At 67.9% G+C, this 42,231-nt stretch carries 39 protein-coding genes; 26 read left to right on the plus strand and 13 right to left on the minus strand.

Annotated features, from left to right (window positions below; genetic code table 11):
* Positions 1–947, minus strand: a 947-nt coding sequence (locus MJ797_RS15050) for a transposase (RefSeq protein ID WP_239335264.1), incomplete at its 3' end; no start/stop codon positions are given.
* Positions 948–964: 17 nt separating this feature from the next.
* Positions 965–1,489 (minus strand): hypothetical protein, encoded by a 525-nt coding sequence (locus MJ797_RS15055; RefSeq protein ID WP_239335276.1) that lies wholly within the window; start codon positions 1,487–1,489, stop codon positions 965–967.
* Between the two features lie 469 nt (positions 1,490–1,958).
* Here MJ797_RS15055 and MJ797_RS15060 point away from each other — a divergent pair, with 469 nt between their 5' ends.
* The 15 genes from MJ797_RS15060 (at position 1,959) to MJ797_RS15130 (ending at position 20,110) form a co-directional block, all read left to right on the plus strand.
* A complete protein-coding gene (locus MJ797_RS15060; protein WP_239335278.1) occupies positions 1,959–2,438 on the plus strand; it encodes a hypothetical protein in 480 nt (159 codons plus the stop codon).
* Positions 2,439–2,516: 78 nt separating this feature from the next.
* Positions 2,517–7,136 (plus strand): MobF family relaxase, encoded by a 4,620-nt coding sequence (gene mobF / locus MJ797_RS15065; RefSeq protein WP_239335280.1) that lies wholly within the window; start codon positions 2,517–2,519, stop codon positions 7,134–7,136.
* A 307-nt stretch (positions 7,137–7,443) separates the two neighbouring features.
* Positions 7,444–8,061, plus strand: a complete 618-nt coding sequence (locus MJ797_RS15070; RefSeq protein ID WP_239335291.1) for a hypothetical protein — start codon at positions 7,444–7,446, stop codon at positions 8,059–8,061.
* Positions 8,062–8,069: 8 nt separating this feature from the next.
* The gene (locus MJ797_RS15075) at positions 8,070–8,924 is read left to right on the plus strand and encodes a hypothetical protein (RefSeq protein ID WP_239335293.1); all 855 of its coding nucleotides are present in this window, start codon (positions 8,070–8,072) and stop codon (positions 8,922–8,924) included.
* Positions 8,921–9,595, plus strand: a complete 675-nt coding sequence (locus tag MJ797_RS15080) for an SAF domain-containing protein (protein WP_239335295.1) — start codon at positions 8,921–8,923, stop codon at positions 9,593–9,595. Before MJ797_RS15075 ends, MJ797_RS15080 begins: the two co-directional genes overlap by 4 nt.
* Positions 9,592–10,938: an ATPase, T2SS/T4P/T4SS family gene (locus tag MJ797_RS15085; protein WP_239335297.1), complete on the plus strand. Its 1,347-nt coding sequence runs from the start codon at positions 9,592–9,594 to the stop codon at positions 10,936–10,938. Before MJ797_RS15080 ends, MJ797_RS15085 begins: the two co-directional genes overlap by 4 nt.
* Entirely contained in the window at positions 10,935–11,807 is an 873-nt protein-coding gene (locus MJ797_RS15090) for a type II secretion system F family protein (RefSeq protein ID WP_239335298.1), read from the plus strand. Before MJ797_RS15085 ends, MJ797_RS15090 begins: the two co-directional genes overlap by 4 nt.
* Entirely contained in the window at positions 11,804–12,661 is an 858-nt protein-coding gene (locus MJ797_RS15095; RefSeq protein WP_239335299.1) for a type II secretion system F family protein, read from the plus strand. Before MJ797_RS15090 ends, MJ797_RS15095 begins: the two co-directional genes overlap by 4 nt.
* 65 nt (positions 12,662–12,726) lie before the next feature.
* A complete protein-coding gene (locus tag MJ797_RS15100) occupies positions 12,727–12,948 on the plus strand; it encodes a hypothetical protein (RefSeq protein ID WP_239335300.1) in 222 nt (73 codons plus the stop codon).
* On the plus strand, positions 12,945–13,337 hold the full coding sequence (locus MJ797_RS15105; protein ID WP_239309764.1) for a hypothetical protein: 393 nt from the start codon (positions 12,945–12,947) through the stop codon (positions 13,335–13,337). The genes MJ797_RS15100 and MJ797_RS15105 overlap by 4 nt, the downstream gene beginning before the upstream one ends.
* On the plus strand, positions 13,334–13,759 hold the full coding sequence (locus MJ797_RS15110; RefSeq protein WP_239335302.1) for a hypothetical protein: 426 nt from the start codon (positions 13,334–13,336) through the stop codon (positions 13,757–13,759). Before MJ797_RS15105 ends, MJ797_RS15110 begins: the two co-directional genes overlap by 4 nt.
* A complete protein-coding gene (locus tag MJ797_RS15115; RefSeq protein WP_239335304.1) occupies positions 13,756–14,184 on the plus strand; it encodes a pilus assembly protein TadG-related protein in 429 nt (142 codons plus the stop codon). Before MJ797_RS15110 ends, MJ797_RS15115 begins: the two co-directional genes overlap by 4 nt.
* Before the next feature lie 39 nt (positions 14,185–14,223).
* Positions 14,224–17,421: a LysM peptidoglycan-binding domain-containing protein gene (locus MJ797_RS15120; protein WP_239335306.1), complete on the plus strand. Its 3,198-nt coding sequence runs from the start codon at positions 14,224–14,226 to the stop codon at positions 17,419–17,421.
* A 377-nt stretch (positions 17,422–17,798) separates the two neighbouring features.
* Positions 17,799–19,292 carry a hypothetical protein gene (locus tag MJ797_RS15125; protein WP_239335308.1) on the plus strand — a complete coding sequence of 498 codons (1,494 nt, stop codon included), beginning with the start codon at positions 17,799–17,801 and terminating at the stop codon, positions 19,290–19,292.
* A gap of 14 nt (positions 19,293–19,306) precedes the next feature.
* Positions 19,307–20,110: a serine hydrolase gene (locus MJ797_RS15130; protein ID WP_239335310.1), complete on the plus strand. Its 804-nt coding sequence runs from the start codon at positions 19,307–19,309 to the stop codon at positions 20,108–20,110.
* 226 nt (positions 20,111–20,336) lie between these two features.
* On the opposite strand, the gene MJ797_RS15135 is transcribed toward MJ797_RS15130, so the two are convergent.
* The 6 genes from MJ797_RS15135 to MJ797_RS15160 are packed head-to-tail and all read right to left on the minus strand — an operon-like array spanning position 20,337 to position 25,220.
* The gene (locus tag MJ797_RS15135) at positions 20,337–20,600 is read right to left on the minus strand and encodes a hypothetical protein (RefSeq protein WP_239335312.1); all 264 of its coding nucleotides are present in this window, start codon (positions 20,598–20,600) and stop codon (positions 20,337–20,339) included.
* A 32-nt stretch (positions 20,601–20,632) separates the two neighbouring features.
* Complete coding sequence (locus MJ797_RS15140) at positions 20,633–21,271, minus strand: GNAT family N-acetyltransferase (RefSeq protein ID WP_239335314.1); 639 nt, start codon at positions 21,269–21,271, stop codon at positions 20,633–20,635.
* Positions 21,268–22,131 (minus strand): class I SAM-dependent methyltransferase, encoded by an 864-nt coding sequence (locus MJ797_RS15145; protein ID WP_239309757.1) that lies wholly within the window; start codon positions 22,129–22,131, stop codon positions 21,268–21,270. The genes MJ797_RS15140 and MJ797_RS15145 overlap by 4 nt, the downstream gene beginning before the upstream one ends.
* Positions 22,128–22,913: a methyltransferase gene (locus MJ797_RS15150; protein ID WP_239309756.1), complete on the minus strand. Its 786-nt coding sequence runs from the start codon at positions 22,911–22,913 to the stop codon at positions 22,128–22,130. Before MJ797_RS15150 ends, MJ797_RS15145 begins: the two co-directional genes overlap by 4 nt.
* Positions 22,885–23,604, minus strand: coding sequence for a hypothetical protein (locus MJ797_RS15155; RefSeq protein WP_239309755.1), 720 nt, complete (start codon positions 23,602–23,604; stop codon positions 22,885–22,887). The genes MJ797_RS15150 and MJ797_RS15155 overlap by 29 nt, the downstream gene beginning before the upstream one ends.
* Complete coding sequence (locus MJ797_RS15160; RefSeq protein ID WP_239335315.1) at positions 23,601–25,220, minus strand: NAD(P)-dependent oxidoreductase; 1,620 nt, start codon at positions 25,218–25,220, stop codon at positions 23,601–23,603. The genes MJ797_RS15155 and MJ797_RS15160 overlap by 4 nt, the downstream gene beginning before the upstream one ends.
* A 335-nt stretch (positions 25,221–25,555) precedes the next feature.
* On the opposite strand from MJ797_RS15160, the gene MJ797_RS15165 reads away from it, so the two are divergent.
* Positions 25,556–28,708 (plus strand): orotidine 5'-phosphate decarboxylase / HUMPS family protein, encoded by a 3,153-nt coding sequence (locus MJ797_RS15165; RefSeq protein ID WP_239335322.1) that lies wholly within the window; start codon positions 25,556–25,558, stop codon positions 28,706–28,708.
* Between the two features lie 31 nt (positions 28,709–28,739).
* Positions 28,740–29,165: an N-acetyltransferase gene (locus MJ797_RS15170; RefSeq protein ID WP_239335324.1), complete on the plus strand. Its 426-nt coding sequence runs from the start codon at positions 28,740–28,742 to the stop codon at positions 29,163–29,165.
* Between the two features lie 535 nt (positions 29,166–29,700).
* Here the strand turns inward: MJ797_RS15170 and MJ797_RS15175 are convergent.
* A complete protein-coding gene (locus tag MJ797_RS15175; RefSeq protein WP_239309751.1) occupies positions 29,701–29,844 on the minus strand; it encodes a hypothetical protein in 144 nt (47 codons plus the stop codon).
* Between the two features lie 16 nt (positions 29,845–29,860).
* On the opposite strand from MJ797_RS15175, the gene MJ797_RS15180 reads away from it, so the two are divergent.
* A complete protein-coding gene (locus MJ797_RS15180; protein WP_239309750.1) occupies positions 29,861–30,049 on the plus strand; it encodes a hypothetical protein in 189 nt (62 codons plus the stop codon).
* A gap of 215 nt (positions 30,050–30,264) precedes the next feature.
* On the opposite strand, the gene MJ797_RS15185 is transcribed toward MJ797_RS15180, so the two are convergent.
* The 4 genes from MJ797_RS15185 to MJ797_RS15200 all read right to left on the minus strand — a co-directional run bounded on the left by MJ797_RS15185 (position 30,265) and on the right by MJ797_RS15200 (position 33,381).
* Positions 30,265–30,990, minus strand: coding sequence for an NUDIX domain-containing protein (locus MJ797_RS15185; RefSeq protein ID WP_239309749.1), 726 nt, complete (start codon positions 30,988–30,990; stop codon positions 30,265–30,267).
* A 398-nt stretch (positions 30,991–31,388) separates the two neighbouring features.
* On the minus strand, positions 31,389–32,054 hold the full coding sequence (locus tag MJ797_RS15190) for a sugar phosphate isomerase/epimerase (protein WP_239309748.1): 666 nt from the start codon (positions 32,052–32,054) through the stop codon (positions 31,389–31,391).
* Entirely contained in the window at positions 32,051–32,557 is a 507-nt protein-coding gene (locus MJ797_RS15195) for an RpiB/LacA/LacB family sugar-phosphate isomerase (RefSeq protein ID WP_239335326.1), read from the minus strand. The genes MJ797_RS15190 and MJ797_RS15195 overlap by 4 nt, the downstream gene beginning before the upstream one ends.
* A complete protein-coding gene (locus MJ797_RS15200) occupies positions 32,554–33,381 on the minus strand; it encodes a trans-aconitate 2-methyltransferase (protein WP_239335328.1) in 828 nt (275 codons plus the stop codon). Before MJ797_RS15200 ends, MJ797_RS15195 begins: the two co-directional genes overlap by 4 nt.
* Positions 33,382–33,959: 578 nt before the next feature.
* Between MJ797_RS15200 and MJ797_RS15205 the strand changes: the two genes are divergently transcribed.
* The 8 genes from MJ797_RS15205 to MJ797_RS15240 all read left to right on the plus strand — a co-directional run.
* On the plus strand, positions 33,960–34,292 hold the full coding sequence (locus MJ797_RS15205) for a hypothetical protein (protein WP_239335330.1): 333 nt from the start codon (positions 33,960–33,962) through the stop codon (positions 34,290–34,292).
* An 82-nt stretch (positions 34,293–34,374) separates the two neighbouring features.
* Positions 34,375–35,742, plus strand: coding sequence for an aminoglycoside adenyltransferase (locus MJ797_RS15210; protein ID WP_239335332.1), 1,368 nt, complete (start codon positions 34,375–34,377; stop codon positions 35,740–35,742).
* Positions 35,739–37,328 (plus strand): SCO6880 family protein, encoded by a 1,590-nt coding sequence (locus tag MJ797_RS15215; RefSeq protein ID WP_239335334.1) that lies wholly within the window; start codon positions 35,739–35,741, stop codon positions 37,326–37,328. The genes MJ797_RS15210 and MJ797_RS15215 overlap by 4 nt, the downstream gene beginning before the upstream one ends.
* Complete coding sequence (locus tag MJ797_RS15220; RefSeq protein WP_239312443.1) at positions 37,325–38,713, plus strand: ATP-binding protein; 1,389 nt, start codon at positions 37,325–37,327, stop codon at positions 38,711–38,713. Before MJ797_RS15215 ends, MJ797_RS15220 begins: the two co-directional genes overlap by 4 nt.
* Before the next feature lie 221 nt (positions 38,714–38,934).
* Positions 38,935–39,378, plus strand: coding sequence for a hypothetical protein (locus MJ797_RS15225; RefSeq protein ID WP_239312445.1), 444 nt, complete (start codon positions 38,935–38,937; stop codon positions 39,376–39,378).
* 140 nt (positions 39,379–39,518) lie between these two features.
* Entirely contained in the window at positions 39,519–41,183 is a 1,665-nt protein-coding gene (locus MJ797_RS15230) for a methyltransferase domain-containing protein (protein ID WP_239335336.1), read from the plus strand.
* Positions 41,184–41,328: 145 nt separating this feature from the next.
* Positions 41,329–41,970, plus strand: a complete 642-nt coding sequence (locus MJ797_RS15235) for a hypothetical protein (RefSeq protein WP_239335338.1) — start codon at positions 41,329–41,331, stop codon at positions 41,968–41,970.
* The coding region (locus tag MJ797_RS15240; RefSeq protein WP_239335340.1) for a hypothetical protein at positions 41,967–42,231 on the plus strand (265 nt) is incomplete at its 3' end. The genes MJ797_RS15235 and MJ797_RS15240, both read left to right, overlap by 4 nt.

The raw sequence follows: 42,231 nt of genomic DNA on the forward strand, positions 1-42,231 counted from the left end.
GGGGGCAGACGGGTGGCCCGGCTGTCGTGCCGGGTGGGCGCCGGCTCCACGGGCCGGGGGTCGTGTGTTCTGTCGTGTCGTGTCGGGTTGGTGCTGGTCAGGTGCGGTTGGGCAGGGCCTGGATTCGGTCGATCATGGTGACGAGTTCGTGTGCAGGGCCAGGTCTCCGAGACGCGCAGTTCCCGGCGCCGACCGGAACGGACGATCCTCGCGGCGGTGTGGAGGAGCCGGTAGCGGATCTTCTTCGGTTCGGCCTTCGCGAGGTCGCCCTCGAGGGCGAGGAGGCGTAGCCAGGCGAGCAGGCCGCAGGCCATCGCGACCGCGACGCACCACGACCTGTTGATCGTCTTCCGTTTTGAGGGGAGGCGGCGACGTCCGGTGTCCGTGCCACGTCGGATGAACGCCTCGACCCGGGCCTGCATCCGGTGGGCGGCATCGAGGAACGGGACCTGGTGGCCGGTGGGCAGGTTCGTGCCGGTGACCGGGAACCGGAAGCCGGGGTACTGCTCGAACAGCGAGAGCTGCGCGCCGGGCGAGGGGCGCTCCCGTCGCGCGATGAGGCGCAGCGTCGTCGGCCACGTCTGGTAGCGGTCCCCGTCGGGGCTCTCGCCCGGCAGTCCGGTCAGTTCCGTGACCTGCCCGTTCGGGCGGGGTTCGCCGTCGGGGCGCACGGAGGTCGCCCACGCGTGCTCGGGGACGTCGCCGACGACGGAGCGGATCCGGTTGTCGACGTCGAAGCCGACGGCGTCGTACACGGTGCGCTCGGGGTGGGTGGGGTCGTTGCCGAGCTGGTCGAGGAACCGGACGAGGGCGTGGCGGGACCCGGCGCCGTCGACGGTGATCAGCAGCCTGTCGCGGTACCGCTCGGGGAGCTGGGCGATCGCCGCGGTGATGACCTCGATGTGGTCGTCGGCGGTGTTCGAGGGCGGAGCGTCAGGATGAGGCACTCACCGGTGGTGTCGCGTCAGACGGTCATGAGGTGGTGGCCGTAGGTCTTCGTGAACGTGCCGGCGGCGTCCTCCTTGTCGCTGTGCGCGATCATGATGGTCGTGTCGACGCGCGGGACGACGAAGCCGGGCAGGTCGCTGCCCGCGATCGTGGACGGTGGGATCGCCCCGTGCCGGGCGGTGATCTGGCCCCAGACGTGCGCGCGGACCGTCGCGCGGGCGGTGGCGAGCGCGTCGCCCCGATCGGTGGCCTCCCGCAGGACCCGCCAGGTCGTCGCGGTCGAGGCCACCGGGCCGAACAGGTCGGTCTGGTCCGCCAGCATCGCGGTGTCGCCGAGCCGGGTGCCTCCGTCCGCGATCGTGACGGCGACGTCGGTGAACACCCGGCTGCGGTCGTGGCCCGGGTAGGCGGTCGTGCCGGCGAGCGGGCGGTGACCGCCGCCGGCATCCCGACCGTGTCCATCAGCATCCGGGCGCCGGCCGTGCCGGTACGGCTGGTGATCCCGCTCCCACTGACAGGTGCGTACATGCCGGCCGACCACTGCGTAGACTTCACCTGCGAGATGCTCATGATCTTGCGGACTTTGGGGCGTCAGATACCCGTATTATCCCAGGTCAGGGGCACCTTTCTGTCTCCAGGTCCTAGATCACCGGCGAATTCACTGAATAGCCGAGGCTGGCACGGCATACCCACACGCCAATAAAGATCTACAGGGGCTCTCGGCATGGAGGGCGGTCTCCAGCGGTCAGTGCACCGTCCGCTGGAGACCGCCCCCAACGCACCCACATCCGCAGCCTCATCGTCGCCGCCGCCCGCACGATCGCCGCCCACGGCCACGCCGAGGCCACCCGCCAGAAGAAGAAAATCACCAGCCTGGACGAGGAACGCCGCAAACTCCTCCGCCTCCACCTCAACGGCACGGTCGACGAAGACCTCTTCACAGACGAACAAGACCGGCTCCGCCGCGCGCTCGACACCGCCCGCCGGGTCCTGGACACCTGCCAGGCCCAGTGGAAAACCTCGAAGACGCCATCGACCAGATCATGCCGCTCTGCGAGGACAGCCACAGCCTCTACCGCACCGCGCCCGACGGCGTGAAACAGCGGCTCAACCAGGCCGTCTTCCACCGCCTCTACATCCTGGGACACACCCTCACCGGCGCCGACCTGCACAGCCCGCTCGCGCAGCTCCTCGCCGACGATCTCGACGTCCGCCTCGCCTACGAGACACAGGCCTTCGTCAACGACATCCAGGATCCTACGGACACACCCGAAACCGACCAGCGGGACGGCACCCCCGACGACTCCGGAAAGCAGCCCCCGGTCCTCACCGGATGTCTGCCCCGGCAACGGCCCTACGGCCCACTCCCCGCCGAAAAAGATCAACCCCGACTGATCACGACCAGCCGGGGTTCGAACATGGCAACTCTTGTGGACGCTGACGCCGCCGTCACCTTCCACAATCGCCGTCTCGCGCACTCATCCGTGTGAACGGGTTCGTGGTCTCGCACGGACCCCGGGGCACGGCCGGGAGGTGCGAATGGGCGGAACGCGCACGCCAGACACCACATGATCGTCACGGTGAAGGTCCTCGGCTTACGGGCACGGGATGCCGGGACGGTCGCCGCGGCGGCGCTGCGGATCGTGGACTACGTCCAGGGCGGAGCCCCGTCCCCAACGGTCGAAACAGCCGCTTATTACTCCCGGGAACGAGCGCAAGGGCAGGCACGAGGGTCCGCCGCGTCCCTGGCCGGCCTACACGGCATCGTGTCAGCGGAGCACCTGCACCGGTTGCTGATGGGCCGGCATGCGGTGACTGGACGGCCGCTTCTGCCCCCGTCGGGTTCCGCGGGCCGGGTGGAACGCCTTCCCGCTCCGCAGGTGGACGTCCGGACAACGCTCACCCTGGCCGAAGCAGCGCGGATCGCCGGTGTGGCCCCGTCCTACCTGCGACGACTCGCCGAACGCGGAATTACTACGGGAGCCGACGCAAACCGTCGGATCAGCCAGGGCCCGTCACCGGAAGCCGTCGACGACGCGACCGGCTCCGAAACGCCCGCTCTTGGAACAGAACCCACGGGCGAAGCAGGGCAGATCGGCCATTCTCCGCAGGCTCGGCTCACTGCCCACAAGGACCCCTCCGGCCGGTGGGTGGTCGAGCGGGACGAACTGATCCGGTTCATGGCCGAACGGGACCCGCCCACCGTCGTCATGGGCTTCGATATCACCTGCGCCGCGCCCAAGAGCGTGAGCCTGCTGTGGGCATTCGGCGACGACGACCTGCGCCGGGACGTCGCCGCCGCGCTGAACGCCGGGGTCGACGCCGCTCTCGGCTACCTGGAGCGGTACGCCACGGTCGGGATGGTCGACGGCCGTAACCGTGCCGGCCTCGGCCTGGCCGTCGCCTCCTACCTGCACGACACATCCCGCGCGAACGAGGCACACCTACACGTTCACAACATCGTCGCGAACGCGGTCGCCATCCCCGTCCTGGACGACAACGGTCAGCCCGAACGCGGCGCAACCGGAACCGCTCGGGTCGAGTGGCGGGCGCTCGACAGCGAGGTGCTGCTGGCCCATCGCGTCAGTGCCGGATACGTGGGCGCGGCGGCGCTGCGGCACGAACTGTCCCGCCGCCGCGGCCTGGAATGGCAGACGGTCCGCAACGGCGTCGCCGAGCTGGCGGGCTTCCCTCCGACTCTGTTGGAGGCGTTCTCATCCCGCCATGCCGAGGTGCAGCGCGAATTCGCCCAACTCGTCGCGGACGGGCTCGCACCCGACGCCCGCACCGAGGTCGCCGCGCAGCGCGGGTCCCGCGCGCCGAAAACGGTCCTCGCCGACGCCCAGGTCCGGGCCGTGCAAGCCACGAAGCTCACCGAGGCCGGTTGGACAGTGGAACAAATCCGCGCACTCGGCATCCACCGTCAGCGGTCATTCGAACCTCCCACCGACGACGAGATCTCCGCGCTGGTTGACCGGCTCGTCGGACACAACGGGCTGACCGCGAACCATCCGACGTTCACTCTCCGCGACGTCCATCAACAGGTCGCGGCCTGGGGAGTGGACCGGCTCGATCCCACCGCCATCAGCACCATCAGCGAACAGATGCTCGCCGATCCCCGGGTCGTTCTGGTCGACGACACCGCCGCACGCCGCCGGCGGCTCCCCGAACTGATCTTCACCACCGCGGAACTGTTGGAGATCGAAGACAAGCTGATCAGCCTGTACCGGCAAGGACGCGCCGACCATGCCGGCCACGACCATCGTCTCCTGGCCGCTGACGTCCTCGAGCGGGCTCTCATCCGGCTCGCAGCCTCCCCCGCCATCCAGGCATCGGCCGCGGCATCAGACCCCCGGTTGGACGACGAACAGCTCGACCTCGTCCGCCAGGTCGTCGGCAGCGCAGATCTGATCCGCCCGGTCATCGGGGAAGCTGGCACCGGCAAGACCACGGCGATACGTACAGCCGTACGCATCCTCACCGGCGCCGGCTACCAGGTCTTCGGCACCGCCCACGGCGGAAAACAGGCTGAGGACCTCAGCGACGACCTTGGTGTCCCGGCCCGGGTGGTCGCCGGCTGGCTGACGCTGCTCGACCACGCCGACGACCCCGGCCAGGTCTGGACACCGGGGACGGTCGTCGTCCTCGACGAAGCGACCCAGGTCGCCACCCGCGACGCCGAACGCCTCGCCCGTTACGCCGCGCGCACCGGCACGGTCCTCATCCTTCTCGGCGACCCAGCCCAGCTCGGCTCGGTCGGCGCGGGCGGTTGGTACGCCCATCTGGTCACCGCCTTCCCGGACGCGGTCGGCCGCCTGACCACCGTCCGTCGACAACGGGGACCTGCGATGGCCGAAGTCCGCGCGGCGCTGCACGGGCTACGCTCGGCACTTCCCGACGACGTTGAACGCTCCCTGCGCCGCCTCGCCAACGACCGGCGCATTGATGTGTTCGACGACCGCGAGACGATGCTGGCCGCCGTCGTCGACGGCTGGTACGCCGACCGCACAGCCGCGGCCCGACCCACCACCGACGGTGGGAGCGCCACGGACCGGACGCGGAGCGCGTCGCCGTCGGCAACGGGGGGAAACCGGCGGCGACGCCGAGACCGGACCGCGGCGCGTGCGCTGATGATGGCCGAACATCACCGCGACGTCGAGACCCTCAACCAGGCCGCCCGTACCCGGCTGGCCACCGACGGCACCCTGACCGGCCCGGTACTGCACGCCGCCGGCCGGCCCTTCCAGATCGGCGACGACGTCATCACCCTCACCCAGGCCGGGCACACGCTCGTCCCTCATGGTCAACGTTCCTCCGACTACGTTCGCACTGGCACGATCGGCACGGTCACCGCCGTCCACGTGGACCCCGCTCACCCCGAGCGGCAGATGCTCGACGTCCGGTTCCCCGGCAAGGGCACGGTCAGCGTCGACTGGATCTACCTCACCCACCAGTTCCCCGATGGGCGCACCGGCGGGCTCGGCCATGCCTACGCGCTGACCGCTCACAAGGCCCAGGGTGCGGACATGGCGACCGCCCGACCGGTCGTTGTCGACGACACCAGCCGGGCCGGCCTGTACGTCATGCTTTCCCGCGCGCAGGACGACCTTCGCGCCTACCTGATCCGCCGACCCGAACTCGAAGCGAATCTCGACGACGAAGACTGGCTGCCGATCCTGCCCCCGCAGGGCGAGACGATCGACCGGCTCGCTGACCGGCTCCGCCGCTCCCGCGCCGAGCGGCCCGCCGGGGACATCGACCCGCACGCGCACGCTGCCCACCGACTCCGCCAGGACCACACCCTGGCGGAGTTGACGGCACTGCGCCGTGACGCAAGCGCACCGACAACGGATCGCGAGCTGAGTCGCGTGGACCCAGTCGTACTACGCCGGGCCGAACTCGCCGGCGAAGCCGCGGTCAGCGCCGCTGCCCGGACCAACCCACCCGCCCGGCTCATCGCCCGCATAGGGCCACGGCCTCCGATCGGGCCGGATCGACTCATCTGGGATGAGGCCGTCGCAGCCCTGGCGATTTACCACGCCCGACACCAGCCCGGCAGCCCACCGCACGATCCCGGGCCGGAGCCCCCGATGGACACCGACGACCCGATCGTCAGGTGGCAGGATCTCCACGAACAGGCGGTGGGGATCGCTGCCGCGTGGGCGATGCGGCTGCCGCCGCCGGTTGCCCGACGCTTCCACAGCGCCGCCGAGCGAGTGCCCCGCGAGCGGGCCATCGCGGGTATTCATGCACTCCTCGACACCGGCCGACATCCCGACACGGTCGCCGCCCAGCTTGCCGCAGGCGACCAGGAGTCGGTGCGCACAGGTGCCGCGATTCTTGAGAACCGTGCGCACACGCTGTGCACCGCCGCGGGCGTTCACCCCGCCGCCTACCAGCTCCGCCCGCCGCGAACGGCCCGTCAGGACTGGGCACGCGTCACCCAACTCTTGGACGCCGCGGTGACTACACGCCTTTCCCACCTGCCCACCTCGACGCTGCTCACCGAACGGAACAGGCTCGCCGAGATCCTCGTCGCGACGTCGACCACCGATGCGGCGACCACTGATGCGGCGCGGGAGACTCGTCGGCGGGTCGCGGACAGAGCACGGGCAACCGCCTCCCGCCTCGCCATTGCCGTACAGGCGCTCGATGACGCCGAACAGCACCTGCGCCGCACCGAGTCGGACCGTCGAAGCCGCGGCCAGACAGCCGCGCTTCACGCCGCGCGAAAGCGTCTCGATCAACTCCGCCGAACCCATGCCGAAGCGGAGCAGGCATTGGAGGACACGCAGACCGAGCACGACGCCGTCGACCTGAGCGCACCCACCCTTGTCGAGGCGCAGGCCACGGTCGCCAGTCGGCTCCGGCGTGTCGGAGCCGCGCAAGCCCGCCAGATCGACCAAGCGGTGGTCCGGCTGGTTGCCGAGCCAGCCCACTACCTCACCGGCCTCCTCGGGCGCCCACCCCGGCATCTCGGCGATGATGCCGACACCTGGCTCCGCCGGGCCCGCGATATCGAGGACTACCGTCATCACGTCCTCGGCCTCCCTTACGGCGCTCCTGCCGCGCCCGTCGACAGCTCCCCCCGCGCACGCGCGGTTGGGCCCGCTCCCGCCGATCCAAGCCAGCGCCGCCGTTACGAAGAGATCATCCAGGACCCTTCGAGCCTCGGCCTCTGCCTTTAAACGGACCACCACACGGAAGGAGTCATAACTTTGCGTATATCGATACCCGCACCATGCCGATTTTAACTACAGAAAGTAATATTTACGTGACGCGAGTCGCAGATTATTACAAGTACTTGACTGGTAAAGGCACCTGATGGACCGTGCATATGGACATTTCTTCTCAGATAAGGAGGATTGTAACCATCGGTATCCAATATGACTTCAACCATCGAGCCGGTCATAGTTCCTCTGATGCGACCTTATACCGAATCGAGACGTTTTGATCTTTTCTGGCGCGCCCGCCGTGATTCGTTCGATAGCCGGTTTGTCCACAGTTGCTCTCGTGGTGGCCGTCAGCCTCTTCGGATGCGGGTCGGCCGCCGGCCCTCGGCCTCTGGAGTCGCCCGCGGCCACGGGTGACCGGACGCTGACATCCGGTCCGTCCACGGCGGTCAGCACCCGGCGAACTCCGGACGCGGCGGCAGAGGCCTCCCGCCAGGTCACTGCTGCACAAGCCGACTATGACCACGCCTATGCAACCGCCATCGCCGCTCCCGGGAACCCTGCCCAGACCGGGCCGCTCCTCGCCCTGTACATCGAAGGATCACCTGTCAGGACCGCCATGGCCAACCGGCTCCGAGTACTTGCCGACCAGAAATATGCCGGCCGCCGAGGCGTGGCCGGCTACTACGTCATCGAAAGAATCACGGTCAGCGACGACTCATCCGCCGGGCAGGCGGTCGCGACGGTCTGTACCTACGACGACGGCATCGTCTATGACACCGCCAATCGATCAGTCGACGGCAAGGAAATCGTCGTCAACGACGCTGCCGTCAGCGCCCGCACCGACTTCCTGTGGAAACACCAAGGTGGCTCTTGGAAACTCGACGGCGGGACTGTGATCGGAAGCTGGAAGGGCGAGAACCGGTGCCCGCCCCGATAAGAACGGCCGTGATCGTCTCCGTTCTGGCGGTTGCGCTCTGTGTTTCCCGTCCAGCGTGGGCCGCGCTCGGCAACTTCGATCCCGGCGAAAACTCCGACTCGGCCAAGGCGAGAACAGACACCACCCTGAGCGAAATCCTCACCATGGTCGAAAGCGGAACGCCCATCGAGAAGCCCACCGGCACTGGCGCTGTCGATCCCTGCACCTGGTATCCGGGCAGTCTGGTCAACTACTTGATCAACAGTAAGGAGCCGAGCAGGCGCGTAGACGCGGATGGCATATCGTCTACGCTCTACGCGCGCATGTGCCCCGGCGCCGAGATCACTTGGTACTGGATCCGGGCCGCCGATCCCAAGCAGCTTGTCACCGCTGCCACGGCGCAAGCTCGTAGTCGGCTTCCCACCCCGCGTGGCGTCTTCTCGCCGGACGTCACCCACGGCGGTCGCGCAATCGTTCACGTCCCGGTCTGGTTCGCCGTCGATGTCACGCAGTGGGCTCCGATCTCGGCGGCCGCGGCCGTCCCGGGGCTGTCGGCCACCGTGACCGCAAAGCCAGACCGCCTCGAGCTCGACCCCGGTGACGGTTCACCAGCGGTGTCCTGCGCCGGACCGGGACAGGTCCTCGCCCCCGGCACGGACGTTTCGTCCCATGCGCCCGCCTGCTCGTACCGCTACCTCGACGCGTCCACGGTCGCTTCGAACGGGCACGCCTGGAGGGCTCAGCTCCACCTGCACTGGCAGATCACGTGGACGGCCACCAACGGTGACGGAGGAACTCTTGACCCGATCATCACCACGACCGCCTACGACATCCCAGTCGGTGAGATCCAGGCTCTCGAGAACGCCGGAACGGTGACCGGATGACCGATCTTCGACTCCCGCACTCTTTCCAGCACCTCGCGCAGAACCCCGACCCGTACGATCTTCCTTCAGATGTCCCCGACCGGCCTCGAGGTCGGCGCCGGACGATGGCCGTCGCCGCGCTGATGATGGTGCTCGGCGCCTCGGGCGCTCTGTGGCTTACCGCTGACCGAAACACGATGGTCGACGCGGTCATGTTGACCAGAGCCGTGCAGCGCGGCACGACCTTGGAAGCCGGTGACATCGCCATTGTGCGGGTAGCGACGGATGGCACGCCTGTCCGGCTCGCCTCTCCGGACCTGGCCCGAAGTTCGATCGTCGGCCGAGCGGCGCTTCTCGACCTCCCGCCCGGAACCCTGATCACTCCTGAGATGGCCGGCTCGGTTCGCATCCCGACCGGGCTCGCGTCTGTGGGCGTGCGTCTCGCTCCGGATGCCCTGCCCTCCTCGACTGTCCGGGCCGGCGACAGTGTGCAGGTCGTCACCACTGACCGCACCACCGGCAAGGCCACGGAGGTGGGTGAGCCTGTCCAGGTCGCGGCCGTCGAACCCGCACCCAAAGGTACCAACAGTGATCGAACTGTCTATCTGGCCGTACCTGAGGACATTGCGCCGATCATTGCGGGGGCAGCCGACAGCAAGGGCGGAATACGGCTGCTGGGTGTGTCCCGATGAGCTGGGTACCGACACGGCCCGACGACGGCGCGCTCGGCGTCCTCGCCTCCGTAGCCACCACGCACGTTGCCGCCCACCTGGGCCGCACCGGAATGGCCGGGGCGTCAGCGGGCGAAGAGCGAGACGCTCTGGTCGAGGAATCAGTGGCCTCCTTCCTCCGTACGGAGCAGCTCCGACGGGTCAGGTCCGACGAACCCCCGCTGGGCGTTGCCGAAGAAGAAGAGATCCGCAGACATGCCAGGCAGGAACTGTCGCCGCTCGGCCCGCTCGCCCCGTTCCTGCTCACACCCACCTGGTCCGACATCGAGGTCAACGGCTCGTTCAACGTGGTCTGCACCGACCGCGCGTCCGGTCGCCGCACCGAGTTCGGTTCGCCTTTCGACACCGAGGAGCAGGCGTTTGAATGGGTCGCTCAGCAGGCGGCATTGGCAGGCCGGCGGTTTGACGAGGCGAACCCGTCCGTACGCTGCCGGCTCCCTGGGGGTGCGCGTCTGCATGCCCTCGCCAAGGTCACCAGCCTTGTGCACATCGGCTGTCGGCTGTTTCTGCCGGGTCTCGACACCCTCGAGGGGCTGCGCCGAGCGTCGATGTTCGGGGACGATGTCGCGGCCCTGCTCCTCACCGCGGCCCGGCTACACGAACCATTCGGCGTGATCTTTTCGGGCGGGACAGGAGCCGGAAAGACCACACTGTTGCGTGCCTGGATGAACGCGCATCCCGACCCTGTCGTCCTGGACCGGACAGTCACGGTCGAGGACGAGCAGGAGCTCTTTCTCGACCGCGCGCGTTTCCGCAACCTGGTCGATTTCGAAGCGAAAGAATCCAACATCGACGGCAAGGGCGCCTACTCGATGGAGCAGTACCTGTCACGTGACCTCCGCCGTCAGACTCCCGAAAGGGTCGCCCTCGGTGAGCTCAAGCCGGACGGCGGCGTTATGCCCCTGCTCCTCGCCCTCGGGCAGGGTATCGCCCAAGGCGTCGCGACCACCATCCACGCACCATCCGCCGAAGACGTACTTCCCCGCATTCGGACGTACGCGGCGTTCGGTGATCGGCGCACCGACGACACGACCGTGATGCAGACCATCGCCGGCACGGTGAATCTCGTCGTACACGTGGCCAGAGTCGCTGGCCAACGGGCAGTCGTTTCGATCCGGGAGTACGTGGATTACCGGGACGGCCAAGTCACCTCGGCCGAACTGTGGCGGTGGAACCCGCGGGCCGGTCGTGCCATGCGTACCGACAACGACATTTCCGACCGACTGGGTGCCACGTTCGTCGGCGCCGGCATCGATCCCACCGTACTGGCCCGGGACACCTCGTCGGGGACGTGGTGGGGGTGACGACAATCGGCGTGGGCCTGTGTGGCGCCATGGTCGGCCTCGCAGTCTGGCTGCTGGTCGCCGCCGCGTCGGGGCACATCGCGCTGCCGGGCCTGTTGCACCCTGGTGACGCGCTCGGGCCTCGTCACCTGCTTGCCATCACGTCCGCGTGCGGATTGCTGGTCGCGGTCGTTGTACAAATTCCGGTCCTCGGTGTTCTTACCGGCGGCCTGCTCTGGATCGGGCTGACCGCGATAACCGGCCCGTCCGTACCGGCGATCACCCGCATGGGTGACGCTGTGGCGTCGTGGTGCGAGACAGTCCGTCAAGAACTGGAAGCGGGCCAGCCGCTGCGCGCCGCGGTCGTCGCGTCCTGCGACATGCCGCCGGAACCGCTGGCGATACCTCTGGGTCGACTCGCCGAGCGTCTGGAGCGCCAGCAGCTACCGGATGCGCTGTGGGGTCTGCGGGCGGACGTCGACCATGCGGCGATCGGGCCGATCATCGCCGCGCTGGACATCGCTTACCGGCGCGGCGCAGGCGATCTTCCGCGGCTGATGGAAAATCAGGTCGAGGCTACCCGTCACCGCGTGGCAATGCTACGAGACCTGCACGCGTCCCGGGCCAAGCACCGGCGAGCGATGGCGCTGCTGCTTGCCCTGTTCGCGGTCTCGATCGCGGTGTTGATGGTCGTGTGGCCGGCGTTCCTCGCGGCATACCGGCCGCTGGTCGGTGAACTGGTTCTCGGTGGCATCGGCGGGGCTGTGTTCCTCGCGGTCCGATCTCTGGTGCGACTGTCACAGCCGTCGCTTCCACCGGACTTCTTCGCGGTTCGTGACGCAGCGTCCACGCAGACCGCCCGCGCGGCCAGAACGAGGCAGCCACTATGACGGCTATCGGCATGGCTGCCTGCGGCATGCTGGTCGGAGCCGGTATGTGGCTTGCGCTGTATGCGCTGTTCCCCAGTCGGCAACCGTCCGGCCTCGGTGTACAGGCGTCTTCGTCGTTGCGATGGGCCGCGATGTCCGTGACCGGCGTCATGCAGCGTGCTCGGCTCCACCGGCTGCTCCTCACCGAGGAACTGGCGCTTGTCGGACGCGACGCCGAGGCACACACACTTGCGCGGATCGTCTACGCCGTCGTCGGGGCCACGATCGGCGTCACCGCAATGATCGTGGCTGCGGCGGCAGGTATGTCCGTGCCAGGGCTTGCGATCCCGGTCGTCGCCCTGGCCGGGATGCTGTTCGCCCTGGCCGCCGCGGACCGGCCGATCTACCGGCTCGCCGCCGCCCGTCGCAAGGAGGGCGCACTCGCGGTCGCCGCATTCATTGATCTGGCGCGCATCCTGCTGGTCGGTGGTCTCCCGCTGCACACCGCCCTGCAAGCCGCGGCGGACAGCGGAACGGGATGGGCGTTCGGACAGATCCGTGAGGCCCTCAGGGAGGCACGGGATCGCGGAGCGCCCCCGGACGCCGGCCTCGAACGACTTGCCGCCCGTATCCCGGTCCCCGAGTTCGCTGATCTCAAGCGAACCGTCACCTCCGCCCGCCGGGGCGCGTCTCCAGTGATCGCTCTCGAATCCAGGGCGGCAGCGATCCGATCCGCCGAAGCAGCCCAGACCCGCGGCGAGGAGGCCGCCGCAGACGCGCAGATGGAGCTTCCAGGCGCGGTTGTCGCGATCGCCTTCGTCGGCTATCTGACCTATCCCTTACTCAACCTCGTCAGCACTGGACCAACTCCCTGACTCCTAACCCCTCACCGGCAGCGGTCCGCGATCAGACATTGACGGGCCGAGGAAGGACGGCACACATGCTCCGCCCGCTCAACGCCTGTATGACCGCGGTCTACTTGTGGATCTCCACCCGGATTTCCGCCGCCCGGAAAGACGATCGTGGCGATGTTCTACCGACCGCGGCGATCGCCGTCGGTCTCCTCCTTATAGCGGCGGTCGTCCTCGTGATTCTGCGCAACAAGGCTGTGGACATCGCGAACAACATCTGCACCGCTCCGGACCCCGCGACCTGCCAGTGACCAAGGATGCGACCGGTTCAGCCTGGACCCGTCGGCACGGTGACGACGGCAGCGCCGTCGAACTCACAGTTGTGATGATGGGCGTCTTTGCGTTGTTGACGTTGTTGCTCATGCTGTCCGTCCGATGGCTGGCCGCCGAGGCGGCGTCGGCAGCGGCCCAACGAGCACTGGAGATCGCGCAATCGCCTGGTGGAGACCGCAACAACGCCCAGACGGCCGCCGTCCGGCTCGCGTCGTCGACTCGCGTCGTGGACAGCGTCGACGTCACGGTCAGCCAGCAGACCGATCTGGTAACGGTGTCCGTCACCGTCCGGCCGGCGCTCGGCGGGACGGTGACCAGGACCGCGACCGGCCCGGAATTGCGTTTCGTTCCTCAACAACGGCCATGACCGATGGCCGCCGTCGGGGAACGCGCATCCGACACTGGGATGCCGGGTCGTTCTCACTCGAATTTGCCGCCGGCTGGGCCATTTTCCTGCTGGCGGTCGTCGTCGTGGTTGTCGTCTACCAGGCGCAGGAAAGCGGGGCAGCCGTGACCACAGCCGCACGTGAAGCTGCCCGCGCCGCGTCCCTGACGGCTGACCAGGACGAGGCGGTCGCGGCGGCCACATCCCTCGCCCGGACACTTCTTGCCGAGAGTGTTTGTAACCGAAACAGCATTGATGTCACCACGGCGACCGATGGTTTCCGGGCGGGTGGCACGGTCACCGTCGCCGTGTCCTGCCGCACCGACCCACCAATCGGGCCGTCACGCACTGTACGAGCAACAGCCGACGAAATTATCGACCGGTACCGAGGAGGGCTGGCATGAACCCAGCCTCCGCCCCGCCCAGCGGGAACGCCCGGCCGTCTGACGGCGGAGCGATTTCGATATTCCTGACGGTCCTCTTCAGCGCCGCTCTTCTCTTTGCCGGTCTCATCTTCGACGCGGGACGAGTGCTGCACGCCAACAGCGAGACCTTCGACCTTGCAGGGAAGGCGGCCCGAGTCGGCGCGCAGGAACTCGACTTCGCAGCCCTTCAGGTCGGCATCATCCGGCTGGACCCGGCGGCGGCCACTCGCGCCGCCGAGAGCTACCTACAAGATCATGATATCGCCGGAACCGCCACCGTGACCGACGCGACCGTAACGGTCACAGCTGTCAGCCACATCGACTACCGCCTGCTCGCCGTGGTCAAACCGGCGGGCGCCACCGTCACCCAAACCCGCTCCGCCACAGCCACTCCCGGACCCTGATCGGCACTGATCCTGACCCGCGCTCACAAGGTGGAGGCCATGCCCCGTTTCCCGCACCGTGCCCAACCGGGCAGGCCCGCTACCCGGACCGCTTCCCGGCCCAATCGATCGGTACGTCGGGTATCACGGCCGGGCAGGGGTGCCGTCGTCCACGGGCTGCTGGCGCTCGTCGGGCTTGTCGCGTTCCTCGGTGCGGTGCCGGTGGCGTTGTGGTTGTGGCGGACCAACCCGCTGCCCCAGACCTGGGAACCCGGGCGCTGGTGGACGCTGGCCAGTCGTGGATATCTGCACCCGGATGTCATCCCCAACGCGATCGCGGTGGCCGCCTGGGTGCTCTGGGCCGATGTCGCCATCGCGGTACTGCGTGAAATCGGCGCACGGGTCCTCCGGGGCGCCGCCGCGACCCGGTCGGCCATCGTGCCCGGCTTCCTCGCCCACCTCGCCGGAACGTGGGTGGCAAGCGCGTCCGTGGTACTCGTCGTCCTTGCGACCCGGCCGATCGCGACCGCTGGACTCGGCTCGACGCTTTCGGATCGGCCTGCCGCCGTGGCAGCAACCGTGACGACCGCACACGAGCAGGACCCCGGATCTCTGGATGCAACAGCAGTGTGGACGGCAACGGTGACCGATACACCAGCGTCAGGCGCCGCAGGCGCCGCTGTATGGAGATTTCAGGAGCACAGATGCGACGCCTACGACACGTTGCGCTCTCTCGCTGACCGGTACTACGGCGACCCCGACCGGTGGGCCGTAATCCGGGACGCCAGCGTCGGTGCACGCCAGGATGACGGCACACGGCTGCCTTCTGGCTTCGTCGCTGTCAGCGCGGGAACGATCCTGCGCATACCGCTGCCGCACGTCGGGCCGGCGGACAGGTCGTACCCAGTTCAGCCGGGTGACAGCCTCTGGACGATCGCCGAGGACGCTTACCCAACCGCCAACGCCTCTGAGACAGCCCGAGCTGTCGATGCCATCTTCGAGACGAACCGGGGAATCACGGACCCTCACGGACGTCATCTGACCCGACCCGACCTCATCAACCCGGGCATGCACCTGTCACTCCCGACGTTGCCGGGCAGGACGACGTCGCTGACGGTGCCCGTCCCAGCGGCGCCAGTTCAAGCAGGGCCAGTCCCAGAGACGCCCAGCGCCGCTCCCACGAGGGGGATCGGCACGCCGGCGAGCACCGAACCCACCATCACGGCAAAACCGACACCGGCCCGGACGCCGGCAACCTCGCTCGGTAGCGAGCCGCGTGAAGCGCCGGATACTGCCACGCCGTCATCCGAGACCGGAGACCGCTCCCTTGTAGTGCCATTGTGGATCACAACCGGCGGGCTGCTCGTGAGCGCGTTCGCCGCGCAGTGGGCGGCCCGCCGCCGCAAGCGCGACCGGCAGGTCCGCCCTGAACATCGCCTGCCGCTGGCCGATCCCGACGTAGCCGATTTGCATGCAATGATCTTGCAGGTTGACGACCCCGATGGGATGAGCCGTCTCGACGCGGCCCTACGGGCACTCGTCGCGCCGCATCGCGATGACCGGCCGGATGACGCACCGGTACCCGAGGTCCTCCTGCGCCATCCAGACGGGTCCCTTGAGGTCTACCTCCACGCCCCGGTGAACGTTCCACCTGCTCCATGGCTGGCAGGCTCGGACCCGCGGGTCCTGACCCTCGCCGTGTCCGCGCCGCTTGAAAACGTCAGTGACATACCGCCGCCATGCCCAGCATTGGTACAGCTCGGCGTCACAGCGGACGGCGCCGAACTCTACGTCGATCTGGAAGCACTCGGCGCCCTCGGCATCAACGACGAACTTCCGGACCAGCCCAATGCTGGGATATCCGATGCTGGAATCACGGACGGCATCGGCCTGTGTGCCGTCGCCCGAGCGGTCGTCGCGACCATCGCCGTCTCCCAGTGGGCTGAGCTGACGACCGTACGCACCATCGGGTTCGACTCGTTCGGCTTCGCCCACGAAGAACGGATCGTTACGGAACCAGACCTGAGAACGCTGCTCACGCGCACCATCGCTGAGACACGGCGCCTCGCCGGGGACCTCGATGATGCCGGCTGGCCGCGAACCCTCACCGCCCGAGTGAGGGATCCATCGGAGGTCTGGGACCCGACCGTAGTGGTCGTCACCGATCATGCAGGCGCGCCCTCGGATGTCACTGAGCTGGCCAATCTGGTCGAATCGGCGCGGGACGGTGGTCAAGGAATCGCGGTCATCGTCCCGTCGCGGTCCGGAATGCCAGCTCGGTGGCACCTCACGGTCGACCGGCGAGACAAGACGGCACGATGGCGGCTCGACCCCCTGGGGATCACCCTGAACCCGCTCGGTCTCGCAGCACACGAACTCAACGACCTGGCCGTGCTCCTCGCGGACGCGGACCCGGAACCGGTGGCGGTCGAAGCCGGCCCGGCCGATCCGGATGCCGAACCGTTCTTCGAGGGTGACTGGCAGATCATGGTGCGGCTGCTGGGCCCCGTCGACATCATCAGCCGGGATGGCACACAGCCGGAACCCGGCCATGCCCGCAGCCGGATTCTGGAGATCCTCGCCTGGCTCGTCACTCATCGCAACGGCAGTCGAGCCGACTTGGAAACGGCCCTGTGGCCTGGTGGCGGCAACCCCCGGACGTTGACCAACGAACTCAGCCGGGCTCGGCGACTCCTCGAGCACCTCGTCGGCGAGAAGGCGTGCGACTGGATACCGACCCGCACCGCCATGTTGAAGATTCACCCGCTGATCGTCAGCGACCTTGAGATCCTCCAGGCGCGGATAGCGCACGCCCAAGCCCAGCGCGACCACGCTGATGTCGCGATCGAAACCCTGCGGGGTGCCCTGGATCTCATCCGCGGTGTTCCCGCCGGCTATCCGTGGCTCGACGCCGAACTCGGCTCGGCGCTCACCGTCGCACCCGTCACCGCAGCTGTGCTCCTCGCCCGTCACCAGCTCACTGCGGGCGACACCCCGGCGGTGCTCAAGACCACCGCACGGGGGTTAGCCGTCCTGCCTGCCCACACCGAGCTGTTCGCGCTCCGGCTTCGCGCCCATGCCCACGCCGGCGACACCGACGCGGTCAAAGCCGAATACCGTGCCTACCTGCGCGCTGAAGCGGCCGACTCTTTCTGGGACGGCGAAACCGACCGCGATCTCGAAGCACTCCACCTCAACCTCATCCGGGCCAGCTCCGTCCGCCCAAGCGATAGCGGGAAGAGCAAAACCCACTCGTAGTGACCACCCTGTCTGGGTCATAGGCTCCCGTGATCGGGGTGCGGCGACGCGATCCGTGGACGACAGTGAGAACTCGCGGTCACTGCCGTTCGCGTCGCCGCACCGTCCGTCGGCGTCGGTCGCCCGCGGATGACGAGTCCCGGCCCGACGCCTGTGTCACCGGGTGCCCACGACCTCGCGTCAGGCGGGCATCCAGTGCGGACACGGCAGATCATGTCGCGCATCGTCGGGCGGTCGCCAGCGCGAAGTTGCCGCGTGTCGGTGGGGACAACCCGCCTGGTCAGGGCGATTGATCGCGCTGGGTCGACCGACCCCCAGTGCCAGCTATTCTGCGTAGTAGGTTCATTACGCCGCCGACTTCGTAGAAGCGAGCGATCATGTCGAAAACCGCGCAACCAGCCCGGGAACTCCACAATCCGCGTTGCGCGGAACGACACCGCATGCGGCTCCTGCTCGCCGTAGGGGAACCAGCGGACCCTCCTGCCGATCTCCTCTTTCAGATCACCCTGGAGATCGAGGCGTGCTGTGGTCACCCCCGGCTGAAGTGCTTCCGCCTGGCCCACGGTTGGACAGTCGATCGTGCGGTCGCCAACCTCCACCAGCTGACCGCTGACCTGGGCCTGAAACCGACCGGACTGACCCGACGGTCATGGCTGGACTGGGAGACCGGGAACGGGATGCGCCGCGACTACCAGGATGTCGTCTGCCGCTTGTTCGACACAGGCCCGGTCCAACTCGGACTCGCGAGCGACTACACGCCTCGGCCCCGCCCGCCGCTTGTCGATCGGCCATCAGTCCCCGATCCCGAGGCATCCATGGCAACGTTGGAAGCAGAAAGTGGCCAAGTCCGACCGTGGATATCGGAGGGTGCCCAATACGTCGAGGGAGGACTCATCCAGAGTCTTGCTGCCGGCGAGTCCACAATATCGTTGGATCCGGAGGTGAACACACGTCTCTCGGTTATTTTCCGTGGCACGCGACGGGTGGATGCGGAGGCGGTCGCGCACCTTCGCCGTATACTCAGCGAGGCCCGTCGCTTAGATGATCTTTTGGGTTCACGTGACCTCATCGATCCGGTTGCCGCGCAACTTCGTCTGGCCTGCGGCCTTCTTCCCGAGGCGACTGGAAGGTCCGTGTCCGCTTCGCTGTGTTCGCTAATTTCCGAGATGTCCCAGTTCCTCGCCTGGCTGTGGCTTGATCTCGGTAACGGTGATCGCGCACGGTCGCTTTACCGGCAGGCGCTTCGATCGGCCGAGTACGCGGGAGATGATGCCCTTGCAAGTTACATGCTCGGCTGGCTCAGTTTCTCTGCCACCTGCGGAGGTAATCCCCGCGAAGCCGTGACCATGGCCAAAGCAGCTCAGGCGTGTGCGGGTAGCGCTGCGGTCGCTCCACTTCGCGGGTGGCTGGCGGCGATCCAGGGCCGCGCCTTCGCGTATGCCGGTCAGGCGGGTCCATCCCTGCGAGCGCTGGAGCGCGCGGAACGAGAGATGACATCGCAGGTCGACGAGGACTCGCCGTGGTACTTCTTCGGTGACGCCGCTCTGCGCGGCTATCGGGGAACCTGCCTGGTGATGCTCGGACAGAAGGAGGGACGAGCGGACATCGAGCAGACCCTGCGGGACCTCGATCCCGCGTTCGTGCGCACCAGGACGATCTACTCGTCGTTGTTGGGGAAGGCAAGCGCCGACGAGGGCGACGTCGACCGTGCCTGTGAACACGGTCTGGATGCCCTGCGTGTTGCCGTCGACACCGCGTCGGTCCGCGGCGTCGACGCTGTCCGGCAGCTTCGAAAGCATCCTGTTCTCGTACGATCCGAGGACAGTGACGCCGTACTGCGTCTCGACGAGCAGCTTTTCCTCGCGTCGTGAGGGGTTGAAGCCAGATGGACGATGTGATCGACGAAGTCTCGCTTGGCAGTCGGATCCAGGATGCCGTCGACGCTTATGTCGCGACGGAGCCAGGTCGCAGCGTCGCAATCGACACACTGCGAGGAGTAAAGGTGCGTGCGGGGCGGAACGCTGATGTTCCCCGGCCCGCCGCAAGCCTGCTGAAGGTCATTATCGCTGTGGCAGCCTACGACAAGGCGGCTCAGGGCGGTCTCGATCTGGACGAGTCGGTATCCCGAAGCTCGCTGGGACGCACCGCCTACCCCTCGGTGCTGGCGGCGTTTGCCGATGAGGACCTTCTCACGGTCCACCAGCTTTGCCGTCTCATGCTTATTACCAGTGATAATGCGGCCGCTGACCTGATTCTCGCGCGAGTCGGTATCGAGACGGTGAACGAGACAGCAGGCAGACTGGGGACAAGCCACACGAAGTTGGTCGTTGGATTTCGAGACGACCAGTTGGGCCAGGTCGGCCGGCAGAACATCACAACGGCTCAGGATATGAACCATGTATTCGCCGGCTTGGCAAGAAACAGCCGTTACAGCCCAATTCTCGCCGCGTTACGAAATAACCTCCGCAACAGCCGGATACCGCTGCGTCTGCCCGACACACTACCCGTCGCACACAAGACGGGCAGCCTGGCCGGCGTCGTCAATAATTCTGGGATCATCTACGGAGATCAAGTCGACCTCGCCGCCTCCTTCCTCAGCGATCACCAGAAAGATCAAGCGAAGACGAGCCTCGAAATCGGCGAGCTCGTTGCCTCGGTCTGGTCTCAGCTCGGCGAAAAGCTCGACTAACGTTGTCGGGTGACAGGCTGGCTGTACCGCCGCACGCGACGACCCGTCCGCACCGACGCGCGACAGCTTCGCCTATAGCAGGAGGACAAGCCACCCTATACAGAGAGCCAACTTCGCGTCACCCTGAATACAACAACGGGCACCCCTCCCGCGAAGATCTTTAGCTTGTAAAGCCGAGGTTACCCGGAATTCCAGCTGAAACACGTCAACAGGCCAAACGGCTGTACTAACCGGGGTCCGCCTCATAGTAGATGATGGTGTCGAGGAGGACGAAGCCAACCTGGACGAGGGCTCTCGCGAGGTGGGCGTCGCCTGTGACGATGCGTCCAACTCGGGCTCCATGTCCGGCGGCGACATTGAGAGCACGGATGCCCACATCTCGGCGTAGCAGGCCTGGGGTGGGTTCGCCGGGGCGGACGACGAGGTCACCGAGGAGGGCTTCGGCGGGTTCGACGGGGTCGGTGTGGGCCAGCGGGTAGGCGAGGGCCACTGCTGCGATGCCTTGGCGGTCTTCGGCGAGGGTCAGGCTTGCCGGGGAGAAGCGTTCGTCTGCGGACCATCGGGCCAGCGTTTCTTGTGCGGTGTCGTGATGCGTTCCTGGGTAGGTGTGCTCGTATTGTTCGGCGACGATGTCGTCGAGTCGTTCGCCCGGCTCGGGTTGCCGGAACCGTAGACGTGGGTGGGCTGGTGCGGCCAGTGGGAGGTCGCACCGCAACAGGGACGAGGTTCCGGTCGGCGCCCATCCGGCTGCTTGGAAGAGGGCGCGGCCGTGGTGCGTGTGCCAGGGATTTCCGCGGTAGTGACGCGGCCGTCGACTCCGGCTGTGCGCGCGCCGAGTTCGTCGAGGAGGGCTCGGCCGAGCCCTCGGCGCTGGGCGGTGGGGTGGACGATCGGTCCCCAGATGCGGCCGACCGCATGGGATCGGGACGGCCAGCGTAGCGCAGCGGCGGCCTTGAGCCGGCCAGCGTTGTCGCGATGGAACGCGAGAGAGGTCGGCGGTGCGTCCCCGGCGGCGCGTAGGCGGGAGCGGACGAGCGCGGGGGTGATCGGCCGCTGGTCCGGCCAGCCGCGGACGGACGCGTAGGCGAGTTCGGCGAGTTCGGCGTCGAGCGCGGGAGATGGCCGGTAGTCGGCGACCGAGATCGACGATGGGTTGCTCATGGTGTGCGTACGGCTGCAAGCGTTGGGGTGTGGGCGGTTACGTCGAGGCAGTAGCTCGCCTGGCCTGTCCAGGCGGACGGGTGGAGTCGAAGGGCCAGGGACGGCTGCTCGGAGCGACGTTCGACAGTGACATGGGCGAAGTGCTGGGCGAACGCCTCGCGGGCCTGGCCCGGTGTGGCGAAGGGGCTGCGGCGGGAGGGCTGCGTGCGGATTCGGCGGGCGGCGTTCCGTCGTTGGCGGGGGCTGCCCGGCCAGCCGACACGGATGGCTGCGGCCTGGACGGCGCGTCCGAGCCGGTCGTATTCCAGTATTCCGGCGGGTCCGGCGATGCGGGTGGTGTAGAGCAGGAGCCCGGTGGGTGTGAGCAGGCTGGCGAGGCGGGCGAGCAGGGTGTCCCGGTCGGCCTGAGTGCTGAGGAGGGAGAGAAGTCCGTCGGTGACGGCGACCTCGAAGGGGCCGGGCAGGTCGGGGAGTTGTGGTGCGGATGCTTGCTGGGTGGTGACCGCGATGCCGTGCTGGTGGGCGTAGGCGGCGGCGAGGGCCAGCGGCGTAGCGCAGGCGTCGACCATGTGGGCCTGGAATCGGTGCCGGCCGAGTAACTGGGTGAGGGTGGCGAGCATTGTCTCGTCCGAGGCGGCGCAGATGAGTACCCGCAGCCGCCCGCCGGAGTCGCGCAGGTCGGCGAGCGCCGCGTGGTAGAAGCGGGCATGCCAGGCGGGGTTCGCCTTGAGGCCAGTAAGGCGGAACAATCGCCACGTTGCGTGGTAGCCGAAGCAGCTGGGCGAGCAGGATCGGCGGGCTACGGCGACAGCTCCGGGGATGCTGAGCCGTACCGTCCCAACTGGTGGGATGTCGGTCATGCGCCAGTCCGGTGGGCGACGAGGTGGAACAGGCGTGCGACGTGCCGGTAGGGGTCGCGCCGGCCCGCTTCCCATTCGAGGTCGCAGACGAGGTCGAAATCGGCTCCGACGGGTGTGTCGCGGAGGTGGTCGGTGAAGATCCGGACTCCGTACCAAACCATGGTCGGGGCTCCCGCGGCGGCGAGGTGAGCGGTGACGTCGTCGACCGTGTCGGCGCGGCTGGGGACGCCCAGTCGCCCGGTTTCGCTGTTGGATTCGAGCATCGTCAGGGCGTCGCTCCAGCGGCCTTCGACGCCGGGGCGCATGGCCAGCGCGCGGGCGTTCTTGCCGAGGACGGAGATCAGGCCACCGTCGGGGCGGGCCAAGTCGACCAGGGCGGCGAGCATGGGGCGGGGGTCGTCAAGGTACATGAGGACGCCGTGGCAGCAGACCAGGTCCCAGTCGCCGCCGACGACGGTGACGGCGTCCTCCCCGCGAGCGTCCACGAGGTCGACCCGCTGCCGTATTCCCGGGTCTTCGGCAAGCAGTGCGGACTGGGCGGCGGCGAGCATCTCAGGGTCGTGGTCGACGAGGGTGACCTGGTGGCCGGCGTGGGCCAGGGCGAGCGCTTGCTGCCCGGCACCGCCGCCGATGTCGACCACACGTCGGGGCGCGGCCGGCAGGTGCGCGAGCAGCGCCCGAGTGACCAGGGCCTGGCGGACAGCGCCGCGCATGCTGCCGGCGTGGCGGGCGTATGCGGCAGCCAGTTCGCCGTCAGTGTCGGCCCAGGAGTTGATCGTCATTCGCTGTTACCTTCTCCAGGTCGGAAAGCAGGACACGGAACACTTCCGGGTGTTGGTAGACCAGCCGGATCGACAGGTAGCGGTGACGCAGCAGCGTGGTCAGGCGCCGGCCAGCTTCACCCGCCGGGGCGCAGTGAGCTCGTACCGCGGCGCGTAAGGCGAGCAACAGGGACAGGTGCGCCTCGAAGAATCCCTGGTCGGGCAGCATGCCTCCGAGCCAGACGCCGGCGTTGTCCCGCGTCATGAGCTCCCACACCACCGTGTCAGCGGTCTGGTCTCCCTGGTCGATGGCGGCGAGGTGGGGGATGCGGACCGCGTCGGGAGGCGGGGTGGGCCGCACGGCGCTGGTCAGGCACTGGCCGACGACGACGCCCGCGCCGTCCCGCAGCGCGCTGAGGTGTGCGGCGAACTGGTGGGCGAGTGCGACCCGGACCTCGCCCACGCCAGTTGGCGCCAGCGCGGCGACCCTCACACCGACGCGGGGAAGCGAGGCCGGACCGTCGGGTAGAAATCCCTCGCTGGTCGCGATCCAGGCGAGAGCGCCATAGGCGACCTCGTCGAGAACTGTGTGCGCCGGGGTGGCGGCTCGGCCAGCGTCGAGGACTGCGACCAGACCGTCCTCGGAGGGCAACCGCCACGGCGGCGGCGCGAGGTGGAAGGTACGCTCCGGGGTCACGGCGATGCCGCTCATTGCGTACCCGCTGGACCGAAGCGGCGGTAGTAGCGGTCGAGCAATCCGCTGGACTCCAGCGCTGCGTCGGTCGCGGCGACGTTGTGGCCGGCGTCGAAGCCGTGGTCGGGACGTGCCAGGGTCACCGCTCCGACTAGCAGTGCGGCGAGCACAAGGTCGGAGTACTTGTTCGGCAGGCTCTCCGCGTGGTGGAAGTTGACCGGGAAGCCGTCCGCCACGACGGTCGCGGTAGCCCCGGAGGCCAAGTGGAGCCGGAAGCCTGTCACACCCGCGTCAGAGGTGAACCTGGCCTCTTCGACGAGTTCGTCGAGGGCGAACTCGTTCGTGCGAGACGTGGTGGACACCAGGAAGCAGTCGCGGCGCAGCGAGGCGACGTGCTCGCCGCGCAGCGACGGCTGGCCGGTAGTCCCCACGATCAGCAGGGGCCGGTGGTGGGCGAGTAGCCGGGCCAGCGAGCGGTCTGTCTGGAAGCCTCGTTCGTGGGCCGCGACCAGCCGGACGATCGCGGCGTCGTAGACGGCGACGCGCATCCTCCGGGCACGTAGCACCTCGGCGACCTGCTCGCCGATACGCCCGAATCCGATCACGAGTGCGGACTGGCCCTCGAACTTCTCGTTCGGCAACAGGTCGAGCGTGTTGCGCACCGACGCGTCGGCGATGCCGTAGGACTCGATGGTCGCTTTCAGCCGGGACTCGGCCACGCTGAACACAGGCAGCGGTAGCCGGTCGCCAAAGCGCCCGAGCTTGGCAATACCGGAGGTCGTCTGCTCGACCAGCCCGACGAACGCCCCCGCCAAGTCCGGCCGCTGGTCGAGCAACACCGGCAGGGTGTAACCGCCGTCGTCCACCAGCAGCCCTCGGCGGTCGAGGGCGCGGGCCCGATCGGTGTGGTCGGCGAGCGCTTCGGGCACGGCGGTCCACGGGTACACGGCGATCCCCGATGCCCGTAGCTGCGCGTCGACTCGACCGGTGTGGCGGTAGCGGTAGCCCTTGTCGATCACAGTGATCCCGGCGACCGGGACACCCATGGCCGTCACCGCGTCGACCATGACCAGGAAGTCGCTCATGTGGTGCACCGTGAGCACCGGTGCGACTGTGGCCAGACACCGCGGCGCCATGAACCGTGGCAGCGTCGCAGTCAGCGGCATCTGCGCGCGCAGCTCAGCCATCTCCAAGGGTGTGAACCTGACCCGTTCGACCGTCGAAAGGAGCGTGGCCAGCTCCGCGGAGGCGGTGTCGCCCACGCGTTCGATGACGGCCGACACCACGATGGCGTTCTGGGGGTGCGCCTTCGGGCGCGCCGGCGCCCCGGCCACCACACGGAGAACCGTGTTGCCAGGTAGGCGTAGCCGTGCCTCGTGGCCGGACGCCGTAGTCTCAAAACCTGCGATCTCTGTCAGCGCGCCGATCGAGGCGACCACATCGGTGAGAATCGTCGCCCAGTCGCTGGCCGCACCCCGCACCAGCGCCGAGGCGACTGCCGGTTGGTAGGCGCCAGCTAGGGTCGACGTCGTGGCGACGCGGTCGTCACACGTGCCGACCCCTGCGAACGCCTCCGTCTGGTATGTCAGTGCGCCGGATAGTGGAATGGCGGACGCTGATGGCAGCGCAGTCATGCCACGCGCCCCTGTCGCGGGGAGAGCCACGGTCGCAGTCCTCCTTTCGTTACGCAGAGGCTCACGGCCGGGCGCGGTGTCTTGATCCCTGGCAAGTGGGCATTCCACCTTGCATTTCACGACTGCTGATGGTGAGCCTGGCAGCACCGATAAGGCAGAGGAACGAGGCGCTGTCCTAGTCTTGCCCGAGTTTCAGCTCGCTGCTCCTGCCATAGGCCGCTACGCTGGCAAATCGGAGTCGCGACGCGGCGTGACATGATCTGAGAGGCATGTTGATGGCCACGGTCGTGCGATGGTCCGGCCGAGAGGCTCGGGCACTCCGCGAGGCGCAGCGCATGAGTGTGCGCGAGTTCGCCGCGCGGCTGGGTGTCAACGACTCCGCGGTGTCCAGCTGGGAAAGGCGTGGGAGCGACGCCCGGCTCCGCTATCAAACGCAGCAAATACTCGACACGGAGCTGGCGCGAGCATCGGTCGACGTCCAGTTACGATTCGAGACGACGCTCGCGGCCGGCGGCATGCCCTCAGAGACTTCTTCCGACTCGGACGAACTTTCTCCGTCCGCGTCGAGTCAGCGTGGTGGCCCTCGCGGTGCGCCGCCGGCCATCCGGGCGACGCTGGGCCCCCGTTCGTCGTCTCGGACGAGCGCTCTCCTGCAGGCTGTGGAGCCGGCGGAAAGCTCACGCATGATCTACCTGCCGCCGCCTTCCGCGGCCGACCGGCTACACGGTTTCCTGCGGTCGCCGTCACGCGTTTTCCTGGTCAAAGGGCCGCCTGGATGCGGCAAAACCCGGTTGACGTACTTCCTCGCGGAGGAATTCGCAGACCAGGCCGACGTCCAACTTCACACCGCCGACTCGTGGCACGACCCGACGCAGCTCGACCTGGCCACCGAGATCTTGCGGTACGCCTCGATCCCACGAGGAGACGACCCGCTGCTGACCCTGGAACGAGAAGGTGCCGCCTTGCGCCGGCCTCTTCTGGTCGTGGTCGACGGTATGAAGCACCAAACGCAGTTCAGCCACGTCGCCCGCCAGGTGGACGGCGTACTCAGGCAGGTCACGCACGACCTGGTGCGGTTCCTGCTGGTCGTCAGGACGCCACCCGAAACGGACGTGGCCGCCTACCCTGTTCTCACCGCGTCGGTCTTCGAGCCCCCCGGCGCGCCGGGGTGCGGGGCCTCGTACCGGATGGCACCGTGGGAGCATGCTGAGGCACAGCAAGCGTGGGACGACTCCCGCGTGCCCGGCGACCCGTCGTTCATGGCACTGCCGCCCTCGATACAGCACCTCGTGCGCCTGCCCCTCTACATGCAGCTGGTCAAGGCCGCCGACAACGGGACGTCACCCGGCGCGGTCAACGCCTACCGGCTTTTGGACCACTGCGTGAAAGCAATTCTTCGCGCATCTGGCCAGGACGTGGACCGTGCGGTGCGGGTGCTGTCGAACCTGGCCGAGGAGCAGGCCCCCGATCTCGTCCCCACCCGGCTCGCTAAGTACGGCGAACGGCGCCCGGCGGCCCAGCCCGATGTCGACACCCTCCGTACCGCCACGCCGCCGCTCCTACGGCTCTCGCCCATCGGCGAACCCGAGTTCGGCCACGACGTCGTAGGCGAGTACTTCCTCGCGACGCGGATAGCGAGCCTCCTGGAGGCACGGGGACGATCCGTCGCTACGGTGGGGGCGTTCAACGACCTGGCTGTCAAGGCGGCCACCTCGGCGACGGCGCGAAACGTCTTCGAGCTCGTCGTGTACTGCCTCGACACCTCCGCCCGCGACCTGGTCGCCTCCGTCGCCCTGTCGCCGACCGTTACCGTCGGCACGACGCTCCCGCTGATGTTGAAACTCGTCGGCGGCGGGGCCGGGTTCGCCACCGACGAGGTGCTCCGCACCTGCGCCCGACGGTGCACCCAGGACACGGCCCTGGAACTCGCGCGGTCGCTGCTCGCGATTCCGGCGGTTGTGGGCGTGCTCGGCGACGACTACTACCCGTGGTTCGTAGGCCTGCTATGCAGGTTCGGCTCCACGATCTGGGCTGACGCGGCGGAAGCGGTCGAGCGCACCCTCGACCGCGACTGCGTGCGCCGGCTCCTCGCGTCGGCCAACATCGACCAGGCCGAGGTAGCCACGTTCTTCGCGAGGCACTTCGTCCTCTTCCGTGGCGACGACCCCGACCTGACGGCAGCACTCGACGGCCTGCTCGGGCACCCGGACTGGCGCGTCCGGGCCGCGCTCGCGGAAGGGCTCGGCGACGACCACGCACCGCACTCGGCCGCGCCGCAGTCCCTCATGGGCAGGCTGATCGACGACAGGGACTACAAAGTGCGCGCCGCCGCGGCGCTGACCGTGGGACAGGCGCGTCCCGGCGACGCCGGCCGCCATCTCGCGGCACTGTTACGCGACGACAACTGGCACGTCCGGGAACGTCTCCTACACGGACTGCTATCCGACCCGGCCACCACGAAGCTCCTCGCCGACACCGCGATCAGCCTGCTCGTCGTGGACCACCGCTGGCGTCGCTGCCCCGCCCACATCGCACCCCTCGTCGAACGACTCCGGCTCCTGCACGGCCAACCGAGCACCGACAGCTCGTCCAGGGCCAGAGAACAGGCCCTGTTCGCGTTGCTCCGAGAGATACACACCGGCTGGAGTCAGCTGCCGGGCGAGGTCAAGCGGCGGCTCGTTGCCGAGGGACGGGAAAGCCCGAACTGGCTCGTCCGCCACGAAGCCGACGCGCTCGCGGGTAGCGGCGCGGACGTCGCGCGTCGACCGTTCCCGCTGGACGCACCCTCACGGCGGGAGACCTATCGGCGGCTGCGCGGTAAGCGGTCGGTCCAGGTCGCCCTGGACCTCCACGACCTGGACGAGGCTGTGGCCGTCGCGAGAGCCGCCGCGGCAGCGGGGATCGGCTTCCTCGAAGTCGGCGACCCGCTGATCAAGGAAGTTGGTGTCGCCGCGGTCGAGCACGTCAAACGTGAGGTGCCGGACGTCGCCGTCGTCGCTGAAATGATGTCCGCGGACTGGGGGCGGGACCAGGTCGTCCTAGCTGCCGAGGCCGGCGCGGACGTGGTGTTCCTCATCGGGCCCGCGACCTCCGCCAGCGTCTCCGCCGCGGTTGACGCCGGCCGGCGGCTCGGCGTGCCGATTCTCCTCGACGTCCCGCCGACCCGCGCCTGCCAAGAGTGGATTCGCGACATGGAACGCGCCGGGGTCGACGGCTTCGCCGTCACGACCAACATCGACCTGGGTGTCGGAAGCCGGCACCCGCTCGCGACTGCACGGGCGGTACGTGGCTGGAGCAGCCTGCCGGTGGCGGTGTCCGGGGGCTTCAGCGCGACCGACTTCGCGGTCGTCGAGAGCGCCGACTGGGACATCCTGATCGTCGGCCGGAGCGTCACGGAAGCGGTGCACCCGGACACCGCGGCCAAAAGCCTCGCAGCCTTGGTACACGGGACCAGCGGAGAGGAGCTCGATGATAGTCGCGGCGCTTAGACAGGACCTGATTCCGCAGGTGCAGCACCTTATGGAATTGGGCGCTCCCTACGTTCGAGTACGTACCGGTTCCGACTACTGGCTTTATGCTCGGTTGTTCTCCTCGTCGTGCCCGGTCGGCCTTGTCGGTGACCAGGTCGCGGGCGCCGTCATCGCGTTCCGCAGCCAGGACGACCCGTCCGACGTCTACGTCCAGGACGTCGTCACCCATCCCGACCACCGCGGGCGCGGGGTCGCCAGAAAGCTGCTGACAGCCGTGCGGAACCGGGCGACCGAATGGGGCTGCGCACAGCTTTACCTCACCTCGGAACCCGAGAACACAGCGGCCCATGCGGCCTGGACCTCCATGGGATTCGTCAACCTCGACGGGGACATCCTCGTCGACGAAGTGTCCGTGACCAGGGATTTCAAAGGGCCCGGCAAGGACCGCGCGGTCTACGCGCTGAACTTGGGGTAACTGGTGTCCACGGTGCCGCCAAAACCGACTGCCTGCCGCTGCCCGCCAGGCACCTGCTACCGGCCGAAGACTTCGTGCTGTCAGACCGCCTGGCCAGTCGCGACCTTCCGATCAGCAGCCCCGGCTCGTCACGCCCAGAGCTGTTCTCGAAGTGCTGGAAGGCGAACGGTAGAGCGGTGTCGACGCCCATCTCAGGAGTGTATGGCGGTGCCTGCGCGCCCCAGGCCCTACCCACCGACGTCGTCGCCCGGATCGTTGACGCTCGCGCTGCCGTTCAGCTGATGTCCGCGATCGCCCGACACCCCGCCGCGGACGGAGTCCCGACCGCCCGTGGCGGGGTGTCGGAGGCAGAGGCAGAGCGCCGTGTCCACCGGTCCTGGCCTCCCGTGCCGCCCGAGAGTTGCCCCTTGATGACCGGTCCGGCAAGGTCAGCTCTCAGCCCGAGACCGTGTAGCCGTCGGTAGCGATGGATCATGAATCGTGTCTTACGAACCCGCCTTGATCAGGGAGCAACCGGCTGCCCCCTGATCAAGGGTCAGTCGCCGGTCCGCGCCGCCCACGTCTCCCGAGTGACGGCGTAGACGGACTTGTCGGCACCATGGAGGTGCTCCGTCCGCTGGAACGTCTCCCCGAGCCGCTCGGCGACCCGAATCGACGGGATGTTGTCCGGTCGAATCACTGAGATCACCTCGTCCGTGCCGACCTTCTCCATCCGCAAGCGTGCGAACCTGGGCACCGCCACCGGATCGCTCGTCGGCACGGTTGACGAGGAACTCGCCGATCTCCTGATCTTCGTGTGCGCCATCGCGAACCGGCTCGACATCAACCTCGCCGACGCCCTCCGCCGCAAGGAAGCGTTCAACGAGACGAGGGCCTGGGCGTAGATTCCTGCATTCGTGCGCCTTCGCGGACGATCTCACGGGATTCGTCGCTGGTGTCGGCCCACCCGGGTCCCGTTACCTCGGCGTGGGGGACGGCCTGGCAGATCAGTGCACCCACCCGTACCGCCCTGGAAGACGAGGTCTTCGGGAAACGTGTCCCGAACACGACCGCGACGCTTCGACGATCGCCCCCAGCACGTGAGTCGCTGGCACCCTGCCTAAGAAGATCGCGGCAGCGGTGCGCCACTCGCCAGATGGACGCCGTCCAACGCCGTACTCAGTTTCGCGATGAAACGGTGCATCTGTGGATCAAAGCTGGCGGTGTCCCACCGGATCGGCTCATCGAGCCCGAACCACCCCACCCCACGGCACTCGCGAGGGTCAGGACGCATCGCCTCACCGGCGTCGGCCGCCAAAACGAACCACAACGTCACATCGGTATGGCTGTGAGCTCCCCGGGTCTGCGTCACCGTCAGGAAGAACGGCTCACCACCGCCGAGCCTGGCATGGAACCGTGCGATGATCCCCAGCTCCTCGGCCGCCTCCCGTACCACGGTTTGACAGGGATCCTCACCGTCATCGACGTGGCCGCCGGGCAGCAACCAGCACCCCGCCTTAATATGATCAACAAGCATCAGGGTACGGCGGTCCTCGTCAAGCAAGGTGCCCTGGCCGCTTCGCTGGCCCCCTCGGTTGCAGGGAAAATGGTCTGGTTGCCTGGTAAGCCGGTCGGTCTGTGGTGCCTGTGAGCTCGTAAGCAAGGCAAAGTACACAGCCAGATGCCGGGGCGGCACGGCCAGAGACCGCACACGAAACAGCGGCGCCCCCGAACCCACCCACCGAAGGATCTCCGCCTGGTCGTCGGCCTCCTGACGGTCGTACGGCAAGACTCGTGCCACCAGATCTTTGATGATCGATCGGGGCTCGTCATCGAGCAGCGGCACCGCGAACCTCCCAAGGGCCAGTCGAGACCACCGACATCAGCCGAACACCGATCACCTCAGCCGGCGCAGCTGGCGTGTGGACGAGAACCGAAGCGCTCGCGACGCTACCGCGCCCTCGGTCGCCACCCGCGGAGTGGATCGGCGTGTCTCCTGCCCACCCCGCGAGGATCGTCGGTGTCAGACGTGCACACGCCACCACCGTCGGCGACGCTCTTGCACCCCAGATGATCAAGACGGGTGGTCAGCAGGGTGTCGAGGAAGGTTCTGGCCTGAAGCGCGGCATTGGCGGGTGCAACTCCGGGACCGGCAGATGCTTCCACCATCACCGGTCCGCGATAGCCGACGTCGGCGAGCCGGTTGCGCAACCGGGCGTGCTCGATGCGGCCGGTCGTGCTGGGTCAGCGCCGTGCGTCTTCCGGTTGCCCGGCCGGTGCCGGGTCGGCCAGTTGCACGTCGACGACCCGGCCCGCCCAGTCCTCGGCCCCGGTGCCGGCGGTGGGCGCCGGATCGTCAAGAACGCCCGCGGCAGTGAGGTGGGCGCTGTCGGCGACCAGTCCGGCGGTCGGGCCGAGCACGGACAGCAGCTCGAGAAGGTCCGTGAGGCTGCCGGTCGGGCCTCCATGGGCACGCCACGCTGTGATCGGTGGATGGATGTGCTCGATACCGAACGCCAGCCCGGCCGCGCCGGCGAGATCGACGAGGTTCGCGAGCGCTCCCGGTAGGACGTGCCGACGCACCCCCATCGAAATCATTTCGGCTGGTAGCCAGGAGGAGACCACGGCCACCCCCAGCCAGGCGCTGTACGCGGCGGTGGTGGTGAACGTGGCCAACGCGCTGTGCCGCGTGGCCGCGTCGACGAAAAAGAGATCATCCGTCGGGTAGACCCAGGTGACAGTGAGCTGATGGCGGTCGACGAGCCGCGCAAGACGAGCGCGATCGTCTGGTGGGGTCCGGTGGAGGTGCAGGTGCACACCCGCGAATCCGGCGGTGACCGCCATCCGGGTGACAGCCAGCGGATCATCGTCGGGATATCCAAGGCCCCGTAACGACAACGACGGGATCATCGTGAAGCCTCCAGCGCGGCGAGCGCCGCGACCCCCACTGACGTGGCCGGTTCCGGCTCGGTGATCAGGAAGGCATCCAGGATTTCCGCGGCGGTGGTCGAGGTGGCCAGACGGTAGGACAGCACGCAGACGTTCGCGTCGTTCCACCGCCGGGCGGCCGCGGCGGTGACCGCGTCCACGCACAGCGCCGCCCGCACCCCGGGAATCTTGTTCGCGGCAATCGACACGCCGGTGCCGGTAAAGGACAGCAGGACCCCGATATCGGCATGGCCGTTACTGACCGCCTCGCCGACGTCGACGGCGACGGTCACCCAGCCGTCGGCCTGTGGCGTCCAGCCGTCGCCGGAAGGCAGCGGCGGTGGCAGATAGCTGACGTGGTGACCAGCCTCGTCCAGGTATCGCACGACGAGACCGGCCACCGTGGTCACCTTGTCCGAACCGACCGCGATCCGCAGTGCCTGGTCCGGCTGTCCAGCGCGGCCGGACTGGCGAAGTGTGCTCATGGGCGTATGTCCAGGATGTAACGGGCGCCGACCACGGCTTCCGGTGAACCGGCAGATTCGCTGTACCGGGTACGGACCTCAACAACCCGTAGTCCGGCCAATTCTGCGATGAGCAAGAGCTCCGGCAGGTTGTAGGACCGCATGATGTGGATGTACTCGGCATCTTCCAGCAGGGTCCGGTCCGGGCTGATGACGGTGTGCCGGACCCGTTCGGTGACAACCTGCCTGGTGCGGTCAATGCTGATCGTGGTCGCGACCGTCACCGAGCCATCCGGGTGGGGGTAAATCTGCTGCGGGATGGTGATCGGCATGTCCAGCGCGGTGCGGTAGGTCGGATCGTCCCAGAACGCCTTCACATCGATCAGCAGCCGACCTCCGTCGGTCAAGCGGGCCGCATAACCGGACAGGACTCCAGCTTGATCCTCAAGGGCGTACTGGAGGACCCCGGAGGTGAACAGCACCTGTCGAACCGGCGGCAGGGTGTCAGGTGCACGCCGTAGGTCGGCATGCACCAGCCCTACCTGGCCGCTGCACCGTTCCCAGGCGGCGGCGAGCATCGCCCCACTGTGATCTACCCCAGTAGCAGGTATCCCCGCTGCGACGATCGGCGCGAGGATCTGCCCGGTGCCGCAGCCGACCTCGACCACCGGCCCACCGAAACCAACCGCGGCGGCCACATAGAAATCGGCCTCGGCACGGCGGCCGGTGAACTGCGCGTCGTAAAAAGCGGCTGATGTCTCGAACAGCCGATGATTCGCTTCGGCCACACGCCGTGGGTCGATCTCAGCCGAGTCCGGAAGACAACTAAACTTCACTGCGGTCACTGGCCGCTCCCCGCCGCGGTCCGGATCATCTCACCGCCCGGATGCCAGCCAATGAGACTCGAACGGGCCTTGCCCAGCGCATCAATGGACGACACGAGAACCTCCTCGGAGTTGAAACACACAGCCGCACACCGGCAATGACGTAGGCCGTGTAACGCGCGACGCGGCAGCGTCAACAGCTATGCGGCAATCCAGAGAATCCCGGTGGCCGAACGCGCCTGCCAGAGCGAATACGCCGCGTCGCTGTGTGATCGACTCTCGTTTGCAGGCAAGCCGTTCGCGTACGTACGCGAGAAGTTCGCTCAGTCGACACTGTGCCGGCGACGGCACTCTCCGCATTTTTTCGATCACTCACCCTGCAAGTCTGGGCTCGCACGCACATGATCTCCCATTCGATCTTCCGATATATGGAGCGCAGGGACTCAGAGAGTCGGATGGCCTGATAGCCGACATGATGGAGGGCTTTCGTGGACCGACCGCCGAACCTACCCGAAGCTCAGAAGACGGCCCGGCCACGCTTGGGTCGCCGTCACCGCGCACTAGCGGGGTTCATCGCCACGGCAACATGGACACTCGCGTTGGCGATTCCAGCAAGCGCCGAGCCAATTCCGACCTCAATACCAACTACGACATCAACGGTAGCGCCGGGTGCGCCGGACGAAATCAAAGTTGATCCAACCTGGGGTACCGCACCCGGCAAAGACAAGGTCCAGATGTTGCTCGACTTCCTTTCGCAGGCCGGCTTGTACTGCTGCCTTGCAGCGATCATCCTGGGCGGAGCCATCATGAGTCTCGGGAAAATGATCGGATCAGCGCAGGGCAACCGTGGCGTCCCACTCGTTCTCGGTGGCGGCGGTGGCGCAATCATCGTCATTCTCGCGCCCGGAATCATCAACTGGCTTGTGAAGTGAGTCGCGTCCTGTTGATTGCGGTGGTGGCCTGGCACGCCGCGGCGCCGCGGTACGTCAACCCGATTATCCGGGCGAGGGCTTGATGCGCGTCGTCACCAGCTGGGGTGCGGAGACGTTCGCCAACGCGGTGGTCGGCTGGTTCGTCAGGAGCCTCCTGGATGCTATCGGTCTCATCATCGGAGATTTCTTCAAGGAGACGACGCGTCCGCATGTGACCGCAACCGAGTTCATCGGTGCTGGTGGCACCTACACGGTTGTCGCCTCGATGAGTGTCCTGCTGCTCGCCGGTTTCACGTTCCTGGGCGTGATACAGGGATTGCTCTCGGGAGAACCGGGGCAGGCGCTGGTTCGGGTTCTTCGTGACATCCCGCTCGCAGTGTTGGCGATCATTGGTTTCCCCTGGCTGGTCGATCAGTTGCTGACGCTCGCCGATGTTCTTTGTAGTTGGATACTGCCCTCGACCGATACCGCGACCCGTATTCTGACGGTGTCCGCCGTCAACAATATTAAAGGCACGGGTAGTGGACCCGCGCAGCTACTGATAGCTGTGGCAGCGTTCACCGCGACGGTACTGATCTATCTGGAGCTGGTTGTTCGTAACGACCTCGTCTATCTGGTTGTCGCGCTTTCTACGCTATCGTTCGCTGGTATCACGATGCCGGCGGCACGGCCAACTGCACGCAAAGCAGTCGAAACGATAATTGCGATCATTCTCGCGAAACCGGCGATGTACATCGCGCTGCGGGTCGGTCTGGATTTCCTGCTCGTGCAGGAGAAAGGCTCTCCGCTTGGTACCTCCGGATGGGGGAAGCTGATTGTTGGATTCACCGTCATCATGCTGACCGCGTGTGCTCCGTTCGTAGTGTGGAAATTGATCCCGGCCGCCGAAGGCTATGTGCTCGCACAGGGCTTGTCCCGGGCGCCGATGCGGGCGGCGATGCAGGCCGTGCAAACCGCGTACTGGGGTCAGGCGCTCCTGGGCGGAGTACGCGGTCGCGGACCCTCCGGCGGCGGCCGCGGTACGGGCGGTGGCGGCGGTACGAGCGGCGATAGGCCACCAACGCCGGGACCGTCGTCGGCTGGCCGTATGGGTCCGCCGCGATCGTTGCCGGGAACAACGGGGTCTTCCGCGCGGCCGCGTCCGCGATCCGCCGCTGCTACAACCGCGGGCACCGCCGGTGGTCCCGGATCACCGACGGACGGCGGGCCTCGGTCACCTGGGCCGCCCGGTCCACCGGCGGCGGGCACCGCGGAACCAGTCGGCACGCCCACGCCGTCTCCGGCTGGCGGCCCTGGGGGTGGTGCGGAGCCCTGGACGCCACCTCGTGCAGGCCCACGCCCCAGTACCCGTACGCCAGGACAAGGTGACCGCTCTCAGCGACCAGGCCGCCGCCGGATCCATCCGGCCGGCGCCGCTGACGATCAAGAAGCGGACGGTGATCGACCATGAGTGGCTCACGTCTGCCGGTGTACCGGCTCGTGGACAGACAGGCCGGTGGGGTGCTGTTCGGTCTGACCGTTCCACAACTTCTCCTGGTCGCGACGGGTCTTGGCGCGGTGGTCGTCTCAGTGTCCACGCATTCGCCACGGGGTCTTGCCACCGGTCTCGGGGTCGCCGGCGGCTGCGCGGCGTTGGCGTTCGTTCCGGCCGGCGGGCGGCGCCTGCACGCGGCGCTTCCGGATGCCGTGGTGTTTGCCGTGCACCGCCTGACCGGGCGGCATCGCTGGCTCGCGCCGCTACCGCTGCCACTCCTCACCGGCAGTCCGGCGCATGCCCGAACAAAGCGGCAATCGGCGGCGGCTCTGCCGCGCTGCCTGGCAGGGATGGACATCGCCGCGGTGCCACGCCCGGCCTGGGCGGACGGAGACCGACGCCTGGACCCTGTCGGCCTTGTCCGGGACGAACGCTCAGGGACCTGGACCGCGATCCTGGCGGTGCGAGGCGGATCGTTCTCCTTGCTCGACCCCGCCGACCAGCACCAACGGCTGGCGGGTTGGGCGCAGCTGCTGTCACAGTTCGCCCGCGAGTCCTCACCGCTGGTCCGGCTCGGCTGGTCGCTGTGGTCCGCTCCGGCACCCCTGTCGGAACACCTGTCATGGCTTGACGAGCGGACCGCGGAGCACTCCCCCATGAGTTCCTTCAACGACGCCCGCATCCGATCATCCGCGCTGGACGCCGCGGAAGCGGCATACCGCCAGCTTCTCGACGAACAGGCCACACACCTGCACCGCCACGACCTACGAGTATGGATAACCCTCGATCGCCGACGGATCGGCCGGCGAATGGGGACCCCACCGGACGCCACGCTCGCCGCCGCACGGGCACTGACCGACCGTGCACGCGCGGCAGGCCTGGTCGTCAGCGCGCCGCTGTCTCCAGTGGAGATCGCCGAAGCGATGCGGGTGCAGGCCGATCCATCGGTCGTGGCGACCCTCGCCCATGTCCGGCGTGGTCTGGCCGAGCATGCCGGGATGTCCAGCGTGCTGGCCACCACGCACGCCGGGCCGCTGTCGATGGAGATCCGCTGGACCGCAGTGCGGGTGGACAGCACGTGGCATCGGGTGTTCTGGATCACGCGGTGGCCCGCTCTCGGTCTGGAACCGGATTGGCTGGACCCGCTCCTGCTCCACGCTCCGTGTGTTCGCGCAGTCACGGTCGTGCTGGAGCCTGTGTCGCTTCGCGCGTCGCGGCGGCGAATCAACGCCGAGTCGGTGACGATCGACGGCCAGGTCGCGATCCGGGAACGGCACGCCTTCCGCGTCCCTGTCCACCTGACCCGGGCACACGCCCAGGTCGACCAGCGGGAAACCGAACTGGCGGCCGGTTTCCCCGAGTACGGCTATCTGGCTCTGATCGACGTGGCCGCGCCCTCACGCGAGGAGTTGGACGAAGCCAGCAACACAATGATCGACCTTGCCGCCCAGTGCGGGGTCACCGAGCTACGTCCGCTGCACGGCCGGCATGATGCCGCCTTCGCCGCGGCCCTTCCCCTGGGACGTGCCCCCGGTCAGGCGCTCCTGGAAGGCCGGGCATGACCCGCCCGTCGGCACCCCGCCGGCGCTCCCGCCTGGCGTCCACGGTCGGTAGGCGGTCCGGTCTGGCGCTTCCGCGTGGCGTGGCGACCACCGCTCATCTGTGCGCGATCTACCCGTTCGTGATCGAGGCCGGTCTCGGCGTCGCCGGGGCGTTCCTCGGTCGGGACAGGCTCACCGGCGGCGGGTTCTTCTTCGACCTGGTCGAGGCGTACGACGCCGGTCTCGTCCAGGGCCCGAACATGGTTGTCTCCGGCGCCGGCGCCTACGGCAAGTCCGCGCTGGTGAAGTCCTACGTCTACCGCACCGCGGTCCTCGCCGGCCCGACACGGTTCGTCGCCGTCATCGACCCGAAGGGCGAGTGGATACCCCTCGCCCGCGCTCTCGGCTGGGCGGCCCTGCAACTGCGTCCCGGCGGCAACCTACGGGTCAATCCCCTCGACCCCGGCCCGGCCGCCACCCGGCTGCCCGAGACCGATGCACTCAGTCATCGGACGGCTGTGGCCACCACTCTGCTCGCGATCTCGCTCAGGCAGGCGGAACTGTCCGCTGGCCAGCAACGCCTGATCGCGGTCGCCGTCCGCCGTATCTCCGAGGCCGGGCGGCACGGCGGCACACCGACGTTGGTCGATCTGCGTGATGTTCTCGCCCGGCCGGACACGGCTATGGCCGACGCGCTCGACACCACGGTGGACGAGCTCGCCGAACGACGCCGCCCGCTCCTGGATGCCTGCGCGATGTTGGTCGACCAGGACCTGCGTGGGATGTGCGACGGTCCGACCAGCGTCGAACTCGACTGGGAACACACCGGCGGGATCGTCCTCGACCTGTCCGCGCTCCTCACCAACCGCCGCGCGCTGAAACTCGTCCTCACCGCCGCGTCCGGCTGGCTTGCCGGAGCCATGTACGGGCAACCCGACCGACACAAACTCAACATCATCGACGAGGGCTGGATCGCTCTCGACGACCTCGCGATCGTTCGCTATCTCCAGGACCAGTGGCGCCTCGGCCGTCAGTTCGGCACCGCGAACATCCTCATCACCCATGCCATCGCCGACCTGGCCTCCCAGGTCGACAGCGACAAGGCCCAGGGCAGGATCGCCGAAGGGCTGCTGAACACCACCAGCGTCCGGGTGTTCCTCCACCAGAACCCCGAGCAGGTTGCCCGGCTGCTCAGCGACATGGGCCTGACCAGCACGGAATCGGCGCTCCTCAAGCAGTTCGCCCCGTTCCAGGCCCTGTGGAAGATCGGTTCGCGGACCGCACTCGTCGACCACGTCATCGCACCGTGGGAATGGACTCTAGCCGACACCGACCAGGCCATGCGCGGTCATCCGGATGCCCAACGCCAGCGCGGGGTGCATCCGGACGGCTACGATGGCACGTAGGGGTAGACGCGCCCCGGCGGTCATCCCCGGGCAGCAGTCGCTCTTCGACACCGACACGTTTGCCGGTCCTCCCAGCGCCACACCTGATGTGCCGCCTGCCGACGTCCCGACCCCCGAGTCGCCGGAACCATCGACCGCGCACGCTCCGACACCCGGCAAGACCAATGCCGATGCTCCTCGTCCGACCGCGGCGGTCGAAATCCCCCGAGAGGATCTCAGCGATGCCCGAGCGCAGGTACGACCCGCCGAGCCAGACCGGCCCGACGAGCCAGACCGAGCCGAACCCGTCCCGGATACGCCGGACAGTCGAGGACTGGATGACCCGGCACGCCCCGGCGACGGCGGCCAGGCTGGCGTCCGATCCGCACGGCCCGCAGGCGTTGGACGACGCGGCGGCGACGATCTGCCGCAAGCTCAACCGAGCCGAGGTTCTGCGGACGGACCCGACGACGGTCGAACCGGACGACGACGAGGAGTTCTACGTCGAGGACGAGATCTTGCTGGCGGTTCCGGCGGAGAAACTGGAGCGCGTTCTGGTCAGGATGCTGGCGTCCGACGAGGACTACTGGTCGATGCAGCTCCGGCTGCTGCCGATGATGTACCCGGCGGACCCGGCGACGCCGGAGCCGTTTCCCCGGCCGGCTCAACCGCGTCGCGACAGGTAGCGAAAGACGCCGCACAACCGGGCGGGCGGGCGTCCCCGGCCCAAGCTGATCATCCGGAGCAGTTCCGCCCGCGATCGCAGGACAACCTTGCACCTCGTGGACTGAAGAGCAAGGCAAAGGCGAACCTCGCCGCCCTGCGGATGCTGCGCTGGCTGGAGGACGAGGGTCGAGCGTCAAGCCCGGCCGAGCAAGTGACGCTGGCGCGATGGTCGGGGTGGGGAGCGCTGCCCGGGGTGTTCGACGAGGCGAATGAGCAGTGGTCCGCCGAACGTGCCGCGCTCCGCGATGCCGACGCCTGGCGTGCCGCCCAAGCGTCCACGCTGAACGCACACTACACCGACGCGGCCCTGGTGCGGGTCTGCTGGGACCTACTCGAAGGACTTGGCTTCACCGGAGGGCGCGTCCTCGAACCCGGGTGCGGCTCGGGTAACTTCATCGGCCTTGCCCCGAACCTCCCGATCGACATTATCGGCGTCGAGGTCGACCCGACCACAGCCCGGATCGCCGCCGCGCTGTACCCCGACGCCGACATCCGGATGCAGGGGTTCGAGGACACGCGGCTGCCTATGAGCAGCTTCGACGCGGTGGTGGGCAACTTCCCGTTCGGGAACTATCCCGTGTTCGACCCGGTCCACAACCCGGCACGGCGTTCCATCCACAACCATTTCGCGATCAAATCACTGGACCTGTTGAAACCCGGCGGCATCCTGATCGCGATCACCTCGTCGTTCACCATGGACGCGCGTAATCCAGCGGCCCGCCGCGACATTCAGCAACGGGCGGACCTGCTCGGGGCGATCCGGCTGCCATCGAAGGCTCATGCCGCGGCGGCCGGAACCGACGTCGTCACCGACATCCTCGTGCTACGCCGCCGGCCGTCCGATGCCGAACCCGCGCTGTTCACCTGGGAAGACACCGTCGAGGTCGACCTCCCCGCGGAAAGCATCACCCCAGGCCATCCGGACACCGTACGGATCAACCGTTACTTCGTCGACAGGCCCGAGGCGGTCCTCGGGCGGCTGGGCGTCGGCGGCCCGTACTCGGCCACCGTGACCGCGGTCGTCGCCACCGACGACTGGAAAGAACGTCTGGCAGAGCAGGCAGGAGTCATCCGGGACTCCGCATTGCTCGCCGGTCAAGGCTGGTCCCCGCGGGCTCCCGAACCAGCGACACGCACGGCACCCGCGGCCGATCTCGACGACGGAGGCCTAACCATCGTCAACGGCAAACTGATGGTCACAGGCGCAGGTGGGACGAGCCAGCCCGTGCGGACCCGCAACCGCGCCGAAGCCGCCGAGCTGCAAGTCCTGGTGGAACTTCGGGACACCGCACGACTCGTGCTGTCGGCGCAGGCATCGGACGATCCCGCCGACACCGTCGCCTGGACAGCCGCCCTGCGCCGGCTGAACGACGCTTACCGCACGCGGTTCGGCGCGCTCGCGGACGCGGTCATCGAAAGCGGCGAACCCGACGGCGACGAAGTCGAGAGGGTCAGCCGGGTGCCGCGGGGTCCCGCCGCGCATCCTCCGCGACTCCGGGTGGCCGTTGCTCGCCGCCTTGGAGACCGTGGACCGGGCCAGCGGCGACGTCAACAAAGCCGCGATCTTCACAGAGCGGGTAGTGGCGCCGTTCCGCACGCCAACGGGCGCGGAGACCGCCGCGGAGGCGCTGTCCATCTGCCTTGCCACCGAAGGACGAGCCGATCTCAGCCGGATCGCGGGGCTGCTCGGCGTCAGCGAGTCGGCCGCGCTCGAGAAGCTGAGCAACCTCGCCTTCCAGAACCCAGAACACGGAGGGCATCTTGAGACGGCGGCAACCTATCTTTCCGGTAATATCCGGCGAAAACTAGCCGTCGCGCGGGAAACCGCCGAGTCCGACCCCCGATGGTTGCGTAACGTCACCGCACTCGAAGGCGTTCTACCGAAAGACCTGGTTCCGGAGGAGATCGGTGTGCAGCTCGGGGCACCCTGGATTCCCGCTGCGGACATCGGGGAGTTCATCGGTGACCTCCTGGGCATCCGCCCCGTGCCGGTCTACCACTCGCCGACGACCGCCACCTGGGCTGTCGACCTGGGCCGGAACCACCGTGCCCGTCTGGTCGCCGCGTACAGCGAGTGGGGAACGCGCCGGGCCAATGCGTTCGACCTGATCGAAAAAGCACTCAACCTACTGCGACTTGCATTCCTCACCCTGCAAGACCTGGAAGCGGGAGACACCGCGTTCGACGCGGCGTTGGACGACGGATTCCGAGCCTCCCTCGACACCGACTCTCCCGATGACCTGGCAGTTCGGGTGAACGGTTGGCTGGACGTCGCCGTGAGCGGCGCGAACGGCGATGACGTCCGGGCAGTCGAGCTCCTCGGCCGAATGATCGACTTCTGCCGAGGGCGACTCGACCTGCTCAGCCAGCTCCACTGGCACCTTGCGGCCTGGCCGTACGACTCGGAAAACCCCGAGGTCCGGGACGGCCGTGAGGTCCGGTGTCAGATCCAAGCCCGGATCGAACAACACCTGCGGATCCGCGGCGCCGACCGCCGACCGCCGACATCAGCACCGCCGTCCGTCGTTGACTGGTCAGGAGCGCAAGAATGAGGAAACGAGCCAGAAGTGGACCGGCGGCACTGATCACGAGCCTACTGGTCGCGTCCGTCGCGGTGGAGATCGCGGTCCGCTGGCAGTGGCGGGCATGGTTCGTCGGCACCGTCGTACTGGCCGCCTTCTACGCCATCACCTGGAGACAGATCCTCCTACGGCGGGACGCCGAGGGCCGAGTGCGACGGGCCGAGGAGCAGGCTCGCAACGCCGCATCGCCGAAACCGACAGGAGCGGGAATCCGGCTAAGTGGTCGCCGCC

The organism is Protofrankia sp. CiP3, from assembly GCF_917627345.1.
In the GTDB taxonomy this organism is placed as follows: Bacteria; Actinomycetota; Actinomycetes; order Frankiales; family Frankiaceae; genus Protofrankia.

Coding starts and splice junctions, on each gene's coding strand:
- mobF (WP_239335280.1), top strand. CDS start 2,517: ATGATCGTCACGGTGAAGGTCCTCGGCTTACGGGCACGGGATGCCGGG.
- MJ797_RS15080 (WP_239335295.1), top strand. CDS start 8,921: ATGACCGATCTTCGACTCCCGCACTCTTTCCAGCACCTCGCGCAGAAC.
- MJ797_RS15085 (WP_239335297.1), top strand. CDS start 9,592: ATGAGCTGGGTACCGACACGGCCCGACGACGGCGCGCTCGGCGTCCTC.
- MJ797_RS15095 (WP_239335299.1), top strand. CDS start 11,804: ATGACGGCTATCGGCATGGCTGCCTGCGGCATGCTGGTCGGAGCCGGT.
- MJ797_RS15100 (WP_239335300.1), top strand. CDS start 12,727: ATGCTCCGCCCGCTCAACGCCTGTATGACCGCGGTCTACTTGTGGATC.
- MJ797_RS15110 (WP_239335302.1), top strand. CDS start 13,334: ATGACCGATGGCCGCCGTCGGGGAACGCGCATCCGACACTGGGATGCC.
- MJ797_RS15115 (WP_239335304.1), top strand. CDS start 13,756: ATGAACCCAGCCTCCGCCCCGCCCAGCGGGAACGCCCGGCCGTCTGAC.
- MJ797_RS15120 (WP_239335306.1), top strand. CDS start 14,224: ATGCCCCGTTTCCCGCACCGTGCCCAACCGGGCAGGCCCGCTACCCGG.
- MJ797_RS15125 (WP_239335308.1), top strand. CDS start 17,799: ATGTCGAAAACCGCGCAACCAGCCCGGGAACTCCACAATCCGCGTTGC.
- MJ797_RS15130 (WP_239335310.1), top strand. CDS start 19,307: ATGGACGATGTGATCGACGAAGTCTCGCTTGGCAGTCGGATCCAGGAT.
- MJ797_RS15140 (WP_239335314.1), bottom strand. CDS start 21,271: ATGAGCAACCCATCGTCGATCTCGGTCGCCGACTACCGGCCATCTCCC.
- MJ797_RS15145 (WP_239309757.1), bottom strand. CDS start 22,131: ATGACCGACATCCCACCAGTTGGGACGGTACGGCTCAGCATCCCCGGA.
- MJ797_RS15150 (WP_239309756.1), bottom strand. CDS start 22,913: ATGACGATCAACTCCTGGGCCGACACTGACGGCGAACTGGCTGCCGCA.
- MJ797_RS15155 (WP_239309755.1), bottom strand. CDS start 23,604: ATGAGCGGCATCGCCGTGACCCCGGAGCGTACCTTCCACCTCGCGCCG.
- MJ797_RS15160 (WP_239335315.1), bottom strand. CDS start 25,220: ATGACTGCGCTGCCATCAGCGTCCGCCATTCCACTATCCGGCGCACTG.
- MJ797_RS15165 (WP_239335322.1), top strand. CDS start 25,556: ATGAGTGTGCGCGAGTTCGCCGCGCGGCTGGGTGTCAACGACTCCGCG.
- MJ797_RS15170 (WP_239335324.1), top strand. CDS start 28,740: ATGGAATTGGGCGCTCCCTACGTTCGAGTACGTACCGGTTCCGACTAC.
- MJ797_RS15190 (WP_239309748.1), bottom strand. CDS start 32,054: ATGATCCCGTCGTTGTCGTTACGGGGCCTTGGATATCCCGACGATGAT.
- MJ797_RS15195 (WP_239335326.1), bottom strand. CDS start 32,557: ATGAGCACACTTCGCCAGTCCGGCCGCGCTGGACAGCCGGACCAGGCA.
- MJ797_RS15210 (WP_239335332.1), top strand. CDS start 34,375: ATGCGCGTCGTCACCAGCTGGGGTGCGGAGACGTTCGCCAACGCGGTG.
- MJ797_RS15215 (WP_239335334.1), top strand. CDS start 35,739: ATGAGTGGCTCACGTCTGCCGGTGTACCGGCTCGTGGACAGACAGGCC.
- MJ797_RS15220 (WP_239312443.1), top strand. CDS start 37,325: ATGACCCGCCCGTCGGCACCCCGCCGGCGCTCCCGCCTGGCGTCCACG.
- MJ797_RS15225 (WP_239312445.1), top strand. CDS start 38,935: ATGCCCGAGCGCAGGTACGACCCGCCGAGCCAGACCGGCCCGACGAGC.
- MJ797_RS15230 (WP_239335336.1), top strand. CDS start 39,519: ATGCTGCGCTGGCTGGAGGACGAGGGTCGAGCGTCAAGCCCGGCCGAG.